The organism is Streptomyces sp. NPDC052016 (assembly GCF_044548445.1).
Classification (GTDB): Bacteria; Actinomycetota; Actinomycetes; order Streptomycetales; family Streptomycetaceae; genus Streptomyces.
In genome coordinates this window covers 1-57,671 of record NZ_JBIUBX010000037.1, presented here as the reverse complement: position 1 = coordinate 57,671, position 57,671 = coordinate 1, and the positions used below count along the sequence as shown (strand labels likewise).

Here is a 57,671-nt window from a genome sequence, read left to right as displayed (position 1 = left end):
TGCACACCACCACCGACCGCTCCCCCAAGGAGCTGCACGACGTCGGTGTGGAGCTGCTGGCCCGCCTGGAGGAGGAGTACGGGCGGCTCGGGGCGCAGGCGTTCGGGGGCTCGCCGACCGCCGCCGAGGTGCGTGAACGGCTGCGGTCGGACGTGCGGTTGCGGTGGAGCGGCGCCGGGGAGATGCTCTCCGCCGCGCGGACGGCCATCACCCGGGCCGAGCTGGCCGCGCCCCGGCGGTTCGGGCGGCTGCCGGCGGCCGCGTGCGTGCTGGACGGCAGGGAGGTGCCGGGGGCGCCGCAGGCCTGGTACATGCCGGCCGCCCTGGACGGGTCACGGCCGGGCACCTACCACGCCAACACCGAGCGGGCGACGGAGCGTTCGCGGGTGCTCGCCGAGGCCACCGCCTTCCACGAGGCCGTGCCCGGCCACCATGTGCAGCTCTCCCTCGCACAGGAGCTGACCGGGCTGCCCCGGCTGCGGCGCATCGCCTGGATCAACGCCTACATCGAGGGCTGGGGCCTGTACGCGGAGCGCCTCGCCGACGAGATGGGCCTGTACTCGGGGCCGCTGGCCCGGCTCGGCATGCTCGCGATGGACTCGCTGCGGGCCGCCCGGCTGGTCGTCGACACCGGGCTGCACCACTTCGGCTGGGGCCGGGAGCGTGCCGTCGGCTTCCTGCGCGAGCACACCATCCTCGCCGACGTCGAGATCCAGAACGAGACCGACCGCTACATCGAGTGGCCCGGACAGGCCCTGTCGTACATGACGGGACGCCTGGAGATCCAGCGCCTGCGCTCCCGGGCCGCGCGGGAGCTGGGCCCCGCCTTCGACATCCGCGCCTTCCACGACCTGGTGCTCGGCCACGGCTCGCTCCCGCTGGACGTGCTGGACCGGGTGGTCGCGCACTGGACGACGGCCCGCTGAGCGTCCACGGATGGGAGGGGGCCGGTCACCGGCCCCCTCTTTCCGCTGCCCTCGCCCGGTTGCGGGGGACGTCGCGCTGTCCTCAGCCGCTGAACAGGCCGTTCATCTGGAAGAAGTCCAGCGAGCCGTCCAGCTCGTCGTACGTGCCCGTGCTCAGCAGTTCCAGGGTGGCGCGGCGGGCCGCCGTGTACGCGGCCTGGGCCACGCCCGTGCCGACGCTGACGCGGCGGACGCCCGCCTTGGCCAGGTCGGTGACGCTCGGGCCGCCGGGGCCCGCCATGGCGTTGACGGGGAGGGGGGAGCGGGCGGACAGGTCGGCGAGGACGCCCAGGTCGAGCAGACCGGGGACGAAGACGCCGTCGGCGCCCGCCTCGGCGTAGGCGGCGGCGCGGGCGAGGACGTCGTCCAGCCGGCCGGACTCCTCGCCGATGCCGAACAGGTACACGTCCGTACGGGCGTTGATCACCAGCTCGGGCAGGCCCGCCTCGGTGGCGGCGGCGCGGGCGGCGGCGATGCGCTCGGCCTGCTGCTCGGGCGTGAACAGCGGGCCTCCGGCCGCCCTGGAGTCCTCCAGGTTGATGCCGACGGCACCGGCGGCGACCACCGCGGCGACCGTCTGCGCGACCTCGGCCGGGGCCGCTCCGTAGCCGCCCTCGACGTCCACCGTCACCGGGACGTCCACGGCGGCGACGATGCGCGCGGCGGCGGCGAGCATCTCGTCGCGGGTGGCCTGCTGGCCGTCGCCCCTGCCGAGGGACCAGGCGACACCGCCGCTGGTCGTGGCGATGGCCGGGGCGCCGGCGGCGGCGATCACGGCGGCGCTGCCCGCGTCCCAGGCGTTCGGCAGCACGAGGACGGTGTCGCCGGCGAGGGCGCGCAGCCGCTGGGCCTTGTCCTTGGTGCTCTGGTCAACTGTCATGGTTTTCGGTGCCTTTCACAGTGCGGGCCGTGCGAACGATGGTCACACGCGTGCGGGGGGAGGGGGTCGGGATTCGGACGGGACGGGCGCTGGGTCAGCGGCCCGTGCGGCGGGTGATCGTCACGTACAGGTGTTCGTCGAGGACCTTCGGCAGGGTGACGGCGGGACGGCCGAGGTCGGCGACCAGCGCGTCGGCGTCCAGCCCGCTCTCGGCGAGGACCGCCCGTGCCCAGGCCCGGCCGGTGCGCAGGTGGCGGGCGAAGGCGGCGCCGTCGCGGGCGCCGTAGAGCTCGCCGGCGATGGCCGCGTCCCAGGGCATGACGGTGTGCGGCCGCAGCGCGTACAGCGCCTTCGCGGCGGCCGTCGGGCCGAGGGTGCGGGGGCGGGTCGGGGATGTGGCCGGGAGGTGCGCGAGGTCGTCGTAGGCCTTGGCCAGGGCGTCGATCTCGGGGTCGGTCAGGTCCGCGAGGTGGGTGCCGGGGAGGGGGTGTGCGGCGGTCCAGGCGGCGAGGCCGTCCCCGAGGACGTACGGCTCGCCCTCGCGGGGGTAGGGAAGCCTGCATCCCCAGGAGTTGAGCCAGCGGTGCAGGGCCGCGCGGTGGCCGGGGTCGGTGAGGTCCGGTCCCGGCGCGGTCAGCTCGCGCAGCTCCAGCCAGGTGCGGTCGACGCCCGGATAGGCGGCGAACACCTCGGCCGACGCGCGCAGTCGCGCCAGCGGGAGCGGCGGGGGCGGGGGCTCGGGGGCGGGGCCGAGGTGGGCGCGGGCGACCCTCGCGGGCACGCACATGCGCCACGCCTCGGTGACCAGTTCCGTCAGTTCGGGCAGGTCCAGGGCGCTCAGGGAGGCCTGGGCCCAGTTGTACCGGAGGTCGGACGCGCGGGGCATCGAGAACTTCTCCGGCTCCGAGGCCACCAGGGCCGCGCGCTCCTCCTTCGGGAAGGCGAAGCCCAGGGTGGTCTCGTCGCGGGACAGCGCGAGGTACACGATCCGGCCGATGCGGAACTTCACCCGGTCCCGGATCAGGTGCTCCTCGGTGCGCGGCAGCGCGAGCGCCAGACGCCGTACGTCCTCGACGGTGGCCATGTCGTCCCTCCTGTGGGCCAAGGTACGCGGGTCATCCCCGCGCCGGCCGGACCTTCACCTCGACCGTCTCCAGCGCCCGTACGGCGGCCGCGTGCGCCTCGGCCCCGGTGGCGGCCTCCGTGACGGCCGACCCGATGCGGTCCCAGGAACTGCGCAGCTCGCGCACCTCGGCACCGGGCTCCGCGGTCACCGAGCAGAGCTGGACGCCGGGCAGCTCCCGGGCCTCCTCGACGCCCGCGACGGACTCGACGACCCCGGCCTCCCCGGTGTGCAGGAAGCGGATCGCGGCGGCGCCGGGGGCCTTCGCCGGGAGCTGGACGGGCAGCGGTTCGCCCTTCATCAGGGTCCAGAAGGCGCGGACCAGGTCGATGCGGTAGGCGCGGTCGATGAGGTCGACGATGCCGTCGCCCGGGAAGCGGCCCGCGCACTCGACCAGGTAGGGGCGGCCGTCCTCGACGATCCACTCGCAGTGGGCGATGCCGGTGCCGAAGCCGACCGACCGCAACAGGCGCTCGGTCTCGGAGCGCAGCAGGGCGTCCAGCTCGCCGGGGATGTCGGCGGGGACCAGATGGCCCAGCTCGACCGGGCGGGTGCCGGGGTAGAGGTCCTTGCCGGTGACGTTGCCGAAGAGGACCCGGCCGCGCTCGAGAAGCAGTTCCACGCTGTACTCGCGGCCCCGCACGCACCGCTCGACGAGCATTCGCAGCTCGATGCCGCGGTCGGGGACCATCACCCCCTCGTCCATGGCGGTGGTCTCCGCCCAGGCCTCGTCGATCTCGTCGGCGGAGGCGAGGATGCGGGTGCCGAGGGCGGCCTGGCGGTTGGCCGGCTTGAGGACGGCCGGGCCGGGGTGGGCGGCCATGAAGGCGCGCACCTCGTCGGGCGAGGTGACCTCCACCGACTCGGGGTTGAGGATGCCGGCGGAGGCGCTGACCTTGCGCAGCAGGGCCTTGTCGCGCAGGATCCGCAGGGCGCCGTAGCCGCCGGTGGGCAGGCCGTAGCGCTCGGCGAGACGGGCGGCGAACGGGGTGGCGTACTCCTGGAGCGGGGCGACGGCGACCGGGTCCAGGTCGGGGTGGGCGTTGTAGAACGCGTCGGCGGCGCCTTCGAGTTGGTACTCCCAGGCGATCAGCTCGCGGACCACGGCGGCCTCGTCGGCCTTCGGCCGCAGCTCCCGCTTGCGGATGACGTCGGGTTCGTCGACGACGATCACGGAGCCCTCGGGCTGGAATTCGGCCAGCGAGGTCACCGCCACCGGCACGAAGCCGACCATGATCACGGGGCGTTCGGTCATGTCAGTCACTCCTGGGTTCAGATCAGGTCGGCGCGGACCTGGGCGGCGAGTTCCTCGGCGGTGGACATCGCGTCCTCGAAGGACGTGCCGGTCACGCCGAGGAAGCCGAGGATGCTGTTGCCCTCCGGCGGGCGGCGGACCCGGTCGCCGGGCTTGGCGGTGACCTTGAGGAAGAACAGGTCATCACGGCCGGTGACCTCGTCGGGGACGTGGACGTCCGCGATCTCGCCGGAGGACGGCGGCAGCAGGCACATCGCTGCGGTGTGGACGCCGGTCGGCGTGTAGTGGGCCACCCGCGGGCGGACTCCGCGGGCCACGTCGGCGACGGCGGCGATCGGGTCGTAGCCGGCGGAGATGCGGGCCATGTGGTCCAGGCCGCCGCCCCCGGGGCGCACGGCGATCTCCACGATGTGCGGGCGGCCCTCGTGGAAGCGGATCTCGGCGTGCATCACGCTGCGGACCAGCCCCTGGGCGCGGGCGCCGGCGGCGACGACCTCGTGCACGGCCTCCACCTGCCGCGGGGTGAGCGCGGTGGGGGCGTGGTGGACGTCGTCGTCGAAGGTGTCGCCCTCGGCGGTGACCCGGTCGACGATCGAGCCGAGGTACACCTCGCCGTCCCAGGCCAGGGCCTCGATGAGGAACTCGTCGCCGTCGAGGAAGGACTCCACCAGCAGCCCGTGCGGGCCGAGGTCGAGGCCGTCGGCCTCCATGGCGTACCAGGACAGCTCGGTCAGGCCCTGGGCGGCCTGGGCGTAGCGCTCGCGCAGCTCGCGCTCGTCGTCGGCGCGGAAGACGTAGTTGGAGGCGGCGCCCAGGGTGGGCTTCACGATCACCGGGTAGCCGAACTCCGCGGCGGCGGCCAGGGCCTGGCTCTCGTCGGTGACGAAGCGGAAGGACGGGTGGGCGGCGGCGCCGCGCTCGTGGGCCTCGCGCATCAGCAGCTTGTTGCGGCTGGCGCGGGCGGCCTCCACGCCGATGCCGGGCAGGCCGAGGGCCTCGGCGACGGCGGCGACCGCGAGGACCCCGGACTCGGAGAACGTGAAGACGCCCTCGAACCGCTCCTCGGCGTGCCACTCCTTGGCCGCGGCGATCAGGTCCTCCACGGCCCGCGAGCCCGCGACGCGGTAGCGGTCGGCGGGCCAGAAGTCCTCCGTGCCCTCGCCGTTGAGCACGTACAGGTCGGCGCCCAGGCCGACGACCTGTTCGTAGCGGGAGACGTAGTAGGTGGCGTTCTGCCGGGCTTCGATCGCCAGGAGCTTCATGGCGTTCCTTTCAACGGAGGTCAGAGGGAGGCGTCGAGGGGTGCGGTGTCCAGGGCCGCCAGGCCGGTGGGCGCGGGGACGCGGCCGAGGACGCGGTCGGCGAGGGTGCGGGCGATCAGCGGCGCGAACTTGAAGGAGGAGCCCCCGCAGGCCGCGTAGGCGTGCGCGGCGCCCCCGAGGGAGACCACGAGCGGGCCCCCGGTCTCGGCGTACGACAGGTAGTAGCAGTCCTTGCTGCCGAGCACCCAGGCCGGGGAGAAGCCCGGCAGCAGGTCGCCGAACTCGGCCGCCAGCTCGTGCTGGTACTCCTCGGGCGTGCGGTGGTCGGTGATGTCGTCGGCCTCGCGGCACAGCGCGGCCGAGGTCACCTTGAGCGCGGTACCGGCGACCGGCGGGATCAGCCAGGCACCCCGCCGGGTGCCGAGCGCCGGGATCGCCGGGGTCGCCGCCCAGGCCTCCGCCTGTTCCCCGGGCACCCGGCAGTACAGCAGCGACTGCCGGTGCAGGGTGAGCGTCTTGGCCACCCGCTCGGGCAGCAGTCCCCGTGCCCACGGCCCCACGGCGACCAGGACGCCGTCGGCGTCGAGGACCCGCCCGTCCGCGAGCCGGACCCGCCCGCGCTCCCCGTCTACCGCCACCACCGGCCGGTGCGCGACGAGGTCGATGCCGGGCCGCCACTTCAGCCAGCCCACGCAGGCGGCGAGCACCCTCTCGGCGAGCAGCACCCCGGCATCCTCCTCCAGGACGCCGGCCAGGGCCCCGTCGAGGGAGAGGTGCGGGTACCGGTCGGCGAGCGCGGCCGCGGTGAGCGTGCGCGCGTGACCGCCGGCTCCGGTGAGGAGGAGCGCGCCCTCGTCCGCCGCGGCGGGCGGCAGCACGGTGAGCGCGCCGACCCGCTCGTAGAAGCGGGTGGCGAGCAGTTCCTCCAGGTCCAGCCAGTGCCGGTGGGCGCTGAGCGCGGCCGCGGTGCTGCGCGGGTCGGCCGGGTGCAGGGCCCGCAGGATGCGGTGCTGGTCGAAAGAGGTGGCCCGGCTGTACGGGATGGGCCCCTGGTCGACGACCGTGACCCGGTGTCCGCCGAGGGCGCATTCCACGGCGGTCAGCAGGGCGATCACACCGCCGCCCACCACGGTGACACGCATCGGGCACCTCCTTTCGCTGGTCGGGTTCGGATACGGAGTCGGTCGCGGGTCGGCGCCGACGGGTCAGCCGAGCGTCGGGATCGTGAACGGCCTGGTCGTCCGCTCCTCGGGCGCCACGGCGAAGGAGCCGTCGAAACCGCCCTCCGCACGGGCCCGTTCGGCCAGGTCGATGAGGACCGGGGAGGCCGCGGCCAGCAGGGTCCGCACCTCCGCGAACAGGTCGCCGAGCTCGGCGGCGGACTCCTCCCGGCCGGCCGGGGACGGCGCGTCCAGCAGGGCCTCGGTCCGGCCCAGGAGACGCTCGGTGTGCAGCGGGATCAGGTCGGCCGTGCGGCTGAGGCTGTAGCCGGTGAGCCGGTAGCCCGACGCGAACCGCTCGGCCATCGCCGCCCGGCGGGCGTTCGCCGCCTCCGACACCGGCAGGTCCTGGCCCTGGAGCCCGAGTTCGGCGACCGCCTTGTCGAGCAGGCCGGCCAGCCGGTTCCACGGCTCGACCAGCCGCTCGCCGGTGATCTTCTCCAGGGCGGCCCGGGAGAAGTTGGTGCGGGAGTGCTCCGGGGCGGTGAGGGCCAGGTAGAAGCGGACGAGGTCGCGGGGGACCTCGCGGACCAGGTCGCGGGTCCACACCACGTGGCCCTTGCTGGTGGAGAACTTCTCGTTCTCCAGCTCGTAGAACTCGTTGCAGACGATCGCGTCCGGGACGACGTACCGGCCCTCGTGGGCGAGGAGCAGCGTCAGGTGGGTCAGGCCCCAGAAGTAGGCGTTGTCGAAGCCGAGGAAGTAGACGAGCCGGATGTCGCTCTCCGCGAGCCACAGCTCGTCGTCGGAGGCCGGCCGCTCACCGTGGGCGCGCTGGGCCTCCGCGGTGCAGTACATGGAGGCCGGCATGCCCTCGGCCCACGCGTTGAGGACCTGTCCCGGCGTCTCCGGGAACGGCGCGGGGATGCCCCAGCCCGTCGGATAGGTGATCGGGAAGTCCGGCAGCGGGCGGGCCAGCAGCTCCCGCATCAGCTGCACGATGTGCGGCCGCCAGGTGGACTGCTTGGCCTCGTGGAAGGCGGTGAGCTGCTCGCGGTACTCCTCCAGCGGCAGGACGAGGATCTCGGCCTCGCGGTACGTCACCTCGGCCGTCGGGTCGACCGTGGAGCGCGGGTCGGTCAGCTCGGTGAAGTTGTTGGGGTGTCCGCAGCCCTCGCACAGCCCGCCCCGGCTGACCGCCAGGCAGACCGGGCAGCCGCCGCTGACCAGGCCCTCCATCAGGAACTCGCCGGTGGCCTCCACGTACGGCAACCGCACCGTGCGGAGCCTGAATCTGCCGGCCGCGTGCAGCCGGCTCAGGAAGTCCAGGGCCATCGCGCGGTAGCCGTCGTCGAAGGGGGCGAAGGCGTCGACGGAGACGCCCATCAGGCCGAGCGTCTCGCGGATCTCGTGCCAGGACTTCTCGGCGAGCGCCTGCGCGGTGGTGCCGAGCTTGGCCGCGCTGGAGACGACATACGTCTGGCTGTCGTCCGTGCCGGTCGTGTACAGCACCGGCTGCCCGGTGGCCCGCAGGTAGCGGGCGTGGACGTCGGCCGCCATGTACGGGCCGGCGATGTGGCCGACGTGCAGGTCGCCGTTGGGGGTGGGGGGCGGGCCGATGATGACGGTGCGGCGCGTGTCCTCGCTCACGGTCAGGCCTCCTTGGCAATGTGACGGGCGGTGAAGCGCTCGGCCATCTCGGCGTCCCACCAGACGCTGTACATCTCGAAGTCGGCGCCGGAGTCGTTGACGACGCGGTGCTCGTGGTGGGGCGGGAAGTGCACGATGTCGCCGGCGTTGAACGGCACGCGCTCGCCGTCGGACTCCAGGAAGGCCTCGCCGCGCAGGGCGATGAAGATCTCGTACTCGTGGTGGGCGTGCGGGGTGGACGCGGTGCCGGGGCGGATGACGCACCAGGAGCCCTCGAAGGGGGCGTTCAGCTGGGGCCAGGGCAGCAGGCGCTGGGCGTCGAGCCCGTTCTCGTGGGTGAGGCCGGCGCGGTCGAGGTTCTTGATGAGCATGGGCGTCTCTCTGCTGGGAAGGGCGTCGGTCAGGCGGCGGCGAGGGCGCGTGCGCGGTCCCCGGCCGGGTGTTCGGCACGGTGCTTGAGGAGGTCCTCGGTGATTTCCGCGGAGCGGGCGGCGAGCACGCTGAGCAGGGAGTCGGCGATGCCGTGGGTGGACTCGTTGACGCCCTGGAGGTAGAGGGCGCCGGTGGCCGGACGGCCCAGCTCCAGGCGGTAGTTGCGGGTGACCGCGAGGTCGTCCAGGCCGAGCGCGTCACCGAGCGCGCGGACCATGCGGGGCATCGCGCGGTCGAAGCCGGTGCCGAGCAGCAGCAGGTCGGTGCGCAGCTCGCGGGTGGCGCCGCTGCGGCGGTCGGTGAGGGTCAGGACGAGGTCGTCGCCGTCGGTCGCGGCACCGGTGATGTCGGTCATGGTGACCATGCCGAGCCGGCCGACGCCGTCCCGCCGGTCCTGGTAGAACTGCCGGTACAGCCCGTCGAGGGTGGCCGGGGCCAGGCCTCCGTAGTTGGCGCGGTGCATCTCCGCCAGCAGCTGCCGGCGGGCGTCGGGCGCGGCCTCGTAGAAGTCGTCGACGAACGACGAGTAGAACAGCTCGTTGGTGAACTTGCTGCTCTCGTAGCCGTTCAGACCGATGGAGCGCATGATCATCGTCGGGCGGCAGTCGGGCAGGTCCCGCAGGGCCGCGCCGAACAGTTCGGCCGCGCTCTGCGCTCCGCCGACGACGGCGACCCGCAGCGGGCGGTCGGTCGGGACGGACGCGATGCGCTGCTGGTACTCGGTGGAGTGGATGACCCGCTCGGCCGGCAGCCCCTCGAACACGGCCGGCACGTGCGCGTCCCGGCCGGCGCCGATCACCAGGTAACGGCAGCCGATCGTGTCGCCGTCCGCCAGCTCCACGGTCCAGCCGGTGAGTTCCCCGTCGCCGCCGGACACCGGGGTGACCGCCGTGACCCCGCGGCCGTACTCGACGTTCACCTCCTCCAGCGAGTCCGCGACCCACTGGAGGTACTCGGATATCTCACTGCGGTACGGCACCCAGCTGCCCAGGTTGACGAACGCGTCCAGCCGGCCGCGTGCCTGCAGGAAGCTGAGGAAGGAGAACCCGCTGCGCGGATTGCGCATCGTGACCAGGTCCTTGAGGAAGGAGACCTGGCTCAGTGCGTCGGGCAGCAGCATGCCCCGCTGCCATACGACGTTCTCCTCGCGCTCGACGACGAGGGTCCGGCCCGCGAGCTCGGGGGCCATCTCCTCGAGCGCGACCGCGAGGGCGAGGTTCGCCGGGCCGGCCCCGACGGCGAGCAGTTCGACGGTGCGGTGTGCCATGAAGTACTCCAGAGAAAGGGACTGGACTGCGGGTGCGGGGACTGGTGACCCGCCCGGGAGCAGCGGGTGCATCCAGCCCGTCCGGCGCTTGAGCAGAGACGGGCGGCTGATCCAGGCCGTCCGGCGCCTCGGCACGAGACGGTCGGCTGATCCGGGCCGTCCGGCGCCCGGCGACGAGACCGGGCAGGTGCATCCGGACGTGCGGCGCGTCAGCACGGGACGGGCAGTCTTTCGATCCGGCCCGTCCGGCGTTCGAGGACGAGGCCCGTTCAGGGGCCGGAGCGGGGATCCGGGGGCCGTGGCCCCGGGGACGGGACGGGACGGGACGGGGCGGCGGGGGCGCGAACCGCCGTCAGGCCGGGACGGGGCCGCGGGGGCGCGAACCGCCGTCAGGCCGCGACGGGCACGGCCAGCGGCCGCCATTCGAGGCGGACGAGTGCCGCGGCCGCGTCCAGCCGGCCCGCGGCCTCCTCCGGGTCCGCCCCGGCGACGACGACGTACGAGTGACGCGCGATGTAACCGTTCGGCGGCAGCCGCAGCTCGGTGCCCGGCTCCGCCATCGCCTCGGCGGCCAGCAGCCCCTCCGCCTCCGTGGGCGGCACGACGGCGAGCACCTCGCAGTCCTCGGGCGGGTAGCCGAAGCGGATGCCGACCGTGCGGCGGACGGTGTCGCCGAAGTCGGGACGCAGCCCGAGAGCGGCGCGAACGGCGGCGCGGGCCGGGTCGATACCGGTGGCGAGCTGCCCGATGCGCGGGATGAGATCGCCCCCGAGGCGGCCGTTGATCTCGACGATGACCGGTCCGCGGGCGGTCAGCTTCACCTCGGTGTGGGTGACGCCGTGGCCGTAGCCGATGGCACGGTGCGCGGCGCGGAGCATCGCGAGCAGCGTCTCGTCGGTGCGCAGCGGGTCGTCGGCGGCGACGTGGTGGCCGATCTCCTCGAAGTAGGGGAAGAGGCCGACCTGTTTGCGGGCGACGAACATCGGGTGGTACTCGCCGTCGACGACGGCCGCGTCGATGCTGATCTCGGGCCCGTCGAGGTACTCCTCGACCAGCGCGCCGCCCCGGTAGGACACCGCGCCGATCCGGCTGGCCTCGTCGGCGGTGCGGAACGCCTCGACGACCTCCCCGGCGTCGGCGGCCAGGACGACCCCGATGCTGGCGCCCATCCCGCGCGGCTTCACGACGACCGGGTAGCCGATCGACTCCGCCGCCGCGAGTGCCTCCTCGGCGGTGTCCACCCAGGCGTACCGCGGCTGGTCGACGCCCGCCTCGGTGAGCAGCCGGCGGCTGCGGAACTTGTCCCGGCAGCCCTCCACGCCGTCCACGCCCGCGCCGGGCAGCCCAAGGGCCTCGGCCACGTGGGCGGTCGTCACGATCAGGGTCTCGTCCCAGCTGAGCACTCCGCGCACGGGGACGCGGTCCGCCAGCTCCTTCGCCGCCGCGAGCACGGCCGCCCGGTCGGTGACGTCCACGACGGTGTGTCCGGTGAGGAAGGGGCTCTGCCAGTCGGGCGCCTCGCCCGTGAACAGCCAGACGGGGTGGGTCGCGGCCGCGCCGGCCAGCAGGTACTCGCGGTACTTGCGCAGACCGCACCCGATGAGCAGGATCACGCCGTCCGCTTCCCGCTCGCCGTCCGCGCCGTTCTGTGCGCCGTTCTCGTCCACGCGCTGTTCGCCTCCTGAAGCCGACTGAAGCCGAGTGACAACCCGATTCCACGGGGCGTGCGCGTTGCCCGGAAGCCATGTCCGGCAAGGCCAATCAACACCGGTCCGGGGCCCGCCGGCGTCCGGTTGATTGGCCGTCGGCCGCGGCCCTTCCGGGCAACTCCGGCCACGGCTTCGATGGCCGACGTGATCAATTACGACGGCAAGCGATTCAGGAAGGTCCTCCGGGACCCGGCCGAGGACGCCCCCTCCGCGCTGTACCGGCAGCAGGGCGACCTGGTCTGGGCCGAGTTCGCCGGCGGCGACGTACGGCGCGGCTCCCTCGCGGGCACCCGCGACGCGGACGGCGTGATCAGCTTCTCGTACAGCATGGTCCTGGACGACGGGCGCGTGATCTCCGGCCACAGCGTGAACACCCCGGAGGTGCTGGCCGACGGCCGGATCCGGCTGCACGAGCGCTGGGAGCGCTACGGCGCCCACGCCGACAGCGGCATCTCGTACATCGAGGAGGTGCGCTGAGGTGGCGGCCGGTGTCGACTACTCCGCGCTCGCCCGCGAGGTCGAGGGGCGTGTCTTCCTGCCGGGCAGCGCCGGCTTCCGGGTGGGCTCCCGGCTGTTCAACACCCGCTACCGGGACCGCGCCCCGTCCGCCGTCGTCACCGCGGCGCACACCGCGGACGTGCGCCGGGCGCTGGTGTGGGCGCGGGAGCAGGGCATCCCGGTGGTGGCCCGCAACGGCGGCCACAGCTTCGCCGGCTACTCCGTCAACGAAGGCCTGGTCATCGACCTCAGCCGCCTCACGCAGACCCGCGCCGACGGCTCCACCGGCCTGGTCGTCGCGGGCGGCGGCGCGAAGATCAGCCACGTCTACGACGCGATGCAGCCCTACGAGATGGTCTTCTCCACCGGCACCAGCCCGACCGTCGGTGTGGCCGGGCTCGCGCTCGGCGGCGGCGCCGCGTTCGCCGCCCGCCGCTACGGCCTGACCGCGGACGCCCTGGTGGAGACCACGGTGGTGCTCGCCGACGGCTCCGTCGTGGTGGCCAGCGAGCGGGAGAACCCGGACCTGTTCTGGGCGTGCAAGGGCGGCGGCGGGGGCAACTTCGGCATCAACGTCTCCCTCACCTTCCAGGCCCACCCGGTCCCCGACGTCACGACCTTCCACCTGACCTGGAAGTGGGCGGACGCGGCCGCCGTCCTGGAGGCCGGCCAGCGCATGGTCCGGCAGGCCCCGGACGACTTCGCGGCCCGGCTCGGCGTGTGGACGTACGGCACGGGCCTCGGCGCGATCCGCGACAACCTCGAAGTCACCCTCCAGGGCCAGTACTTCGGGCCCGCGAGCGCGTGCCTGGAGATCCTCGACCCGGTGCTGGCCGTGGCCACCCCGGTCACGAGGGACGTCACCGAGCGGACGTTCTGGGAGGCCAACAAGTACATGGTGCACGCGACGAGCGGGGACCAGTTCGCGCTGCGCTCCAACTACGTCCGGGAGCCGCTGGCCGCCGAGGGCGTCGAGACGCTGCTGTCCTGGGTCGAGCGCTGGCCGGGCAGCCACAACGCCGACGGCGGCGGGGCCGGCCTGTTCTCCTGGGGCGGCACCATCAACCGCGTGGCCCCCGACGCCACCGCCTTCGTCCACCGGGACACCCTGTTCCTGGTCTCGATGGACACCTCGTGGACGGACGACGACGGCGCCGCGCGGATCGACGCGAACCTCGACTGGCTGAACGGCATGCACGCCGCCATGGCCCCGCACGTCACCGGCTCCGCCTACCAGAACTTCGTCGACCCGGAGCTGACGAACTGGCGCGAGGCCTACTACGGCGCCAACTACCCGCGCCTGGTCGAGGTGAAGGAGAAGTACGACCCGGACGGGGTCTTCTCCTTCGACCAGGCCGTCGGTTCCTGAACCACTGAACGGTTTTCCGAAGGAGTCTGTGATGTCCAAGCCCAGGAACGGCCCCGAGAAGGACGCCTCCGCACCCGGCGTCCTCGACGCCCTGCGGGCCACCCCCCGCTCGGTCCGCTACCTCCTCGGCGGCGTGCTGCTCAACCAGCTCGGCGCCTTCGTGCAGACTTTCCTGGTGCTGTACCTGACGCACCGCGGATACGGCGTCGACAAGGCCGGCTTCCTGCTCGGCGCCTACGGCGTGGGCGCGGTCGCGGGCACCGTCCTGGGAGGCGAGCTGACCTCCCGGCTCGGCAGCCGCAACACCATCGTCACCGCGATGGGCGGCTCCTCGGTCCTGGTCTTCGTCATCCCGTGGCTGGCCGAGCCCGGCACCTACCCGGTGCTGCTCTGCCTGGTGGTGCTGCTCGGTCTGATGACCCAGTCCTACCGCCCGGCCGCCTCCGCCCTGCTGAGCGAGCTGATGCCGGACGAGTACCGGGTCATGGGCTTCTCCATGCTGCGGATCGCCATGAACGTCGGCGCCGCCGCCGGACCGCTGCTGGCCGCGGGCCTCATCCAGATCGACTGGAACCTGCTGTTCTGGTTCGACGGCGTGACCGCCCTGGTCTACGCGCTGCTCGCCGCCACCCTGTTGCCCAAGCCGGCGAAGAAGGACCCGTCGCGGGACGCCGCCGAGGAGGCCACCGCCAGGGAGGCCCAGCGCTCCGCGTACGGCGTGATGGTCCGCGACCACCGCTTCCTCTTCTATCTGACCTCGATGCTGTTCAGCGCGCTGGTCTACGCCCAGTTCTTCGCGGTCCTGCCGGTCGACCTGGAGGACGCGGGCCACTCCACGGCCCTCTACAGCGCCGTGCTCACCCTGTCCTCGGCGCTGCTGATCAGCCTGGAGCTGGCGGTGACCGCCCGGGTGAGCCGCTGGCGGGCCAGCACGGCGGCGACGGTGGGCACGTTCGTGTACTGCCTCGGCATCGCCGGCTTCGGCCTGCCGGGCAGCGTGCCCGCGCTGATCCTGCTGACCACCGCCGTCAGCGTCGGCGGCCTGATGGTCAGCGGCCCGACGCTGTGGGCCCACCCGGCCAAGGCCGAGGAGAAGGTCCGCGGCCGCTACATCGCCGCCTCCCAGGCCGTCTTCGGCCTCGGCTCGGCCGTCGGCCCGGCGCTCGGCATGCTCGTGTGGACCCGTTACGGCGACGGCGTCTGGGTCGCCTGCGCCGTCCTCGGCGTCCTGGCCGCGGCCCTGGCCCACGCGGGCCTGCGCGCCTCGGACGAGCCTGCCGAGCCCGAGGATTCGACGCAGCCCGCCGCCTCGACCGAGCCGGACGAACCCGCCGGATCCGCCGTGTCGACCGAGCCCGCAGGATCCGCCGCGGCGGCCGGGCCCGCCGAGCCGGCGGCCGGTCAGCCGCCCGCCGCCGGCACCCGCGAGGAAGCGGCCGTCTCCGGCTGACAGCCCCCGCACGCACCGGTCCGTCCACCCACCCTCCGGGCGGGCCGGCCCCGAGTCCTGACCGCCCCTCACCACCCATGAGCACCCGTCAAGGAGCACCCGTGCCCGTCACCGACACCATCACCCCCACCGGTTCGACCTACCGGGACCGGCAGCCCGAGCGGGTCGCCACCCGCCGACGCCTGCTGATGTGCCGGCCGCGGCACTACGACGTCACCTACTCGATCAACCCGTGGATGGACCCCGACCGCAGCACCGACACCTCGCTCGCGCTGCGCCAGTGGGAGCAGCTGCGCGACCTCTACATCGACCTCGGGCACAGCGTCGAGGAGATCAAGCCGGTCGAGGACCTGCCCGACATGGTGTTCGCCGCCAACGGCGCCACCGTCGTCGACGGCAAGGTCTTCGGCGCCCGCTTCCGGCACGCCGAGCGCACCGCCGAGGGGCCCGCCTACCTGCGCTGGTTCCAGGAGCAGGGCTACCGGGACGTGCTGTGGCCGGAGCACATCAACGAGGGCGAGGGCGACTTCCTCACCGTGGGCCGGCGGATCCTGGCCGGCACCGGCTTCCGCACGGACGTCCGCGCGCACGCCGAGGCGCAGGAGTTCTTCGGTCTGCCGGTGACCTCGCTGACGCTGGTCAACCCCCGCCACTACCACCTGGACACCGCGCTCGCGGTGCTGTCGAACGACGAGGTCATGTACTACCCCGAGGCGTTCACGCCGGGGAGCCGGGCCGTGCTGCGCACGCTCTTCCCGAACGCCGTGATCGCCTCCGCCGAGGACGCCGCCGTCTTCGGTCTGAACGCCTTCTCCGACGGCCGTCACGTCCTGCTGCCGACCGCCGCCAAGGGCCTGCAGGCCCAGCTGCGCGCCCGCGGCTTCGAACCGATCGGCGTCGAGCTCACCGAACTGCTCAAGGCGGGCGGCAGCGTCAAGTGCTGCACGTTGGAGCTGCGCGACCGCTGAGCCGACCCCTTCCAGTCCCAGGAAAGGATCCCCATGTCCCCCGCGCCCGCGATCGTGGACAGCCGCGCCCGACTGCTCGACCTGCTCGTCAGGGGCGGCGCCCAGTACCGTCTCCTGAGCCACGCGCCGCAGGGGCGCACCGACCTGGCCAGCGCGTTGCGCGGGCACCGCCTGGAGCAGGCCGCGAAGAGCCTGGTCATCCGGGTGGCCCTGAGCCGCAAGCGGCGCCGGTACGTCATCGCGGTGGTCCCGGGCGACCGCCGTGTCGACCTGGCCGCGCTGAACGCGCTGTACGCCGGCGCCGAGGCGTCCTTCGCGGTGCGCGGGGTGGCCGAGCAGCTGACGGGCTGTGTGAGCGGCTCGATCATGCCGCTGAGCTTCGATCCCGAGGTCGAGGTGGTCGCCGACCCGGCGCTCTTCGACCACGAGGAGATCTTCTTCAACACGGGCCGGCTGGACGAGTCCGTCGCCCTGCGCACGGAGTGCTACCGCGCCCTGGTGACACCCCGGGTGGCGGCGATAGCGGCACCTGCCTGAGACCGGTGTCCAGGCGTTCACCGCCGTGCCGTCAGTCCTACAAGATGATGTGAGGGTTACACTCGCCGCCGGCAGCAGGGGGCCCGAGGGTCAGCACTCACAGGGAGGCCGCGGTGGCGGTGAACGCCAAGAAGATCGCCGTCTACGTACTCGTGGTCTTCGTGCTCTACGTGATCATCACGGACCCGGCCAAGGCCGCGGACTACGTGCAGATAGGGTTCGAGGGCATATCGGACGCCGCCAAGGCCATCGGCGACTTCTTCACCTGGCTCGCCGACGGGGCGCGGTAAGCGGTGAGGCAGCCGGGGGCCGCCGCACCACGCTGGGAGTGCCCATGATCCGCCACCTGGTCCTCTTCAAGCTCAACGAGGGCGTCGAGCGCGACGACCCCCGGGTCGTGGAGGGCGAGGCGGCCTTCCGCGCCCTCGGCGGGCAGATCGGGGAACTGCGCTTCTGGGAGCTGGGCTGGAACATCAGCGAGCGCCCCATCGCCTACGACTTCGCCATCAACTCGGCGGTGGAGGACGCGGACGCCCTGAAGCGCTACCTCGAGCACCCGGCCCACCAGGCGGGCGTCGCCCTGTGGCGCGAGTTCGCCACCTGGGTGGTCGCGGACTACGAGTTCTGATCCACGCCCCGTCGGCCATGCGGCCCTCCACCGGAAACGGCGGAGGGCTTTCGCACGTCTCACCCGACCTGATCGGCACCCAACTTGTCCCTCAACACGGCGTTATGGGGTGCTTGCACACAGTGGACATGTCTTGTGATGCTATGACCGCTTTTGACGGATGATTGACCGATGAAGAGGTGGCGTTGACCGTGTCGGCCAGTACTGCGCCGCCCCAGGAGGAAGCATCCACCCCCGCCCCCACGGCGGAGAAACGTCGCGGCGCCGACACCCGGGCGCTGACCCAGGTGCTCTTCACCCAGCTCAAGGAACTCCAGCCGGGCACACCGGAGCACAACCGGGTGCGCGGGGCGCTCATCGAGGCCAATCTCCCGCTCGTGCGCTACGCGGCCGCCCGTTTCCGCTCCCGCAACGAGCCGATGGAGGACGTCGTCCAGGTCGGCACCATCGGACTCATCAACGCCATCGACCGCTTCGACCCGGACCGGGGCGTGCAGTTCCCCACGTTCGCGATGCCGACGGTCGTCGGCGAGATCAAGCGGTACTTCCGCGACAACGTCCGCACGGTCCACGTACCGCGCCGGCTGCACGAGTTGTGGGTGCAGGTCAACAGCGCGACCGAGGACCTCACCACCTGCTTCGGCCGCACCCCGACCACGGCCGAGATCGCCGAGCGGCTGCGCATCAGCGAGGAGGAGGTGCTGTCCTGCATCGAGGCGGGCCGCTCGTACCACGCCACCTCCCTGGAGGCCGCCCAGGAGGGTGACGGCCTGCCCGGCCTGCTGGACCGCCTCGGCTACGAGGACCCGGCGCTGGACGGGGTGGAGCACCGCGACCTGGTCCGCCACCTCCTGGTCCAGCTTCCTGAACGGGAGCAGCGGATCCTGCTGCTGCGCTACTACAGCAACCTGACGCAGTCACAGATCAGCGCGGAGCTCGGCGTCTCCCAGATGCACGTCTCGCGTCTCCTGGCGCGCAGCTTCCAGCGCCTGCGCTCGGCGAACCGGATCGACGCGTAGTCCGTCCGAGGGAAGATCCGTAACCGAATACGCAATCGATCGGTCACCGTTGCGAGCGAATCGCTCACCAGGGCGGATCCCGACAGATCTGCGCTGAAAGACCGTCACACCCCCTCTTTCCAGGGCCGATTCGTTACCCGGATGTCGACATGTCACTACAGCGTGTTGCCGACATGTGACATTCTGCGGGAAGCGCGTTTGCCGGGGCTTCGGCGCCGGTATTCAGGTGAAGGCTGACCTTCCTCTCCGGGAGCGTCCGCCGCGACCGTCCCGCGACCCAAAGGGGGTGGCATGTCCGCAGACCAGGGCAGCTCGAAGGTGCTCACGCTCACGAAGAGCGAGTCCGCGCCCGCCGAGCCCGTCACGCCCGTCGAGCCCGACCTGCTCGACGACGTCACGGCCCTCGAGGCCGCGCCGGCCCCGGCACTCCCGGCCACGGGGGCCATCGACACCCGCACCCTGTCCCGCTCCCTGTTCCTGCGGCTGGCCGCCCTCGACGAGGACAGCCCCGAGCGCGCCTACGTCCGGGACACCCTCATCGAGCTCAACCTCCCGCTCGTCCGCTACGCCGCGGCCCGCTTCCGCTCGCGCAACGAGCCGATGGAGGACATCGTCCAGGTCGGCACCATCGGCCTGATCAAGGCGATCGACCGCTTCGACTGCGAACGGGGCGTGGAGTTCCCGACGTTCGCGATGCCGACGGTCGTCGGCGAGATCAAGCGGTTCTTCCGCGACACGTCGTGGTCGGTGCGGGTGCCGCGCCGGCTCCAGGAGCTGCGGCTGGCCCTGACGAAGGCCAGCGACGAGCTCTCCCAGAAGCTGGACCGCTCGCCGACGGTCGCCGAGCTGGCGTCCGTGCTGGGCGTGTCCGAGGAGGACGTGGTGGACGGCCTGGCCGTCGGCAACGCCTACACGGCCTCCTCCCTCGACTCCCCCGCCCCCGAGGACGACGGCGGCGAGGGCTCCCTGGCCGACCGCCTCGGCTACGAGGACACGGCCCTGGAGGGCGTCGAGTACCGCGAGTCCCTCAAGCCGCTGCTGGCCAAGCTCCCGCCGCGCGAGCGCCGCATCATCATGCTGCGCTTCTTCGCCAACATGACCCAGTCGCAGATCGGCGAGGAGGTCGGCATCTCCCAGATGCACGTCTCCCGGCTGCTGACCCGCACGCTGGCGCAACTGCGCGAGGGCCTGATCTCCGACTAGGGGGTGTCTCGTCGATCAGGCTGAATCACGCCGGGAGCCCGGCGTGATCGGCGAGACGCCCCCTGGGCCGTAGCGGCGGCCGGCCGGGCCCGGCCGCCGCTCAGGGGGTTCCTTCCTGACGGGACGTCAGTCACACTGGCGCGATGCGCCGACCGACATGGACACAGGGCCGCCGGGGTGCCGTACTGGGCGCCTCGGCGGTCGTCGTCGTGTGCACGGGGGGCCTGCTGGCCGCGGACGGGGGCGGCCGCGGCGAGGGGTACGTGGCGGTGGGGGCGGCGCCGGGAGCGTCGGGCGCCGCGGTCCCGCCGACGGGGGAGGTACGACTGCTGCCGCTGGACGAGCCGGCCGGCTCCGGTGCGCCGGGCGCCACGGCGGGCGGACCGGGGAACAGCGGATCGGGGAACAGTGGATCGGGAGACAGTGCGGGGCCGGCGCCGGGCGCCTCCGCGTCCGACCCCTCCGCGGAGACCTCCGCCGTCCCGGGTCCAGGGGGCGGGACCGGCTCGGGTCCGGCAGGCGTGAGCGACTCGCGCCCGGACGGCACGACGTCGCCCTCCGCACCGCCGCCACCTCCGGGTCACACCCCGGCGCCCCCTCCGGACCCCCCGTCCAGCGAGCCCGCCCGCCCGGCCGCCCTCACGGTCGGCGCCGCCGAACGGACGCCCACGGACCGGCGCTGGTGCGAGCGGGTCTCGCTCCCGCTCCACAACTCGGGCGGAACGGCGGTGCGTTCGGGCACGGTGACCCTCGGAACACACATCATCGACAGCATCGGAATCGACTGGGCGACGATCGAGTCGACGCACCCCCTGCCGACGCCGATCTCCCCGGGCGCCCGCGAGCGGGGCACCTGGACGGTGTGCGTGGACGCCTGGCGCGTCCCCCTGGGGATGCGGGTGGAGACGCGGGACGTGTCCGTGCGCTGGGAGTGAGGAACGGCGCCCCGCTCCCCGCTCCCGTCCGCTACTTCAGCGCCAGCCAGGCCACCGCCGCCACGATCGCCACCGCCGCGACGATGCCCACGATCAGGCCGATGCGGGGGCCGGCCGGCGCGGGGGCCTGGCGGGAGGACTGGGGGGCGCCCTCGTCGACGAACGCGCGGAACATCTGGGTGCTGCCTGCGGGGTCGTGGTTGCCCTGGGGGCCCTGGGTGTTAGCCATGGGCCGAGACACTAGCGAAAGCGGGCCGGGCGGCCCAAGTGGGGGTTGCCGCGCGAGGCTTCGGAAGCCTCAGACACACGGCGGTCCGCCGGACCGCCGGTGACCGGCGCGCGACGCCCGGATCTCCTTCCACAGCGTGCCGCGTTCGGCCTCCGGTCCGACGTGAGGGGGGACGCGCCTGCGCGCGAGGCCCACTCCGCACCGCTCGCACAGCACGTGCTCCCAGAGTGAGCCGTCGGCCCGGGAGAACGGTGTCGCCCCGCTGCCCGCACATCCGGCACGTCGAGACGCCGGCCTCACCGGGGCGGCCGAGGAGCGGAGCACCCGCGCGACCACCACGGGCAGCGGCTCGGTGGGAGGGAACGCCGGGTCGGGGCGGTGGGTGATGTTCGCCCAGTGGCGCTGCGGGCGGCGCCACGAACCGTCCGGCAGGGGCCGGCGGCGCCCGGAGCGCTTTCTCGGCGCGGCGGCGTGCGGCGTGGGCGCGCTCGTCGGCGAGCCGGATCTCCAGCGCGTGGTGCGGTTTTCGCCGAGGACCCGTCCGCGGTCGTGGCGAGGCCGCTCCCCCCGGGTCACTGCGCCTGCCGGGCCGGGGCCGCCTTCCCTCTGCCCGCGCCCCGCCCCACCAGCGCGTTTACTCCCGCAATACTTGCCTTTGCCAACTTTTTGCGGCCACGCGTCCCGTTTTATTTGCCTGCAGCAACCAAGACTTCTATGGTTGCCCTAAGCAACAAATCAGGAGGTGTGATGGCAGGGCGGGCGCGGGACGGGCAGTACGAGGAGCTGGCGCGTCAACTCAGCGCCGTCGGAGCCGTGAAGCGGGACCTGGGACGGATCCTGCCGCCGGACTGCTCGGCGGGCTCGGCGGCGGTGCTGACGTTGCTCGGCCGGCACGGCGATCTCAGGATGAGCGCCCTCTCCGAGCTGCTGGCCGTCGACATGTCGGTCACCAGCCGGCATGCCGCGCACCTCGCCGAGCGGGGCTGGATCGACCGGTCGCCCGACCCGGCGGACAAGCGCTCCCGCATTCTGCGCCTCACCCCCGAGGGCGAGGCGATGCTCCTGGAGCTGTCCCGCCGGAGCGCCGGCCTGCTGGCCGAGCGCCTGAGCGACTGGACCGACGAGGAGGTCGCCCAGCTGATCCGGCTGATGACCCGGCTGCGCGCCAGCTTCGGCGACTGCCGGGCCGCCCCGCACCGGCCACCGCCCCCACCACCCGTTCCCGTACGCGAACCGATCACCCGTACACCCGCACAAGCTACGTAAGAGAAGGAAGCCCATGGCAACGACCACACCAGCCGGTGTGCGGGCCCACGCCAAGCACGGGGGAGGCTCCTCCGGGCGCTCCGGCGACGCGCCGATGACGCACCGGCAGATCATGGAGGCCCTGTCCGGGCTGCTGCTCGGGATGTTCGTGGCGATCCTGTCGTCCACGATCGTCTCCAACGCCCTCCCGGAGATCATCGGCGACCTCGGCGGCGGCCAGTCCGCCTACACCTGGGTCGTCACCGCCACGCTGCTGGCGATGACGGCGGCCACGCCCCTGTGGGGCAAGCTCGCCGACCTGTACAACAAGAAGGCGCTCGTCCAGACGGCCCTGATCATCTACGTGCTGGGCTCGATGGCCGCAGGGCTGTCGCAGAACGCCGGCATGCTGATCGCCTGCCGGGTCGTCCAGGGCATCGGCGTCGGCGGCCTCTCCGCCCTCGCGCAGATCGTGATGGCGGCGATGATCTCCCCGCGCGAGCGCGGTCGTTACTCCGGCTACCTCGGCGCGACCTTCGCGGTCGCGACGGTCGGCGGCCCGCTGCTCGGCGGTGTCATCACCGACACCAGCTGGCTCGGCTGGCGCTGGTGCTTCTACGTCGGCGTCCCCTTCGCCGTCCTCGCCCTGATCGTGCTCCAGAAGACCCTGCACCTCCCGGTCGTGAAGCGGGACGTCAAGGTCGACTGGGCCGGCGCGTTCTTCATCTCGGCGGCGGTCTCGCTGCTGCTGGTGTGGGTCACCTTCGCCGGTGACAAGTACGACTGGCTGTCCTGGCAGACGTACGCGATGGTCGCGGGCTCGATCGTGCTCGGGCTGGTCTTCGTGCTCGTCGAGTCGAGGGCCGAGGAGCCGATCATCCCGCTGCGGCTGTTCCGCAACCGGACCATCACCCTGTCGTCGATCGCCTCGCTGTTCGTGGGCGTCGCGATGTTCTCCGGCACGGTCTTCTTCGCGCAGTACTTCCAGCTGGCCCGCGACGAGTCCCCGACCATGTCGGGCATCATGACGATCCCGATGATCGGCGGGCTCTTCGTCTCCTCCACCGTCTCCGGACAGCTCATCACCCGCACCGGCAAGTGGAAGGCCTGGCTGGTCAGCGGCGGTGTGCTCACCACGGCCGGCCTCGGTCTGCTGGGCACCATCCGCTATGACACGGACTACTGGAAGACGGCCGTCTTCATGGCCCTGCTCGGCCTCGGCGTCGGCATGATGATGCAGAACCTGGTGCTGTCCACGCAGAACCAGGTGGAGCCGCGCGACCTCGGCGCGGCCAGCTCGACCGTCACCTTCTTCCGGTCCCTCGGCGGCGCGATGGGCGTCTCCGCGCTGGGCGCCGTCATGGCCAACCGGATCACCGACTACGCCCAGGACGGCATCGCCGGCCTCGGCCCCGACTACGCCTCCCTCGCGTCCGGGGCGAGCTCCACCGGCGAGATCCCCGACATGGACAAGCTGCCCGCGCCGCTGCGCACGGTCATGGAGAGCGCGTACGGCCACGGCATCGCGGACGTCTTCCTGATCGCGTCGGTCATGGCGCTGCTCGCCCTCCTCGTCACGCTGTTCATCAAGGAGGTCCCGCTGAAGACCAGCGGCGCGACGGCGCAGGCCGCCACCGCCGAGGGGACGGCGGCGGTGAGCCCCGCGCAGGCTCCGGCCCAGGCCGCGGCCGCCGTCGAGCAGCCGGAGGCCCGTGTCCCGAGCTGGGCCTCCGCGGCCTCCGTCACCGAGGCCGGCCCCGAGGGCGCCCAGCGCCTCGCGGCCGTCGCCACCGTCGACGCCCCCACGGCGTCCACCGGCAACGCCGGCATACCGGTCCACGGCCACGTCCGCGGCGCGGAGAGCGCGCCCGTGCCGCAGGCCGCCGTGACGCTGATCTCCCTCGCGGGACGCCAGCTCGGCCGGTCGGTCGCGCAGGCCGACGGCTTCTACGCGCTGGACGCGCCGGGAACGGGTTCGTACGTCCTGATCGCCTCCGCCGACGGTTTCCAGCCGCAGGCGTCCACGATCGTGGTGAACGGCGAGCCGGTGGCGTACGACATCCTGCTCAGCGGGACCAGCGGGCTGGGCGGTGTCGTGCGGACGGCGGCGTCCGGCGAGCCCGTCAAGGACGCGATGGTGATCGTCACCGATGTGCGCGGTGATCTGCTGGCCACCGGAACCACCGGTGAGCAGGGCGGGTTCTCCTTCGCGGAACTGGTGCCGGGCGCCGTGACCGTCGCGGTGAACGCGGCCGGGTTCCGGCCGCGCGCGCTGCCCGTCGAGATCGGCGCGACCGGCGTGACCCGTGTCGAGGTCCTCCTCGAGGCGGGGGCGCAGGTGCAGGGTGTCGTCCGGGCGCCGCACGGCCCGCTGGCCGACGCCCGGGTGACGCTGGTGGACGCGGCGGGCAACGTGGTCGGCACGGCCACGACCGGCGCGGACGGGGCGTACGCCTTCACCGACCTCGACGGCGGCGAGTACACGGTCATCGCGGCCGGATACCCGCCGGTGGCCACCGCGCTGACCGTCGGCGGCACCGGTGTGGACGGCCACGACATCGAACTCGCCCACCCCGGCGAGTGACCGACCCGCAGTAATGGACCCCGGCCCGTGGCGGGCGCGCACCGAGCGGAGGCGCGTCCGCCACGGGCCGGTCTCTTCCGAGGAGTTACGCCAGATGGCACTGACCGCCAGGATCCGCACCCGGGACGGATGGGCCGTGTCGCACGCGGTCGTCACCGTCACCGACATGACGGGCACGCAGGTGCTGCGCGCCGAGGCCGACACGGAGGGCGCCGTCCGGGACGCGACGGAGCTCGCGCCGGGCGCGTACACGGTGATCGTCACGGCCGTCGGGTACGCGCCCGCCGCCGCCGGCGCGCTGGTCACCGCGAGCGGACGGGCCGAAATCGGCACGGTGACGCTGGCCCGGCAGGGCGGCACCGAGCTGCCCCCGCCCGGCCCGTGGACCGTCGACCCCGCCCACTCCACGGTCGGCGCGGTCGCCCAGCACCTGGGCATCTCCAGCGTGCGCGGCCGGTTCACCGAGTTCGCGGCGAGCGTCGAGATCGCCCCGGACGACGTCACCAAGTCCCGGGTGGAGGCGGTGATCCGGGCCGGATCCATCGACACCGGCAACGGCATGCGCGACACCCACCTGCGCTCCGCCGACTTCCTGGACGTCGGGACGTACCCGGAGATCACCTACCGCTCCACCGGCCTGACGGCCGCGGGCCCGGACCGCTGGACCGTCCACGGCGACCTCACGCTGCGCGGAGTGGTCCGTCCCGTCGACCTCGACCTCGCCTACCTCGGCACCGGCGCCGACCCGTGGGGCGGCACCCGTGCCGCCTTCCGCGCGACGGCCGAACTCCACCGCGAGGACTTCGCCATGAACTACAACCAGGTCGTCCAGGCGGGCATCGCCGCCATCGGCACGACGCTGAAGGTGGAGCTGGACATCCAGGCCGTGCAGGGAGAGTCCCTCCCGCAGGCGTAGCGACGGCAGGGCCGGCCGGAACGGCACTCCCTCCGCCTACGCTGACCCCATGGCACCGAACATCGCGACCAACACCTCCGTCACCCTCGACGAGCTGCTGGACTTCGTACGCCCCCGCCACCGCGCGATCCTGCTCACCCGGCGGGCCGACGGCAGCCCCCAGGGGTCGCCGCTGACCTGCGGGGTCGACGACTCGGGCCGGATCGTGGTCTCCACGTACCCGGAGCGCGCCAAGACGCGCAACGCCAAGCGGGACGAGCGGGTCAGCGTGATCGTCCTGAGCGACGACTGGAACGGGCCCTGGGTCCAGATCGACGGCACGGCCGAGGTCGTCGACGCCCCCGACTCCGTCGAACCGCTGGTGGAGTACTACCGGAACATCGCGGGCGAGCACCCGGACTGGGACGAGTACCGGGAGGCGATGGTCAAGCAGGGCAAGTCGATCATCCGGATCACCCCGGACCGGTGGGGCCCGGTCGCCACGGGCGGCTTCCCGGCCCGGCTCGCACCCCGGGAGTAGCCGGCCGCGGGGCCGGTCAGCCCCGTGCCACCATCGCCTCGATGCCCGCCACCAGCAGGTCCAGGGCGAAGGTGAAGTCGCGGTCGAGCATCTCGGTGACCGTGTCGCCGCCGCGGGCCGCCATGATGTCCTTGGACTCCTCGACGACCTCGGCGGCCGTCGGGGCCTCGGTCACCGCGGTCATGGCGTGCTGGAAGTACTCGTCCGCGGTCATGCCGGTGTCCGCGACCCGGCCGAAGAAGTGGCCCTCGATCGTGCCGTAGCCGTACACGAACTGGAAGACGGCCGAGATGGCGCTCGTGATGCGGTGGGTGGGCAGGCCGGTGCGGCGGATGACCTGCTGGACCGTGCGGGAGAAGGCGAGGGAGTTCGGGCCGATGTTGAGGTACCGCCCGGCGAGCGGCGACAGCCAGTGGTGGCGCACCAGCAGCCCGCGGTACGCCGTGGCCAGCGCGCGGAGCTGGTCGCGCCAGTCGGCGCCCTCGTCCTGCGGATCGGGCAGTTCAAGTTCGCCGAAGGCCGCGTCCAGGGCGAGTTCGAGCAGGTCGTCCTTGGTGTCGACGTACCAGTAGACGGACATCGCCGTCACGTTCAGCTCGGCCGCCAGCCGCCGCATGGAGAACTTGTCCAGCCCCTCGGCGTCCAGCAGCCGTACGGTGACCTCGGTGATCCGCTCCCGGTCGAGCCCGGAGGGCTGCCCGCCGCCCCGCCCACGGCGCGCCTTGCCCTCCAGCCACACGCTGGTCCGCGCGGCCGCCGCTGCCTTACCCATGAACCGCACCTTCCCCACTTCCGGTCACCCAAGGATGCCAGGCCACGGCCGGCCTGAAGGGGGCGCGAGGCCGCACCGCCCGGCGGCTCGGCCGCGTGAGCGCGACCGACCACGGACACCGCACTCGCACATCGCGGTACCCCCTTCTCCTCAGACGGCCCCCGCGGAATCCCCGCGCTCGGCCCTGCGCAGCAGCGCCGCCGCCACCACGCCTCCCAGCAGCACGGCCACCGCCCCCACCAACTGGCTGGTCTCCAGCCCGGAGGAGAACGCGTCGGTGACGCTCCTCCTCTCGCTCTCGGAGCCGGCGGACGCGAGCGCCGCCGGCAGGGAGGTCGCCGCCACCGGAACCAGCGCCGCGAACCGGGAGTTGAGCACGGCCCCCAGCACCGCGACCCCCAGCCCGGTGCCGAACTCCGCCAGCGTGCCGTTGATCCCGGCGCCGACCCCGGCCTTCTCCCGGGGAATCGCGCTCATGATGGCGTGCGCCATGGCCGGGCTGGCGACGGCGGTACCCGCGCCGATCGCCACCAGCCCCAGCAGCATCCCGGCATAGCCGCCGGAGCCCAGCGTCGCGATCGACACCAGACCGCCCGACATCACCGTCATGCCGATCAGGATGGACACGGGCGTACCCAGCTTCGCCGTCCACCTCGCCGCCACCCCGGAGAAGTTCAGCGCCACGATCACCAGGGCCAGCGGAGCGGTCCGCAGGCCCGCTTCCAGGGGGCCGTACCCGAGGACGAACTGCATGTGCTGGGTGAGCAGGAACAGCGAGCCGCCCATGCCGAAGGTGATCAGCACGGCGCCGGCGACCGCACCGGTGAACCGGCGGTTCCGGAAGAACTGCATGTCGAGCATGGGGTACGGGATGCGGCTCTCCCAGTAGGCGAACAGGGCCAGCACGACGAGTGCCACGGTCCCCGTGACCAGCACCCGGTCCGACGTCCAGCCGTGTTCGGGACCGGAGATGATCGCGTACACCAGGGAGCCCATGCCGATCGTGGAGAGCAGGGCGCCGAGCAGGTCGGGGCGGTCGCCGCGCGGGTTCTTCGACTCGGGTACGAGCGCGAGAACCGCGACCAGGCCCAGCGCCGCGACCGGCAGGTTGATCAGGAAGATCGCGCCCCACCAGAAGTGGTTGAGCAGGAAACCGCCGACCAGCGGACCGGTCGCGAAGCCGAGGGAGTTGACCGCGGCCCAGATGCCGATCGCCTTCGGCTGCTCCTCGGGCGTGAAGATCTGCATCGCCACGGCCAGGGTGGTGGTCATCAGCAGCGCCCCGCCGACGCCCATACCCGCCCGCGCGGCGATCAACTGGCCGGTGGACTCGGCCAGTCCGGCGACCAGCGAGCCGACACCGAACAGGGCCAGCCCCGCGACCAGCATCCTCTTGCGGCCGTAGCGGTCGGCGGCGCTTCCCGCGGTGAGCAGCAGGCCGGACTGGACCAGCGAGTAGGCGTTGATCATCCACTGGATGTCGGAGGTGGCGGCGCCGAGCTCGCGGGTCAGGGAGGGGATCGCCACGTTCAGCACGGTGTTGTCGAGCAGCACCGTGAGCTGGGCGAGGCAGATGACACCGAGGATCAGCCAGCGCTGGGGATGGCCTTGGACGGGGGTCTCGGTGGCCGGGGCCTGTTCCTGGGGGGACGTCGTCATGCTGTACACCGTAGAACAGTTCTCATACACCGTACAACGCACTTCCCGGCCGTACGGCGAGGGCGGTGCCGGGAGGTGCTGGACACACCCCGGGCCACCGCCCTTCGTCAGCGAACCGTCACTCCGTCCCTGGGACCTGTCTGACCATTCCCGTCGTCGCCCGGGGGGCGGCGGTGCAGACGGGAATGGTCAGACAGGCCCTAGCCGCTCGCCTTCCGCGTCAGGTCGTAGAAGGTGGCCGAACCGGCCGTGACCTGTTCGAAGTTGGCCTCGACCCACTCGGCGATCTCGGCGGACGTGCCGCTGCCGCTGCCGCCCATGCCACCGCCGGTGCCGCCGGAGACGAAGTAGTGGATCTTCCCCTCCTCCACGTACTTCTTGAACTGGGCCAGCGTCGGGGACGGGTCGGTGCCGTTGAAGCCGCCGATCGCCATCACCGGCTCACCGGTGGCGAGCTGGTAGCTCGCCGCGTTCTGGGCGCCGATGGCCGCCGCGACCCAGGTGTACGCGTCCGCGTCGGTCTCCAGGAGCTTCCTGGCCTCGGAGGTGACGCCGGCGCCGTTGAGCAGGCCGCCCATGCCGCCACCGCCGCCGCCCGTGCGGCCGCCGTCGCCGTTCGTCGGACCGCCCGGCATGCCGTTGCCCTGCTGCCCCTGGCCCTGCGCGCCGCCGTCGCCGTTCTGCTGACCGGGCATCCCGCCGCCGAAGCCGCCGGTGCCGCCGCCGGGGAGACCGTTGCCGTTCTGCCGGCCCTGCTGGTTCTGGCCCCCGCCGGGGAAGCCGCCCCCGGGACCACCTCCGCCGCCCGGGCCACCGCGTCCGCCCGAGACCGCCGGACCGGCGGTGACGATCGAACCGGTGTGGCCCTCGCTCAGCGTGGTGAGGGTGTAGGCCGTCGGACCGGCCAGCGCCGCGACCAGGCCCGCGCCGGCCACACCGAGGGCCAGCCGGCGGCCCAGCCTGGCCACGAAGACCAGGCCCAGCGCGGCGGCGAGACCGCCGACCAGGACGAGCCACTTCAGCCACGGCAGGTAGTCGGAGGAGCGGTTGAGGAGGACGTACCCCCAGACCGCGGTGGCCGTCATCGCACCCGCCAGGGTCAGCGACGCCCACGCCCTGTCGCGCAGCTCCCACAGCTTGGCCGTGCCCATGCCGATCAGCGGCGCGACGTAGGGGGCGAGGGCCACGGTGTAGTACTCGTGGAAGATGCCCTGCATGTAGCTGAAGACCACCATGGTGATCAGCAGCGCACCGCCCCACACCAAAAAGGATCCGCGCGTCACCGAGGTGCGGCGGGCCCTCCGCGTGGCGACCAGGCCCGCGACGAGCAGGATCAGCGCGGCCGGGATCAGCCAGGTGATCTGGCCGCCGATGCTCGAGCCGAACAGACGGTCCCAGCCGGTCTCACCCCAGTTGCCGCCGCCACCGCCGCCTCCGCCGCCGACGCTGCCGGTCTCCTCGCCGTTGAGGCGGCCCAGGCCGTTGTAGCCGAAGGTCAGCTCGAGGAAGGAGTTGTTCTGCGAGCCGCCGATGTACGGGCGGGAGGAGGCGGGCCACAGCTCGACGATCGCGACCCACCAGCCGCCGGAGACGACCAGCGCGAGCGTCGCCAGGGCCAGCTGACCGAAGCGCTTCCTCGGCGACACCGGTGCGCACACCGCGTAGACGACCGCCAGCGGCGGCAGGATCAGGAAGGCCTGCAGCGTCTTGGCGAGGAAGGCGAAGCCGATCGCCGCGCCCGCCCAGACCAGCCACTTGGTGCGGCCGTCCTCCAGGGCGCGGATGACGAGGTAGCAGGCCACCGCCATCAGCAGCGCCAGCATCGCGTCCGGGTTGTTGAACCGGAACATCAGTGCGGCGACCGGGGTGAGCGCGAGCACCGCGCCCGCGATCAGAGCGGCGGCCGGACCGAAGCGGCGGCGCACGGCCGCGTGGACGACGGCGACCGTGCCGACGGCCATCAGGACCTCGGGGACGAGGATCGCCCACGAGCTCAGGCCGAAGATCCTGACCGACAGCGCCATCGGCCACAGCGAGGCCGGGGGCTTGTCGACCGTGATGGCGTTGGCCGCGTCCAGCGAACCGAAGAAGAAGGCCTTCCAGGACTGGCTGCCGGCCTGGACGGCCGCGGAGTAGAAGGAGTTGGCGTAGCCGGAGGCGCTGAGGTCGTAGAGGTAGAGGAGGAGGGTGGCGAGCAGCAGGCCGAGGAAGGCCGGGCGCGCCCAGCGCGGGTCCTCGGGGCGCCCGCGCCACAGTCCGCGGAGAAGAGGCTGCCTCGGCTCACCCGGCCCGGGGGCCGGGACGACCGGTTCCTGCCGGGCGGAAGGTGCCGTCTCCGGCGGGCCCCAGGCGGCCGTCCGGTCCAGATCGGTGCTCATCGGCCTTCCCCCGGGTCGGTGTCGTGGGGGCGCACCGGCTGCAGCCGGATGGTGGCGTCCCTCCAGGGGCCGTCCGCGGCTTCACCGGCGCGCAACCGCGTGGTGTCGTAGGCGCCGTGGGCGTCGTAGGGGGCGCCCCGGCGCTGGGGGAGCGGCGCCGGCAGACCGGTGGTGGGGGTGGCGGGGTACGGCGACGGGAACGGCTGGTGCGGGGCGGCCGCGTCCGTCGGCTGTTCCTCGCCCTCCCGCCGGTCGGGGAAGACCCACACCCGGAAGAGCAGGAAGCGCAGCACCGTCGCCGCGAGGTTGGCGGCGATGAGGACGGCCAGCTCGGTCGAGTGCGCGGGATCGGACGTCGCCGCGTCGAGGGCGACGAGGGACCCGCTGGTCAGCGCGAGACCGATACCGAAGACGACCAGTCCCTGCGCCTGGTGCCGGACCGCTCCGCTGCGGCCGCGCACCCCGAAGGTGAGCCGGCGGTTGGCGGCGGTGTTGGCGATCGCCGAGACCAGCAGGGCGAGCGCGTTGGCCACCTGGGAGCCGGAGAACTGCCGGAAGCCGCTGTAGAGCAGCAGGTAGAAGAGGGTGGACAGGCCACCGACGAAACAGAAGCCGACGAGCTGGCGGGCCAGTCCCTTGGGTACGTCCATGATCTCGCGGTCGCGGGGGTCGTCGCCGAACGGCCTGGTCAGCCGGTCCAGCGGGAGCGAACCGGTGGCCAACGCCTTCCCTACGCGCCACACCCCCTTCAGGTCGTCGGTCGCCGTCTTCACGATGTGCACCGTGGAGTCCGGGTCGTCGACCCAGTCGACCGGCACCTCGTGGATACGGAGGCCGGCACGTTCGGCGAGCACCAGCATCTCAGTGTCGAAGAACCAGCCCGTGTCTTCCACCAGCGGGAGCAGAACTTGTGCGACGTCACGGCGGATGGCCTTGAACCCGCACTGGGCGTCGGAGAAGCGGGCCTGGAGCGAGCCGCGCAGGATCAGGTTGTACGAGCGGGAGATGAACTCGCGCTTGGCGCCGCGCACCACACGGGAGCTGCGGGCCAGGCGGGAGCCGATCGCCAGGTCGGAGTGGCCGGAGATCAGCGGCGCCACCAGCGGAAGCAGCGCGTTGAGGTCGGTGGACAGGTCCACGTCCATGTAGGCGAGGATCGGGGCCTCCGAGGCGGACCAGACCGTCCGCAGCGCACGGCCGCGGCCCTTCTGCTCCAGCCGGAAGGACGTCACCTCCGGGATCCGCGTCTCCAGCAGCCGCGCCACATCAGGGGTGGTGTCCGTCGACGCGTTGTCCGCGATCGTGATGCGGAACGGGTACGGGAACGTCCGCGTGAGGTGGTCGTGCAGTCTGAGGACGCACGGATGGAGGTCCTTCTCCTCGTTGTAGACGGGGATCACTACGTCCAGGACAGGCGTACCGGCTGTGGCGGCCGGGAGGTGCTCCCGCGCCGGCAGGGTGCCGGGAGAAGAGTCGGTTCGCATGTCATCGACTTTCGTCAAGCGCCCTGTCGCACCCATGTGCCGACCCTGTGCTCGTGCTGTGAGTCCAGTCGCCAGTCGGTTTCCGGCGCGGGCCGGGGCACGGCGGGGGCGAGCGCGGGCAGGTGCACGGTGAAGACGGTCCGTCCGGGCACGCTGTCGACGGTCACGGCGCCGCCGTGCGCCGCCGCGACGGCCTGCACGATGGCGAGGCCGAGGCCGGTCGAGCCGGTGGAGCGGGAGCGCGCGGAGTCGCCGCGGGCGAACCGTTCGAAGACGTGCGGGAGCAGGTCCGGCGGGATGCCCTGGCCGTTGTCCTGGACGTCCACGCACAGCCAGGGGCCGCACCGCTGCACCCGTGCGGTGACGGTGGTGCCGGGCGGGGTGTGGGTGCGGGCGTTGGCGAGCAGGTTGACGAGCACCTGCTGCAGGCGTGCCGCGTCCGCCGACACGAGGGCGGGCTCGTCGGGCAGCTCCAGCCGCCACACGTGGTCGGGCCCGGCCACCCGGGCGTCGCTGACGGTGTCGACGACGAGGGGTACGAGGTCGGTCTGCTCGAACCGCAGGGGCCGGCCGGCGTCGAGGCGGGCGAGCAGCAGCAGGTCCTCGACGAGGAGGGTCATACGGCCCGCCTCGGACTCGATGCGGCCGAGCGCGTGCCGGGTGTCGGGTCCGACCTGTTCGCGTCCGCGCCGGGTCAGCTCGGCGTACCCGCGGATGGACGCCAGGGGAGTGCGCAGCTCGTGGCTGGCGTCGGCGACGAACTGCCGGACCCTCGTCTCGCTCTGCTGGCGGGCGTGCAGGGCGCCGTGGACGTGGTCGAGCATGCGGTTGAGCGCGGCGCCGACCTGGCCGACCTCGGTGTGCGGGTCGGTCTCGGACTCCGGGACGCGCTCGCTGAGCTTGACCTCGCCGGTGTGCAGGGGGAGTTCGGAGACCCGGGTGGCGGTGGCGGCGACCTTGCGCAGGGGGCGGGTGGCGACGCCCACGAGCACGTACCCGGCGATGCCGGCCGCGACCAGCCCGGCGGCGGTGACGCTGACCTCGACGAGGATGAGGGTGGTGATGGTGTTGTCGGTGTCCTGGGTGGGCACGGCGACGTAGTAGGAGCCGTTGTTCCCGGTGACGTACACGACGCGGTAGTCGCCGAGGCCGGGGATCTCGACGCTCTGCGGATCGCGGTCCTGGCTGACGGCGTTGAGGGCGGAGCGCTGGGCCTCGCTGAGATCCTTGGCCGCCATGCCGCTGATGTCGGTGCTGCCGGAGTCCTTCTCGCCGTACTTGGCGTCGGTGATGGCGCCGTTGTCGACCTTCGCGATCAGCGTGCCCTGCGGCTGGGGGCCGCGCGTGACGAACTCGCCGAGGTCCACGGTGCCCGAGCCGCCGGTGGCCCCGTCCGCGTCCTGCCGGGGCTCGCCGTCCTTCATCTCCCCCGGCGGCATCCCGGTCGCGCGGCTCGAGATGTCCTTCAGCTTGCCGTCGAGCTGCTGGTAGAGGTGCGAGCGCAGCGCGAGCGTGGTCACCGTGCCGATCACCGCGCAGACCACGGCGATCAGCACCACGGAGGCGACGACGAGACGCGTCCGCAGGGTGCGCGGCTGTCCCACCCGCACTCTCGGCTTCGCTCGAGCGGAGGGATCCCCATGTCGCTTCTGCGGACGCGGTCGTCGTCGCCCGCTCATGAGGCCGCGGGCTTGATCAGATACCCGGCGCCGCGCCGGGTGTGGATCATCGGCTCCCGCCCCGCGTCGATCTTGCGGCGCAGGTAGGAGATGTAGAGCTCGACCACGTTGGCCTGCCCGCCGAAGTCGTAGGACCACACACGGTCGAGGATCTGGGCCTTGCTGAGCACGCGCCGCGGGTTGCGCATCAGGAAGCGCAGCAGCTCGAACTCGGTGGCGGTGAGGTGGATGTTCTCGCCGGCGCGCGACACCTCGTGGCTGTCCTCGTCGAGGGTGAGGTCGCCGACGACGAGGACCGAGTCGGAGCGGCGGTCGGCGGCGCCGGAGCGGCGGATGAGACCACGCAGCCGCGCGACGACCTCTTCGAGCGAGAAGGGCTTGGTGACGTAGTCGTCGCCACCGGCGGTGAGACCGGCGATCCGGTCCTCGACGGCGTCCTTCGCGGTGAGGAAGAGCACGGGCACGTCCGGCAGCTCGCGCCGCAGGCGGCCGAGGACGGTCAGGCCGTCCATGTCGGGCAGCATCATGTCCAGGACGACGGCGTCGGGCCGGAACTCTCGGGCGGTCTGTATGGCGCCCGTCCCGTCCCCCGCACTCCGGATCTGCCATCCCTCGTACCGAAGGGCCATGGACAGCAGTTCGGTGATCGACAGCTCGTCGTCCACCACAAGCACTCGGACGGGGCTCCCGTCCGGCCTCAGCAGTTCGGTGCGCCCCTGGGGCGAGGTCGTGGTCATGGAGGACACCCTGTCGGGGTCCTCTGAGAGCACCCTTTCGCCTGTCTGTGATTTTCCTGAGAAACGCACAGGAACCTCTCAGGCAAGCCCTGGGAAGCGGGGAAAGCACCTGGGTATGCGCTGTTCCCCGGCCCGGGACGATCGCCTGAAGGTACCGGTTCCCCGATGGGCGACCTGGGGAAACCCTGTCACCGGACCGTCCGCTCCCTCCTCCCCGCGCCGAGGCCGGCACCCCCCAGCACCCCGGGGAGGACATCGTGCGGCCCGGTCCGGGCCGGACGGCGCAGGGGCGGCGGGCATCACCCCCTCCCGGCTTCCCGGCCCTCCCGGCGTCCCCGTTCTCCCGGCGTCCCCGTCCTCCCGCTTTCCCGTTCTCCCGGCTTCCCCGGCCCCCGAGCTCCCCAGTCCTCCCGGCCCTCCCGGCTTCCCCGTCCTCCCGGCTTCCCCGTCCTCCCGGCTTCCCCGTCCTCCCGCTCCCCCGTTCTCCCGGCTTCCCCGTCCTCCCGCTTTCCCGTTCTCCCGGCTTCCCCGGCCCCCCGAGCTCCCCAGTCCTCCCGGCCCTCCCGGCTCCCCAGTCCTCCCCATTCCCCCGGCCCTACCGCACGGCCGGTGCAACCGGCGCCGCCGTCGTCAGAACAGCCCGTCCTGGTGCCGGCGCCCCGGCTTGAGGTCCCGTACCGGCAGGCGGACTTCCCCGCCTCCCTCGGTGGCCGTCACCGGCAGCAGCTCCCACCCCCGCATCAGCCGCGTGTCGAGCACGACGACCTTCTCTCCCACCGCGAGGTGCAGGTCGGGCCCGGCGGCCGACACCAGCTCCCCGCTCAGGGCACCCCCCGCGACGAGCTCGCCGACCTCCCCCACGGCGGCGGGCGCGCCGGCCAGCCCGAACACCCCCATGTGATCGACGGATCGGAAGGGCTCGCGGACCAACGACTCGGGCCAGCCGCCCAGTTCCACGGCGAGGGCGTGCAGTTCCCTCAGCTCACACGCTCGTTCCTCCTCCCCGCCGGGCAACTCGGCGCGGACCGCGCGCTTCTCGGCGTACGGGATCCGGTCGGGCACGCGCAGGGCGGCCCGCAACAGCTCCTCCGTACGCCGGGCGGCCATCAGCGGCCCCGTGCCAAGCCAGCTGAAGCAGACCGCACCCTGCTCCAGCAGTCGCACCGGCCCCCGCTCGACGGCCGTGATCCCGACCTTGACCAGGCCCGGCCCGAACCACGCCAGGTAGACGCGGTACGGCCGCGGATCGTCGGCGATCCCGTCGGCGGCGACGGAGTGCGCCCGGTCCAGCCGCGCGCACTCGTCGCACCGAGCGCCCGTGCTCCTCCCCGGGACGACCGCCCGCACCGGGCACGGATGTCCTCGAGCCCCCACACATCCGCGCACGCCCCCTTCCGCGACCCCGAAGGCCACCCGCTTCCCCCACGACAGCGGGCTCCTACGCCCCCCGTCCCACATCAGCGCGGGCCCCTGCGCCGACCACCGCAGCCCCGCGCACTTCCACGCCTGTGCCATCACCCACCACGCTAGACGCCGCCACTGACAACGCCCCCTCGCCGCCCCGCCCCCGCCCGGCGAGCCGGCACCCCAGGCACCCCGGGTGCCCGCCCCGGGCGTGCGGGTCCCGCACCCCCATCCCCCACTCCGCCCGCGGCCGCACGCCCGGCGGCTTACCCCACCCGGTGAGATGCAGGGCCCAGGTGACCAGCGCGCTCAGCCCCACGATCCCGAGTCCCACCCCTATGAGGACACCGGACACGGCACACACTCCGACCCCCGCCACGGAGGTGCCGACGGTCGCGATGGCGACGCCGGTCCAGCCGGCGACCGTATGTCCTTCGTCGTACAGCGCCATGATCCCTCACGATCTAAGAAGTTGATGACACAAACCTCTTACAAGGTAAGAGAAAGGGAAAGCAGATAACAAGGACCCAGCACGAACCGACTGCAGAGGGAGCAGCCCCCCGCGATGACAGCCCAGCCACCACCCCGTCCCCCCGCCACCCCCGCACAGGCGCTGTCGGCGATGGACGACCTCATCGCGGCCCACCTGGTCGGCCAGCAGGAGATGGCCCAGCGCCTGGGCCTCAACGTCACCGACCTCACCTGCTTCGCCTACGTCCTCCAGGCCGGCGAGAACCTCCTCACCGCGGGCGAACTCGCCACCCGCGTGCACGTCACGACCGGCGCGGTGACCGGCATCCTCAACCGCCTCGAACGCGCCGGTTACGTCACCCGCCGCCCCGACCCGCACGACCGCCGCCGGGTCCGCGTGGCCGCCGAACCGGACGCCGTGGCCCGGGCCCACGCCCTGTACGGCCCGTACTACGACCGCCTCAACGCCCTCTTCGCCGACTACTCCCCCGACGAGATCGCCGTCCTCACGGACTGGTTCACCCGCGCGAAGGCCCTGGCGAACGCCTATCGCGAGGAACTGCGGGACCAGCAGGACACCGACTGACACCGACCGGCGCCCACCCCGCTCTTGGAAACACACGTGCCCTGGCCCGCACCGAAGACGGGCTGCGCCGCCTGACGGGCACTCACCCGGACGACCGCCGCAGGGAGGACCCCGCGGGGGAGGGCTCCTCGCCAGAAGGGGATCGCCTGTGCGGCACGGGCCGAGGAAGATGTGCGCCATGGTGGAAGCGGCGGGACCGTACACGGATGGCCCCGAAGTGTGGGCCGAGCGTCTGAGCCGGACGTACGGCTTGACAGCACCCGACGACGTCGAGCGGAGAGCGGCGCTCGCCCGGCTGGACGCGGCCCGCGCGGGACGTCCCCGTGGCGCACCAGGCCCGACCGGGCACGCCACTCCCCGAACCCATGGGCCCGCCTGCACGCAGGCTACGTACTCCGGCTCCTCGACCACCCGGAGCTCCCCACCTCACGGCACGTCTGGCGAACCTGGCTCGCGGACCACCGGTCTCGCTGACCGGTCTCGACATGGGCGGAGGGTCCGTGGTCTTGCGGGACGATCGGCGGCGGCGATCAACGGTCAGCATCTGCCGTCGTTGCCGTCGGAGTCGCCGCCAAGCCGGCAGCGGCCCGAAGCGCCACGCGCCGCTCCCCCAGAGGACGTCCGCGGCTGGTCAGACCGTCGGCACCCCCCGTTCCGGAGTGGACAGCACTGAGCGGAGCTGTCTGCGCGAGCTGATGCCGAGCTTGGTGAAGACGTTGCCGAGGTGCCACTCCACCGTGCGTGGGCTGATGAACAGTTGGGCGCCGATCTCGGAGTTGGTGTGGCCGTCTCTGGCCAGCCTGGCGATCTGGGCCTCCTGGCCGGTGAGTTCGGAGGTGGCGCCGACCGTCCGCTTGCGTACGGTCTCTCCGGTCGCCAGAAGCTCCCGGCGAGCGCGCTCAGCGAAGCCGTCGGCTCCGATGCGGCTGAACGTCCCGTAGGCGGAGCGCAGTTGGGCACGGCTGTCCTGGCGGCGGTTCTGGCGGCGCAGCCACTCGCCGTACAGCAGACGGGCGCGGGCCAGGTGGACGGTGACTCGGCATCGTTCGAGACGCTCGATCGCCTCCCGGTAGAGCGCGTCGGCGGCGTCGGCGTCCCGGTCGTCGCTCAGGAGCGCGCGCGAGCAGGCCTCCGTGCCAAGGGCCCAGTCGGTGCCGCTCGCGCGGGTGCGTTCGGCGAGCTTCTCCAGCGCGGACGCGGCGGTCTCCGGCTGCCCGCTGCGGGCGGCCGCCTCGATCAGTTCGACCAGGGCCCAGCCGAAGAAGCCCAGATCCTCGTACTGGCATACGCGCTGTGCGGCTGCCAGGGCGTCCTCGTAGCGGCCGAGGCCGTTGTACAGCACCGCGGTCGCGTATTCGGCGAGGCCGAGCGAGCGTCCCTCGCCCCGGGAGACCACTTCCTCGGCGGTGGTCCCGATGAGGTCCAGCGCCTGGGACTCCTGTCCCCGCAACGCGGCGAGGACCAGGGACGTGTACATCATGGGCGTGCCGCCGGTCGCCTCCGAGATCGCCGTCGCCTCGTCGATCAGACCCGCCGCGGTGTCGAAGTCGCCGGCATGCGCGTGGAAGCACGCCTGGTAGGTCAGCGCCATCGGGAGGACGGCGAGGGCACCCGCTTCGCGGGCGATGCCGACGGCGCCGGTCGCCAGCTCCTGCCACGCCTCGTCGTCCCACAGCTCCGGTGCGAGAGGCTCGGGTATCACCCGGAACGCCAGCCACAGCCAGCGCCTGTCCGCATCCGTCGCGCCGGACCTCTGCTCCTCCCGGACGACGTGCAGTGCACGCCTGAGAGCGTCGACGCCGACGGCGTGGCCGTCGATGATCAGACCGGCCATGGCATCCAGGAGGACGTCGACCATCCGCGGCGGCGAAGACGGCGGCGGCCCGGTACGGGCCGCCTCGGCCACCTGCCGCTGCCCGGGCCCTGTGCTCAGACGGCCGGCGAAGACAGCCGCACCGACCGCTTCCAGCAGGGTGTCACGGGCGAGGACGGCGTCGAGAGGCGCCAGCCGGTGCGCGGCGTCGAGCAGAAGCCGGGGCGCGTCGCTGCCGCGCACCTGGGAGAAGACCAGTCGGGCTCGCAGCCGCTCCAGCCGAGCGCGCTGCAACTCGTCGAGAGGGCCGGCCTCCGCCGCCGCCAGCATGTTGTGGGCATGAACGGCCCCGCCGGCGTCGATCTCGGCCTGCGCTGCGGCCAGTGCACGAGTGACGCGGCGTGCGGGATCGGGCGTCAGCTCCGCCGCCCGCCGCAGGAACGAGGCTGCCGCAGCGGCTCCTCCCCGGCCTTGGGCCCGGCAGGCCGAGCGCTCCAGATCGGCGGCGGCGCTCTCATCGGGCCGGGCGGCGGCGTGAGCGCGATGCCACGCCCTGCGATCGGGATCAAGGTGGGGATCGGTGGCTTCCGCCAGTGCTCGGTGCGCCGCCCGGCGGTCCGGCGCGGATGTCCTCTGGTAGATGGCCGAGCGCACCAGGGGGTGGTGGAACCGCACCCTGGTGCCGAACTCGACCAGTCCTGCGGACTCGGGCGGCGCTGCGGCGTCCGCCGGTATCTCCTGCAGGCCAGCCGCACGCCACAACAGGTCCACGTCCCCGGTCGGCTCGGCCGCGGCGATCAGCAGAAGCCGCCGGCTGTCCTGCGGAAGCGACCGGAACCGCTGATGGAACGCGGTCTCGATACAGCTCGCCACAGGGCGCGTGCCGGGAAGCCAGAACCCGCCCGCGAGCTCGGCAGGCGCGAGCGCACGCGGCAAGGTCAACAGGGCCATCGGGTTGCCGTGCGCCTCGGCCACGATCCGGTCCCGTACCAGCGGGTCGAGCGGCACGCGGACGGCCGACGTCAGCAGGGCACGTGCGTCGGGCTCGCTGAGGCCCTCGACGGTCAGCTCCGGCAGACCCGCCAGCCCACGATCGTCGTGGGCGTCCCGCACGGCGAAGATCAAAGCCACCGGTTCGGCCATCAACCGCCTGGCGACGAACGCCAGCACCTGCAGGGACCCGTCGTCGAGCCACTGCACGTCATCGACGAGGCAGGCCAGCGGCCGGTCACCGGCGGCGCCGGCGAGCAGACCGATCACCGCCAGGCCGACAAGGAACCGATTCGACGCCTCGCCCTCCCGTAGTCCGAAGGCGACGGAGAGCGCATCGCGCTGTGGTGGGGGGAGCTGGTCGAGCCGACCCAGCATGGGTGAGCAGAGCTGATGGAGCGCCGCGAACGGGAGCTCCATCTCCGACTCGACGCCCGCGACACCGACGACACGGAACCCGACGGCCCTGCGCTCCGCGTGGTCCAGCAACGCGGTCTTGCCGATCCCCGCCTCACCGCGCAGGACCAGAACCGCGCTGCTGCCCGCCCGCGCCGTGGCCAGCACCCGCTCGAGCGCGGCCAATTCCCTCCCCCGGCCCCTCAGTGCGACGTGGGAATCCACGGCCGGCATGCCCATGGGTCGCCCTTCCTGCCGCCGATCGGTGAGCTGATGCGATCTTATTCCCTTCGGTCTCCTTTGAGGGTTTTGGGGGTTATGCGAGCTCTGACCCGCCCCCGGGTCCGGCCCCGGGTCCGGCCCCGGGGTTTCCCCTGGGGCGATGCGCGTCGGCCAGGTCCAAGGTGGACGAGTCAGCGACACGGCGTCGCTGGCTGTTGAAAGCCACTGACCACAGCAAGGAGACCCCCACATGTCTGGCACTTCCGCGTCGCCGGAGATACGGCCGTTCACCTTCGACTTCCCCGAGGCGGAGCTCGAGGACCTGCGCCGGCGCATCGAGGCCACGCGTTTCCCGGAAAAGGAGACCGTCGCGGATCAGTCCCAGGGCACGCAGCTCGCCACGATCAAGGAGCTCGCGCGCTACTGGGCGACGGAGTACGACTGGCGCAAGGTCGAGGCGAAGCTGAAGGCCCTGCCGCACTTCATCACCGAGATCGACGGGCTGGACATCCACTTCATCCACGTCCGATCGAAGCACGAGAGCGCTCTGCCGCTGATCGTGACGCACGGATGGCCGGGTTCGGTCGTCGAGCAGCTGAAGATCATCGAGCCGCTCACCGACCCCACGGCCCACGGCGGGGACGCGTCGGACGCCTTCCACCTGGTGATCCCGTCGATGCCCGGCTACGGGTTCTCGGGCAAGCCGACCTCGACCGGCTGGGGTCCCGAGCGCATCGCACGCGCCTGGGCCGAGCTGATGAAGCGCCTCGGCTACACGAAGTACGCGGCGCAGGGCGGCGACTGGGGTGCGGTCGTCACGGACACCATGGCCCTTCAGCAGCCCGAGGGCCTGATCGGCATCCACACCAATATGCCCAAGGTGGTTCCGCCCGCCATCGAGCAGGCGATCGTGGCCGGCAACCCGTTGCCGTCCGACGTCACCCTCGACAACGACGAGGAGATGGCGGCGGTCGAGCAGCTGGGCTTCGTGTACCGGCACGTCTACTACGCCTACATGATGGGGTCGCGTCCGCAGTCGCTGACGGCGCTCGCGGACTCTCCTGTCGGTCTGGCGGCCTTCCTGCTCGACCACGACCGGGACAGCCTGGCCCTGATCTCCCGGTCGTTCGCCGGAGAGAAGGAGGGCCTGACGCGTGACGACGTCCTGGACAACATCACGCTGTTCTGGCTGACGAACACGGCGATCTCCGCGGCGCGTCTGTACGCGGAGAACACGAGGCCGTTCTTCGGCGCCCTGGGCGTCACGCTCCCGGTCGCCGTGAGCGTCTTCCCCGATGAGCTCTACCAGGCTCCGAAGAGCTGGACGGAGGAGGCGTACCCCAACCTCATCCACTACAACCGGCTCCCCAAGGGCGGCCACTTCGCGGCCTGGGAGCAGCCGGAGCTCCTCGTCGAAGAGGTCCGCACGGGCCTGCGGTCGCTCCGCTAGCGGCTGAGGCACCGCTGGGTCCGGCATGATGACGGCGGCACGGCCGGTATCCCGGTAGCCGTCTGATCGACTCGCGAAAACGGTCGCCGTCACCGGAAAAGCCAGAGGCCCTGTGGATCGCTCCACAGGGCCTCTGATCTGTTGTGCACTCGGCAGGATTCGAACCTGCAACCTTCTGATCCGTAGTCAGATGCTCTATCCGTTAAGCTACGAGTGCTTGTCTTTCTTCTCTTTTTCGTCTTCCGCTCCCGGCCCTTCCGGCCCGCTCGCGGCGACAGGAAGAACATTACATGACTGCCGCCGTCATGTGAAATCCGATTCGCACACCCCTTGCGACCTGCGCAAACGTCCATATGGGGGTGCTGAGGGGGCGCGGTGAGGCTCTTCGGGGAGGGCAACGACGAAGCCCCGGTCGGGATGACCGGGGCTTCGTGTGGAGCGGAGGCGGAGGGATTTGAACCCTCGATGGGCTTTAAGGCCCAAACCGCATTAGCAGTGCGGCGCCATAGACCGGACTAGGCGACGCCTCCAGCACAACCGCTCGCGTGTGTGCGAGTGGTGCGTGCAGATGATGACACAGTCGAGCGTCGTGTCACCAATCGGCCTCTACGGTACTAGGCAGGCGGGCCACAGGGCAAAGGCCTTGCCGGGGCGGAACGTCGCCGGGGTCGGGGCGTTGGTCAGGTCATGTTCCAGGTCACACCGCTCCGGCGGCTCGCTCTCGCCGTATCCGCCGCGTCCGTCTCCCTCGGCGGCTCCCTGGCCGTCGGGTCCGGGCCGGCCGCTGCCCTCACATCCCCGGGCGTGTTCCTCAGGCCCCCGGGCGTGTCCCTCACGTCGCCGGGCGGCGGCGATCACCTCGTCGTCAGCGTCAAGGGGGCGGGAAACGGAGCGGACGGGAGGTTCGAGGTGCGCTGCCACCCGGGCGGCGGGAGTCACCCGGACGTGTCGGGGGCCTGTCGCGCGCTGGACCGGAACACGAGGTGGGGGCGGGACGCCTTCGCCCCGGTGCCGGACGGCAGCGTGTGCACCATGCGGTACGGCGGGCCGGCCACGGCGCGGGTCACCGGGCGGTGGGCCGGGCGGGCCGTCGACGCGACATACGACCGCAGCAACGGGTGCGAGATCGCGCGGTGGGACCGGTTCGTGCCGCTGCTGCCCGCCGTGGGGGCGGCCGCACGCTGACCGGCGGGGCGGTGATCCCTCGCGCGCACAGCCTTCCCACGGCAAAAGCACTGGTCCCGTAAACGTCGCGCGCAGGTCCCGCGAAGCCGGAGCGGGCGGTCATACGTTCTGGGTCACTTCGTCGTGCGAGCTCCCTCTCATCCGGCGCCGCGAGCGCCGCCCCAGCCCTTAGACTCCCTCGCGTGACACGCTGCGGGACGGTTGGCAATATGGCCCGAGCGGTCGGCAAGGTGCGGTAACAGGGAGGAAGCGACTCGTGAGCAGCAGGCCATCCCGAGGCGCTGCTCGCCTCGCAGCCATACTCGACGCTCTTCCCGACGCGTTGCTGCTGGTCAACGCCAACGGGACGGTCGTCAACGCGAACACGATCGCGCTGGAGGCCTTCGAGGCGCCGGGGACCGCGCTCGTCGGGCGGGGGCTGCTGGACCTGCTGCCGGAGTTCGACTCCAAGCTGATCCCGGGGTCCATGCGCCGGCCCGACCACATGGACCCGCGCGGGCGGACCAAGCCGACGCGGATGATCGCCCGGCGGACGGACGGCTCCGAGTTCCCCGTCGAGGTCACCAGCGCGAACCTCGAGAACGGGCAGCAGGCCTACGACAGCTACGGCTACGCCAACGACGAGCTGCTCATGCTCGTCGTACGCGACCTGTCGGGAACCGTCGACACCGAGGCGGAGCTGGCGCGTTCCCAGCGGCAGACCGAGATGATCCTGCGGGCCGCGTCCGAGGGGGTCGTGGGGACGGACACCGACGGGCGGATCGTGCTCGTCAATCCGGCCGCCGCGCAGATCCTCGGCTACCGGGCGAGCGACCTCGGCGGCAAGGAGCTCCACACGCTCATGCTGCACTCGCGCGCCGACGGCTCCCGCTTCCCGTACGACGAGTCGCCGCTCGCCGACACCCTGCGGTCCGGGCGCAAGCACCGGGTGCGCGGGCAGGTGGTGTGGTCGAAGGCGGGCGACAAGGTCTCCGTCGATCTGACGACCGCGCCCGTGCGGGACGGCGACCAGCTCGTCGGCGCCGTGATGACCTTCACCGACCGGCGGCTCTTCGACGCCCTCGCCGAGGAGAAGACCGCCCAGGAGAAGAGGCACGCGCAGGAGCTGGAGAAGCTCTCCGAGGAGCACGCCTCCGACCTGACCGCACTGCGCCAGCAGCACGTCACCGAGCTGGAGGAGCTGCGCGAGCGGCACGCGGAGGAGCTCGCCGCCGGCGAGGAACGCTACGCCGCGCTCGGCGAGCGGGAGAAGGACCGCTACGAGGCCCTCGCCGCCCGGCACGACCAGCTCCTGACCCTCCTCGGCCGGTCGCTGCGCGGGCCCCTCGACGAGCTGCGCCGTGAGCTGTCCGCACTCGCCGCGGACGACGCCGGACAGCTGTGGCCCGAGGCCAACCAGGTGCTGCACCACCTGTCGGCGGGTTACGCGCGGATCACCACCCTCATCGACAACGTCCTCGGCTACCAGCGGCTCGACGCCGGGAGCGAGGAGATCAGCCGTACGAAGGTGATGCTCGACGCCGTCGTCGCCGCCGGTGTCGACGGGGCCGTCGAACTCGTGGGGCCGGGGCGGGTGCAGTTCGCCGTACACGCGCCGCCCATCGAGGCCGAGGTCGACGCGCGCCTCCTCGCGACCGCGCTCGCCCACCTCGTGGCCGATGTCGCGGGCGTCGACGCCACCGGCAACGCGCCCGTGTCGGCGGGCGGTTACATGGACAACACGGTGGTCGTGGCCGCCGCGCAGCGCGGTGAGGTCGTCCGGATCGAGGTGCGCGGGCCGTACGCCGGGGGCGACCCGGTGCACGAGCCGATCGTGCGCGGGATCGTGCGGGCGCACGGTGGTGTGCTCCAGACGCACGAGGTGCCGGGGATGAGCGGCAACGCCTACGTCCTCGAGGTGCCGTTGGGCGGTGGTGCGGGGGCGGTCGCCGCCGCACCGGCCGACGTGGCCGCCGCCGGTTCCGCGGTCGCCCTGCCGGCGGGCTCGGCCGGTGAGCTCCCGGCCCCCGCCCCGGAGGCGGCGGAGGCCGCGGACGGTGCCGAGGCCGAGCAGGGCCCCGGCGGGGGGCGGCGGCGGGCCCGGCGGTCCTCCGTGGACGCCTTCCTGGAGAGTGACGTCGCCGGCGCGGGCGGGGGCGCCGAGGCGGAGGCCGCGGCTCCCACCGGGCGGCGGCGTCGGCGGGCGGCGGCGGCCTCCGAGGAGCCGCCGGTCGCGGCGTCGGCGGACGAGGCCGAGACCTCCGCTGGGGCCGGTGGGACCGGGAGGCGGCGCGGGCGGGCGGCCGAGCCGGCCGACGGTGCGGACTCCGGCGCGGCCGGCGTCGCCGAGGGGGCCGTCGTGACGGCCGCCGAGCATGCGGCGGGGACCGCCGCGTCCGGTACGGGACTCGGTGGCACCGTTCCGCCGCAGGGTGTTCCCGCGCCCGGCGGACGGCGGGCGCGGCGTGCCGCCGACGAACCGCAGGCCCTGCCGGCCGCCCTGCCCGCGCTCGCGGGCGGCGAGGCGGGCGCTCCCGCGGAGCAGACGCAGCCGACCGGACGCCGGCGGCGGGCGCTCGCCGCGGCGACGGAACGTGCCGCCGCGCAGGAGGCCGGGCCCCGCACGGTGTTCGCCCTGCCGCCGGCGGAGGCGGACCGCTCGTCCGACGGGACGGGCGGGGTCGTCGAGGCCCAGGCGGTGGGACAGATTCCGGGACAGGTTCCGGGCGCGATGCCGCCCGGGGCGTCCCCGGTTCCCGGGCAGCCGGTTCCCGGACAGCCCGTTGGCGGGCAGCCCGTGGGCGGGCAGCCGATTCCGGTGCCGGGACAGATGCCCGCGCCTGCGCCGGTTCCCGTGCCCGGGCAGGCCCCGGTTCCGCCGCAGGCGCAGGTGCCCGCTCAGGGCACGTCCCAGGAAGCGCTGATCGACCACGGCCGGCACGACGCCGTTCCGCACGACCAGGCCGAGGACCACACCCCGCCGCAGCCGCATCCGACGAACGCTCCGACGGGCCGTCGGCGGCGGGCGGTGGCCCAGCCGACGGCGGAGGCGGCGGCAACGGCCCCGCCGCTTCCTCCGGGGGCGGTTCCCGCGCAGGCTCAGGGTCATGCCCAGGCTCAGCCTCAGGAAGGTGCCGGGCAGACGGTGCCCGTGCCGGGGCAGACGGTGCCTCAGCAAGGACAGCAGCCGGTCGCGCAGGCCCGGCCGGGGGCGGCCGTACCGCAGCCCGGCGGGGTCGTGCCGGCGCAGGGTCGCGCGCCACAGGGTGCGGTTCCGGGTGGCGCGGTTCCGGGTGGACAGGCCGTTCCCGGTCAGCCGGTCCCCGGTCAGCCCGTGCCCGCACAGTCGGTCCCGGGTGGGCCGCTGCCCGGGCAGCCCGTGGCCGCGCAGCCGCTCCCCGGCCCGTCGGCCGCCGGTCACCCGATCCCCGGGCAGCAACCGGCACCCGGTCAGACCTCACCCGGCCGGCCGAACCCCGCCGCGCCGGTTCCCGCCCCGTCGGCCCCGGAGCAGCCCGCCGCGCATGCCCCCGCGGCCCCGCCCGCCCCGGGTCAGCCGCTGCCCGCCGAGGCGGCCTCCATCCCCGCGGCTTCCCCGATGTCCACGCCGAGCACGGGCACCCCGCTCCCGCCCGAGGCCGTCGCACAGCCGCGGGCGGCGCAGCCGCTGCCCGCCGAGGCCGCCGCCGCGCCGGTGGACCCCAACTCGACGCAGGGACGGGCCATCAGCGTGCGGACCCTTGGCCAGGGGGTGCCCTTCACCCGCCAGGCCGCCCAGGTTCAGCAGGTCCAGCCGCCCCAGTCCACGGCGACCCCGGCGCCGCACGCCCCCGGTGGTTCCGGGCGGCGCCGCAAGCTGGGTACGCCGCCGGACCCGGCCTCGCGGCCGGAGCAGTCGGCCCGGCCGCACCCGTCGGCCGAGCAGCCCGCCGTACCGCAGCCCGCCGCGCCGCAGGCCCCGGCGGCTCCGCAGGCCCCGGCGGCTCCGGTGGCGCCGCAGCCGGCCGTACCGCAGCCCTCGCTCGCGGGCCAGCCGCTTCCCGGGCAGCCGACCGCCGGACCGGCGCGGGTCGCGCCCGGGACCGAGGGGGCCGGGCGGTCGTACGCCATAGGGGCGCCGGACGAGAACGCCGCCGAGGGGCCGGAGCCGCTGGACGGACCGGGCGGGGCCGTCGAGGTGCCCGATCCGCCGCGGCCGGTGCCGATGGACGACGAGCTGCCGCCGGAGCCGCTGGACAACCCGCGTCGGCTGCTGGTGTGGCCGGCTCCCGACGTCAGTACGCAGCAGGCGCTCAGCGACCGTGGGTACCGGCCGGTGATCGTGCACTCGCGGGAGGAGGTCGACGCGCAGATCGCCGCCTTCCCGGCCGCGCTGTTCGTGGACCCGCTGACCGGGCCGATCACGCGGACCGCGCTGCAGTCGTTGCGGCAGGCGGCGGTGGCCGCCGAGGTGCCGGTGCTGGTCACGGCCGGACTCGGACAGGCGTCGCGCGACGCGGCCTACGGCGCCGATCCCGCCGTACTGCTGAAGGCGCTCGCGCCGCGTGACAGCGAACAGCACCCGCCGCGGGTGCTGCTGATCGAGGAACACGCGGAGATCGCGCTGGCGCTGACGGCGACGCTCGAGCGGCGCGGGATGCAGGTGGCGCGGGCGGCAAGCGACGCGGACGCGGTCACCCTGGCCTCGCAGCTGCGGCCGAACCTGGTCGTGATGGATCTGCTGCAGGTGCATCGGGGCCGGGCCGGGATCATCGACTGGCTGCGGGCGAACCAGCAGCTCAACCGCACCCCGCTGGTCGTCTACACCGCCGCGGTCGACCAGGCCGACCTGCCGCGGCTGGCCTCCGGCGAGACGGTCCTGTTCCTCGCGGAACGGTCCACGAGCGCGGAGGTCCAGTCCCGGATCGTGGACCTGCTCGCCCGGATCGGCACCAACTGACGGCCCGTACGCCCCCATAGGGGCGCGGGGAACTGCGCGACCAACCACCACGCACCCGCACGCAACCCCCGGCCGCACCACCCGACGGAGTGGACCCGGCACAGCCCCGCACAACGCCCCCATAGGGGCGCAGGGAACTGCGCGACCAACCACCACGCACCCGCACGCAACCCCCGGCCGCACCACCCGACGAAGCGGACCCGGCACAGCCCCGCACAACGCCCCTATAGGGGCGCGGGGAACTGCGCGACCAACCACCACGCACCCGCACGCGTCCGACGTCCGACACCTCACCCGCCACCCCGCGGAGCGCTCAGCGTGCGACCAGCCGTCGCGCCGCCTCCTTCACGGAGTCCCGCAGGCGCGCCCGGTCCTCGTCCCCGGCGCCGACCAGGATGCGGCTCATCTGCGGTACGACGGTGGCCCAGTTCGCCAGCGCGACCAGCAGGAACAGCAGGTCCGGGGCCGGGATCGCGTCGCTGATCACCCCGCGGTCCTGGCCGTCCCGGACCGCGGCGACCTTGCGGGCGTAGTGCTCCTGCCGTTCCGTCTCGTCGGGGAGTTCGGCGCTGCCGTACTCGATGCCCTCCCAGTAGAGGAGGCGCAGCAGTTCGGGGTGGGCGGCGTGGTAGTCCATCAGGCGGTCCATCCAGCCCTCGACGTCGTCCGGGTCGACGGGGACGGCGGCGGCGAGGTCGACCATGCGGCGGCCGAGGACCTGCGTGAAGAGCTCCGCCTTGTTGCCGAAGTAGGCGTAGATGAGCTGCTTGTTGGCCTTGGCCTCGGCGGCGATGCGGTCGATGCGGGCGCCCGCGATGCCGTACCGGGCGAACTCGGCGACGGCCGCGTCGAAGATCCGCGCCTTGGTGGCCTCGGGGTCGCGGGAGGTCGTGCGCGAGGTGCTGCGGGGCGTGCTCGTTGCCATGGGGACATGGTAGCCGTCAGGTAACCAACTGGTTGGTTGACAGGGAATGGGCGAGCGTCCCAGACTGTTCCACCTCATGTTCCAACCAACTGGTTAGTTGTCAGAGTCGGCTCTAAGGAGCATCTCCGCCATGCCGCCCGCGGTCACCACAAGCACCACCCCCCAGCAGCGCACCGAGCCCACCAGGAGGGCACCGGGAACCGCCGGCCGCCTGCTCCTCCCCCTCATCGCGCTCTGCACCGCCGTCACGGCCGCCAACATCTACGTCGCGGCCCCGCTGCTCCCTCTCATCGCCCGTGACTTCGGCTCCACACCCTCGGGGGTGGCCTGGATCGCCTCCGTCGCCCAGTTCGGTTACGCCGCCGGCCTGCTCTTCTTCGCCCCGCTCGGCGACCGTGTGAACCGGCGCCGCCTGGTCGCCGCCCTGTCCCTCGTCACGACGGCGGCGCTGACCGCCGGGGCCGTGGCCGCCGGGACCACCGCGCTCGCGGCCGCCGTGCTCGTCGCCTCCGCGGCGACCGTCGTCCCGCAGCTGCTCGTGCCGCTCGTCGCCGAACGCGCCCCCGCGCACCACCGCGCCCGCCACGTCGCCGCCGTCATCTCCGGCCTGTTCACCGGGATCGTCGCGGCCCGCGTCCTCGGCGGACTCGCCGGTCAGGCCTTCGGCTGGCGGGCGGTCTTCGTCGGCGCGGCCGTCCTCACCGCGGCGCTCGGTCTGCTGACCGCCGCCGCCCTCCCCTCCGAACAGCGCCGGCCCCGCGAGGGCGGGCTCTTCTCGGGCCTGCGGGCGATGCCGGGCCTGGTGCGCCACTCGCCCGACCTGTGGCGGGCGTGCGTGCGGCAGGCCGGGATGTACGGCGCCTGGAGCGCGCTGTGGACCTCGCTGGCCCTGCTGCTGACCGGCGCCTCCTACGGTCTGTCCACCGCCACCGCCGGTCTCTTCGGCCTCTTCGGACTCGCGGCCAGCGTCGTCGCGCCCCTCGCCGGCGGCCTGGTCGACCGCTTCGGCGCCGCGAAGGTCGTGCGCTCCGCGTATCTCCTCGCAGCCGTGTCCGTGCCCCTCTTCTGGCTCGGCGGTCAGGTGCTCGTGGCTCTCTTCGTCGCCGCGATCGCGATCCACGCGGCCCTGGTCGCCTCCCATGTCGCCAACCAGACCCTCGCCCTGACCACCACCTCCGCCCCGGCCGCCGCCAACAGCGCCTACGTCGTCGCGGGCTTCGCCGGCGGCGCTACCGCCTCGGCCCTGGCAGGCGTCGCCTTCGCCCACTGGGGCTGGACCGGAGTGGTCGCGGTGGCGGGTGTGTGGCTGGCGCTGGGCTGGGGGACCACGGCGGTACGGCGGGGACGGCCGACGCCGGCCGACCGCCGCGCCGACGGCACGGCCGCCTGATCGGCCGAGCCGCTCCCGTCCACCCACCGTGGCGGCGATGCCGCTCCAGCCGGCCAGGAAGCCCTCCCGGGGTGAGCGCGCCACGCCGGCATCGTCCGGCGACAACCCGGCACCACGGCCGCAGACCGCCTCCGCGCGGTCCACGCGAACGTCACCCCAGAAGGCCCTGGCGGGGTGCGCGCACCGCCCCGGCTACGGCCCGGAGCCCCGGCCGCCGAAGCCGCAGACCGCCTCCGCGCGGTCCACGCGAACGTCACCGCTCAGCGTCCGGGCAGGTCGCGGCCGGCCGGCACCGCTCAGCGGGCAGGGTGCAGGGCAGGTCTCCACAGGACCCGCCCGGCGCCCTGCCCGTTCCTCAGAGCTTCGTGACGTCCAGCTCGCCCGCCGCGTACTGCCTGCGCAGCACCTTCTTGTCGAACTTGCCCACGCTGGTCTTCGGGACCGCGCCGATGATCGTCCAGCGTTCCGGGAGCTGCCACTTGGCGATCCTGGCCTCGTCGGCGAGGAACGTGCGCAGGGCCTGGAAGTCGGTGGTGGCGCCCTCCCTCAGCACGACCGTGGCGAGGGGGCGCTCGCCCCACTTGTCGTCGGGGACGGCGACGACCGCCGCTTCGGCGACGTCCGGGTGGGACATCAGCGCGTTCTCCAGCTCGACGGACGAGATCCACTCGCCACCGGACTTGATGACGTCCTTGGCGCGGTCGGTGAGGGTGAGGAAGCCGTCGGGAGAGATCGTGCCGACGTCACCCGTCTTGAGCCAGCCGTCCTCGCTGAACTTGTCGGCGGGGCGCAGGGGTTCGGCGTCGGGGCCGTTGTAGTAGGCGCCGGCGATCCACGGGCCGCGGACCTCCAGCTCGCCCGCGGACTCGCCGTCCCAGGGGAGGCGTTCGCCGCCGGGGCCGGTGAGGCGGGCCTCGACGCCGGCCGGGAAGCGGCCCTGGGTGAGGCGGTAGGCGAACTCCTGGTCCGTGCCGACCGCCTGGGCCGGCGGGCGGGCGATGGTGCCGAGCGGGGAGGTCTCCGTCATGCCCCAGGCGTGGCAGACCCGCATGCCGAGGTCGTCGAAGGCGGTCATCAGGGAGGGCGGACAGGCCGAGCCGCCGATGGTGACCTGGGTGAGGGAGGAGACGTCCCGCGGCTTGGCGGTCAGCTCGGCCAGCAGGCCCTGCCAGATGGTGGGGACGGCGGCCGCGTGGGTGGGCCTCTCGGTCTCGATCATCTCGGCGAGCGGCGCGGGCTGCAGGAAGCGGTCCGGCATCAGCATGTTCACGCCGGTCATGAAGGTGGCGTGCGGCAGGCCCCAGGCGTTGACGTGGAACTGGGGCACGACGACCAGGGACGTGTCCTGGTCGGTCAGGCCCATCGACTGGGCCATGTTGACCTGCATGGAGTGCAGGTAGATGGAGCGGTGGCTGTAGACCACGCCCTTGGGGTCACCCGTGGTGCCGGAGGTGTAGCACATGGCGGCGGCCCGGCGTTCGTCCAGCTCGGGCCAGTCGTAGGCGGTGGGCTTGCCTGCGATGAGGTCCTCGTACTCGTGGACCCGGGCGCTCGCGCCCTCGAGGAGGGAGCGGTCACCGGGGCCGGAGACGACCACGTGCTCGACCGTCTTCAGGTGCGGGAGCAGCGGGGCCAGCAGCGGCAGCAGCGAACCGTTGGCGATCACGACCCTGTCGGCCGCGTGGTTGACGATCCAGGCGAGCTGCTCGGGGGGCAGACGCAGGTTGAGGGTGTGCAGGACCGCGCCCATGGAGGGGATCGCGAAGTAGGCCTCGACGTGCTCGGCGTTGTTCCACATGAGGGTGGCGACCCGGTCGTCGTCCGCGACCCCGAGGTCCTCGCGCAGGGCGTGCGCCAGCTGTGCGGACCGGGCGCCGATCTCGGCGTAGGAACGGCGCTGCGGGGCGCCTTCGCCGGTCCAGGTGGTCACCTGCGATGTGCCGTGGATCGCCGACCCGTGGGTCAGGATCCTCGAGATCAGCAGCGGTACGTCCTGCATGGTGCTCAGCACGGCGTCCTCCCAGGTGCGGCGACATTGCCTACGCGGTGGTAACGGGTTGCGCTGATTCTGCGCACATACCGCGCGGTATGTCACTAGGGAACGACGATCGATCAGGTCACGTTCAAGCGCGCGTAAAACGGCACTTCGGCGCGTTATCGAACAACGCCCAGCTCAGGATCGTCCCGAAGCTTGCCGAGGGCCCGGGAGACCGCCGACTTCACCGTGCCCACCGAAACCCCGAGGACCTCCGCCGTCTGGGCCTCGCTCAGGTCCTCGTAGTACCTGAGGACGACCATCGCGCGCTGCCGGGAGGGCAGCTTCATGATCGCCCGCCACATCGCGTCGTGCAGCGCCTGCCGCTCGGCCGGGTCCTCGTCGCCGGGCCGAGGCTCCGGCTCGGGCAGCTCGTCGCAGGTGAACTCGTCCACCTTGCGCTTGCGCCACTGCGAGGTGCGCGTGTTCAGCAGGGCCCGGCGGACGTAGCCGTCGAGCGCCCGGTGGTCCTCGATCCGCTCCCACGCGACGTACGTCTTGGCGAGCGCGGTCTGCAGCAGGTCCTCCGCGTCGCTCGGGTTCGCGGTCAGCGACCGGGCGGTGCGCAGCAGCACCGGCTGACGGGCTCTGACGTACGACGCGAAGGACGGGTACGGAGAAGGCCGCGTCATGCCGTTCGAAGCGCTGGTGCAGACGGGTGTGGTCATGGCTCAACGCTAGGAGCGGACCCCGGCCCCGCGGATCGGCCGGAGGTGCCGAAGGGGAGTCCGCCTCAGGTTGTAGGGGTGGTGCCGGCTCCACCTCCTGAAGGTGGACGAGGGGGCGCCGGCTACTGCGGGATCACCCCTGCGGGTCGGGCGCCGGCTACTGCGGGATCACCCCTGCGGGTCGGGCGCCGGCTACTGCGGGATCACCCCTGCGGGTCGGGCGCCGGCGGTAAGGGTGGGGCAGCCCGGGGACGCGGGCTCAGCCGTCGGCCGCCAGCACCAGCCCCGACGTCGGCACGCCGGTGCCCGCCGTCACCAGGGCCCGGGCCGCGGCCGGCACCTGGTTCACGGACGTGCCCCGGAGTTGCCGTACGGCCTCCGCGATGCCGTTCATGCCGTGCAGGTAGGCCTCGCCGAGCTGGCCGCCGTGGGTGTTGAGCGGGAGGCGGTCCTCCGCGACGTACGCGGCGGCCTCGCCGGGCGGGCAGAAGCCGAACTCCTCCAGCTGCATCAGCACGAACGGGGTGAAGTGGTCGTACAGGATCCCCACGTCGATGTCGGCGGGTGCGAGGCCGCAGGTGCGCCACAGCTGGCGGGCGACCACGCCCATCTCCGGCAGGCCGGTGAGGTCGTCGCGGTAGAAGCTGGTCATCTGCTCCTGGGCCCGGCCGGCCCCCTGGGCGGCCGCGGCGACCACGGCCGGCGCACGCCGCAGGTCGCGGGCGCGCTCCACCGAGGTGACGACCAGTGCCTGGCCGCCGTCCGTCTCCTGGCAGCAGTCCAGCAGCCGCAGCGGCTCGGCGATCCAGCGGGAGGCCGCGTGCTCGGCGAGGGTGATCGGCCGTCCGTGGAAGTACGCCGCCGGGTTGGCCGCCGCGTGCCGGCGCGCCGTGACCGCCACGTGCCCGAACGCCTCCGGGGTCAGCCCGTACGCGTACAGGTAGCGCTGCGCCGCCATCGCCACCCAGGAGGCCGGGGTGAGCAGCCCGAACGGCAGCGTCCAGCCGAGCGCCGCGCCCTCCGCCGACGGTTCGCGGTACCGGACGCCGGAGCCGAAGCGGCGTCCCGAGCGCTCGTTGAAGGCGCGGTAGCAGACGACGACCTCGGCCAACCCGGTGGCGATCGCCAGCGCCGCCTGCTGGACGGTCGCGCAGGCCGCGCCGCCGCCGTAGTGGACGCGGGAGAAGAAGGACAGCTCGCCCATGCCGCACGCCTGCGCCACGGTGATCTCGGGGCTGGTGTCCATCGTGAACGTCACCAGCCCGTCGACGTCCGCCGGCCGCAGCCCCGCGTCGTCCAGCGCCGCCCGCACCGCCTCCACCGCCAGCCTCAGCTCGCTGCGCCCCGAGTCCTTGGAGAACTCCGTCGCCCCGATCCCGGCGATCGCCGCCCGCCCGCCGAGCCGGTCCCGCGTCCGGACGCTCACTCCGCCGCACCTCCGGCCGGGCCGGGAAGGGGGTGGGTCACGGCCACGGGAACGGCTCCCGGAACCGCTCCGGGCACGACTCCCGGAACCGCTCCGGGCACGACTCCCGGAACCGCTCCGGGCACGGCTCCCGGAACGGCTTCGGAAACCGCTCCGGAAACGGTCACGGTGACCGTGCCGGTGACGTGCCGTCCGATGCCGTTCTCGCCGGTGACCCGCACCACCGCCCTGTCTCCGTCGACCTCCTCGACCGTGCCCCGCAGCACCATCGTGTCGCCGGGGTGGTTGGGGGCGCCGAGCCGGATGGCGACCCCGCGGAGCACCGCGGTCGGGCCGAAGCGGTCGGTGATGTAGCGGCCCACCAGGCCGTTGGTGGTGAGGATGTTCATGAAGACGTCCGGCGAGCCCTTCGCGCGAGCGGCCTCCGGGTCGTGGTGCACGTCCTGGTAGTCGCGGGAGGCGAGGGCGCCGGCCACGATCAGCGTGCGGGTGATCGGTATCTCCAGCGGCTCCAGCTCGTCCCCGGGGCTCATGCCGCCACCCCCTGGAAGACCGGCAGCACCAGCTCCTCGTCGTACCGCCGGAAGTCGAGCCGCACCGGCATCCCGATCCGGATTCTGTCGCACGGCATGCCGACGACGTTGCTCACGATGCGCACGCCCTCGGCGAGTTCGATCAGGGCCACCCCGTACGGGCCCGCCGGGCCGGCGGCGTGATCGGGCTCCGCGAAGGCGGGGAAGGGCGGGTGGTGCACCACCACGTACGAGAAGACGGTCCCCTCGCCGCTCGCCTCGACCGTGTCCCACCCGGGCGCCCCGCACGTGCCGCAACCGGGGAGCCAGGGGAAGCGGAGGGCGGCGCAGGCGGTGCAGCGCTGGATGAGGAGGCGGTGTTCGCGGACGCCCTCCCAGAAGCCGGCGTTGTCGCGGTTGACCACCGGGCGGGGGCGCCGCTCCCTCGGTTCCCGCCGTGTGGGGGCGTACTTGAGGATGCGGAAGCGGTGGGTGCCGGCCAGTTCTCCGGCCACGCGGACGTCCGTGCGGGTCGTGACGAAGTAGCCGGTGCCCAGCTTGGTCGTCTTGCGGCCCGACACGGACTCGATCACCGAGTCGAAGGTGACCTCGTCGCCCGGCCGCAGGGGACGGACGTACTCCTGCTCGCAGTCGGTGGCGACGACCGCGGTGCAGCCCGCCCCGTCGAGGAGGCCGAGCAGTTCGTCGTAGGCCCCCGCGCGCCCGCCCGCGTGACCGCCCAGGCCGCCCATGGTCCACGCCTGGAGCATGGTGGGCGGGGCGATCGCGTCGGGCCCGGTGTACGCGGGGTGACGGTCGCCCATCGCCTCGCACCAGTGCCGGATCATGGGCGCGTTGACGGGGTCACGGCCGGTTCCGGAGACGGCGGCGGGACGGCCCTCGTAGGCCTTCAGCCGTGCCTGGAGTTCGTCGTCGTCCACGGCCGCGCTCCTTCCCACAACCGGCCCGAGAGATCCTGGCGGGACGGTTTCTGACTGTCCGTCAGATATTCGGGCCTGTCAAGGTCACCCGAGCACGTCCGCGCGGCGGCGCCGAAGCACCGCCGCGCGGACGCGTCACCTCCCCCAGACACACGCCCGGCACGAAGACGGCAGAGCCCGAGCGCCGACCCCCGGGGTCACCACCACAGCGGCGTGAAGGCGACCTCCGTGACGCTGTTGCCCTGGTTGACGGTCGTGAGCGGGGAGTCGTCGACCTGGGCGGTGTTGCTCTGGTTCGAGGCACCCGCCCCCACCGCGTTCTGCTGCGCGGTGGAGGAGTTGCCTTCGTTGTCGCCACCGACACCGCTGCCGACGACGCTCGCGACGCCCGCGTTCGATCCGTCGTCCGCGATCGCGCCGTTGTCCGCCGCCGCGACGCCGGTGAAGAGCGCGGCTGCCAGCGGAAGGGCGGAGACGGCGGCGATGACGCGGGCGGTACGGATGCTTGCCATGGTGTTCCTCCAGAACCATTCGACTTCGGGCAATTACGGCCTGTGCCAGGACAGTTGGCCGACCGTCCCGGCGCTGTGACGACGTCGCGAGACCAGAGTTGCCCACCGAATCCCTGCCGAACCACCTCAGAAGCGATGATTAGCACGCAAGCGTGATGAGAAGTCGATAAACCCCGCAAGCTATCCACATATCCCGATACACCCCAAACTCTATGATCTCGGACAGTCACCCCCTCAGGCCCCACAAGGGGGGAAGCGTTTCAGCACACCTTCAACCCTTCCGCCCGTTCGCGGCGCGCCGCACCGACCCACTCTTCCCTTTTTCGAACGCGTGTACGAACATAGAGCCATGGCCACCACCGACCGGTACCCCCGGCAGGCCACCACGCTGGCCCTCGCCCACGCCCTGTCGGCCGCCGAGCGCGGCCTGGCCGTCATCCCCCTGTCCCGGACGAAGCTCCCGGCCCTGCGCTCCCCCCACCGCGACGACCCGACCGCCCCGCCCTGCCACGGCGAGTGCGGCCGCCCGGGCCACGGCGTCTACGACGCCTCCACCGACCCGGCCCGCATCCGCGCACTCTTCGCCGCCGCCCCCTGGGCCACCGGCTACGGCGTCGCCTGCGGCCTGCCCCCATACCACCTCATCGGCGTCGACCTGGACACGAAGTCGGGCACGGACTCGACGGCCGCCCTGCGCGAGCTGGCTCTGCGCCACCTGTTCACGATCCCGCCCACGGTCGTCGTCCTCACCCCCTCCGGCGGCCGTCACCTCTGGCTCACCGGCCCGCCCGACGTCGTCGTCCCGAACTCGGCCGGCCGCCTCGCCCCCGGCATCGACATCCGGGGCGCCGGCGGCTACCTGGTCGGCCCCGGCTCCCGCACCGATCACGGCGTCTACGCCACCGCCCCCGGCAGCGCACACCTCGCCCCCGCGTCCTGCCCGCGCGCCCTCCTGCGCCTGCTGCTGCCCCCGCCCCGCAGCCACCACCCCGCATCCCCGGCGGCGGGCGGCGCGCACGGCCACGGCCTGGTCCAGTTCGTCCTCGCCGCCCACGAGGGACAACGCAACACCCGGCTCTTCTGGGCGGCCTGCCGTGCCTACGAGGACGGCATCGGCCCCACCCTCGCCCCCGCCCTCGTCGACGCGGCCGTCCACACCGGCCTCCCCCTCCGCGAGGCCCGCTCCACGGTCGCCTCAGCGGAACGAATGACCCGGCGGGCCGTCTAGATGATCTATTCCAAGGGGTGCCCGTACAGACGTGAACGAGGGTGTCCAAGATCGTTGTGTGACGAACAACCTGGACACCCTCGCGA

46 protein-coding genes, 2 tRNA genes and 1 pseudogene (1 of these 49 running past the window's edge) are annotated in these 57,671 nt (G+C 72.9%); 21 read left to right on the top strand and 28 right to left on the bottom strand.

The genetic code is table 11. The annotated features are described in order from the left end of the window. On the top strand, positions 1-926 hold the 3' portion of the coding sequence (locus tag ACIHAR_RS35880) for a DUF885 domain-containing protein (protein ID WP_400023400.1). 763 nt of this gene lie to the left of the window's left edge; 926 of the gene's 1,689 nt are visible here — the last part of the coding sequence; its start codon lies off the left edge, out of view; the stop codon is at positions 924-926. 82 nt (positions 927-1,008) lie between these two features. Here the strand turns inward: ACIHAR_RS35880 and ACIHAR_RS35875 are convergent, their stop codons facing one another. From ACIHAR_RS35875 to ACIHAR_RS35835, 9 genes are all read right to left on the bottom strand, one after another. Continuing rightward, positions 1,009-1,845, bottom strand: a complete 837-nt coding sequence (locus ACIHAR_RS35875; protein WP_400023399.1) for an isocitrate lyase/phosphoenolpyruvate mutase family protein — start codon at positions 1,843-1,845, stop codon at positions 1,009-1,011. Between the two features lie 94 nt (positions 1,846-1,939). Beyond that, entirely contained in the window at positions 1,940-2,929 is a 990-nt protein-coding gene (locus ACIHAR_RS35870) for an MmcQ/YjbR family DNA-binding protein (protein ID WP_365465619.1), read from the bottom strand. A gap of 31 nt (positions 2,930-2,960) precedes the next feature. Further along, positions 2,961-4,223: an ATP-grasp domain-containing protein gene (locus ACIHAR_RS35865; RefSeq protein ID WP_400023397.1), complete on the bottom strand. Its 1,263-nt coding sequence runs from the start codon at positions 4,221-4,223 to the stop codon at positions 2,961-2,963. A gap of 17 nt (positions 4,224-4,240) precedes the next feature. Then, positions 4,241-5,485: an ATP-grasp domain-containing protein gene (locus tag ACIHAR_RS35860; protein ID WP_365465613.1), complete on the bottom strand. Its 1,245-nt coding sequence runs from the start codon at positions 5,483-5,485 to the stop codon at positions 4,241-4,243. Positions 5,486-5,505: 20 nt separating this feature from the next. Beyond that, positions 5,506-6,627, bottom strand: a complete 1,122-nt coding sequence (locus ACIHAR_RS35855; RefSeq protein WP_400023395.1) for an NAD(P)/FAD-dependent oxidoreductase — start codon at positions 6,625-6,627, stop codon at positions 5,506-5,508. 63 nt (positions 6,628-6,690) lie between these two features. After that, positions 6,691-8,295 carry a class I tRNA ligase family protein gene (locus ACIHAR_RS35850; protein ID WP_400023394.1) on the bottom strand — a complete coding sequence of 535 codons (1,605 nt, stop codon included), beginning with the start codon at positions 8,293-8,295 and terminating at the stop codon, positions 6,691-6,693. A gap of 2 nt (positions 8,296-8,297) precedes the next feature. Beyond that, positions 8,298-8,666, bottom strand: coding sequence for a cupin domain-containing protein (locus tag ACIHAR_RS35845; RefSeq protein ID WP_365465604.1), 369 nt, complete (start codon positions 8,664-8,666; stop codon positions 8,298-8,300). 29 nt (positions 8,667-8,695) lie between these two features. Further along, entirely contained in the window at positions 8,696-9,994 is a 1,299-nt protein-coding gene (locus ACIHAR_RS35840) for a SidA/IucD/PvdA family monooxygenase (protein ID WP_365465601.1), read from the bottom strand. Positions 9,995-10,383: 389 nt separating this feature from the next. Beyond that, entirely contained in the window at positions 10,384-11,661 is a 1,278-nt protein-coding gene (locus ACIHAR_RS35835; RefSeq protein ID WP_400023392.1) for an acetyl-CoA carboxylase biotin carboxylase subunit family protein, read from the bottom strand. A 186-nt stretch (positions 11,662-11,847) separates the two neighbouring features. Between ACIHAR_RS35835 and ACIHAR_RS35830 the strand changes: the two genes are divergently transcribed. The 10 genes from ACIHAR_RS35830 to ACIHAR_RS35785 all read left to right on the top strand — a co-directional run bounded on the left by ACIHAR_RS35830 (position 11,848) and on the right by ACIHAR_RS35785 (position 20,310). Beyond that, complete coding sequence (locus tag ACIHAR_RS35830; protein WP_365465595.1) at positions 11,848-12,180, top strand: hypothetical protein; 333 nt, start codon at positions 11,848-11,850, stop codon at positions 12,178-12,180. Position 12,181: 1 nt separating this feature from the next. Next, positions 12,182-13,570 carry an FAD-binding oxidoreductase gene (locus ACIHAR_RS35825; protein WP_400023390.1) on the top strand — a complete coding sequence of 463 codons (1,389 nt, stop codon included), beginning with the start codon at positions 12,182-12,184 and terminating at the stop codon, positions 13,568-13,570. A gap of 31 nt (positions 13,571-13,601) precedes the next feature. Continuing rightward, on the top strand, positions 13,602-15,020 hold the full coding sequence (locus ACIHAR_RS35820; RefSeq protein WP_400023389.1) for an MFS transporter: 1,419 nt from the start codon (positions 13,602-13,604) through the stop codon (positions 15,018-15,020). 101 nt (positions 15,021-15,121) lie between these two features. Next, positions 15,122-15,988: a dimethylargininase gene (gene ddaH, locus ACIHAR_RS35815; protein ID WP_365465586.1), complete on the top strand. Its 867-nt coding sequence runs from the start codon at positions 15,122-15,124 to the stop codon at positions 15,986-15,988. Between the two features lie 33 nt (positions 15,989-16,021). Continuing rightward, positions 16,022-16,525, top strand: coding sequence for a YbaK/EbsC family protein (locus ACIHAR_RS35810; protein WP_365465583.1), 504 nt, complete (start codon positions 16,022-16,024; stop codon positions 16,523-16,525). A gap of 113 nt (positions 16,526-16,638) precedes the next feature. Further along, positions 16,639-16,815: a hypothetical protein gene (locus ACIHAR_RS35805; protein WP_099936500.1), complete on the top strand. Its 177-nt coding sequence runs from the start codon at positions 16,639-16,641 to the stop codon at positions 16,813-16,815. Between the two features lie 44 nt (positions 16,816-16,859). After that, entirely contained in the window at positions 16,860-17,153 is a 294-nt protein-coding gene (locus ACIHAR_RS35800; protein WP_388757133.1) for a Dabb family protein, read from the top strand. A gap of 185 nt (positions 17,154-17,338) precedes the next feature. Continuing rightward, positions 17,339-18,172 (top strand): RNA polymerase sigma factor SigF, encoded by an 834-nt coding sequence (locus ACIHAR_RS35795; protein ID WP_365465675.1) that lies wholly within the window; start codon positions 17,339-17,341, stop codon positions 18,170-18,172. 291 nt (positions 18,173-18,463) lie between these two features. Then, complete coding sequence (locus ACIHAR_RS35790) at positions 18,464-19,375, top strand: RNA polymerase sigma factor SigF (RefSeq protein WP_365465577.1); 912 nt, start codon at positions 18,464-18,466, stop codon at positions 19,373-19,375. A gap of 143 nt (positions 19,376-19,518) precedes the next feature. Beyond that, the gene (locus ACIHAR_RS35785; RefSeq protein ID WP_400023387.1) at positions 19,519-20,310 is read left to right on the top strand and encodes a hypothetical protein; all 792 of its coding nucleotides are present in this window, start codon (positions 19,519-19,521) and stop codon (positions 20,308-20,310) included. A 31-nt stretch (positions 20,311-20,341) separates the two neighbouring features. Here the strand turns inward: ACIHAR_RS35785 and ACIHAR_RS35780 are convergent, their stop codons facing one another. Continuing rightward, positions 20,342-20,539: a hypothetical protein gene (locus ACIHAR_RS35780; RefSeq protein ID WP_365465571.1), complete on the bottom strand. Its 198-nt coding sequence runs from the start codon at positions 20,537-20,539 to the stop codon at positions 20,342-20,344. A gap of 747 nt (positions 20,540-21,286) precedes the next feature. Between ACIHAR_RS35780 and ACIHAR_RS35775 the strand changes: the two genes are divergently transcribed. The 4 genes from ACIHAR_RS35775 to ACIHAR_RS35760 all read left to right on the top strand — a co-directional run bounded on the left by ACIHAR_RS35775 (position 21,287) and on the right by ACIHAR_RS35760 (position 25,804). After that, positions 21,287-21,805: a MarR family transcriptional regulator gene (locus ACIHAR_RS35775; protein WP_365465568.1), complete on the top strand. Its 519-nt coding sequence runs from the start codon at positions 21,287-21,289 to the stop codon at positions 21,803-21,805. 13 nt (positions 21,806-21,818) lie between these two features. Continuing rightward, positions 21,819-24,368 (top strand): MFS transporter, encoded by a 2,550-nt coding sequence (locus tag ACIHAR_RS35770; protein ID WP_400023384.1) that lies wholly within the window; start codon positions 21,819-21,821, stop codon positions 24,366-24,368. Positions 24,369-24,462: 94 nt separating this feature from the next. Next, complete coding sequence (locus tag ACIHAR_RS35765; protein WP_365465562.1) at positions 24,463-25,284, top strand: YceI family protein; 822 nt, start codon at positions 24,463-24,465, stop codon at positions 25,282-25,284. A gap of 49 nt (positions 25,285-25,333) precedes the next feature. Further along, entirely contained in the window at positions 25,334-25,804 is a 471-nt protein-coding gene (locus tag ACIHAR_RS35760; protein WP_365465560.1) for a PPOX class F420-dependent oxidoreductase, read from the top strand. 16 nt (positions 25,805-25,820) lie between these two features. Here ACIHAR_RS35760 and ACIHAR_RS35755 read toward each other — a convergent pair whose 3' ends face one another. The 8 genes from ACIHAR_RS35755 to ACIHAR_RS35720 form a co-directional block, all read right to left on the bottom strand. Continuing rightward, positions 25,821-26,576 carry a TetR/AcrR family transcriptional regulator gene (locus tag ACIHAR_RS35755; RefSeq protein ID WP_365465557.1) on the bottom strand — a complete coding sequence of 252 codons (756 nt, stop codon included), beginning with the start codon at positions 26,574-26,576 and terminating at the stop codon, positions 25,821-25,823. A gap of 150 nt (positions 26,577-26,726) precedes the next feature. Continuing rightward, positions 26,727-28,235 carry an MFS transporter gene (locus ACIHAR_RS35750; RefSeq protein ID WP_400023383.1) on the bottom strand — a complete coding sequence of 503 codons (1,509 nt, stop codon included), beginning with the start codon at positions 28,233-28,235 and terminating at the stop codon, positions 26,727-26,729. A gap of 200 nt (positions 28,236-28,435) precedes the next feature. After that, a complete protein-coding gene (locus tag ACIHAR_RS35745) occupies positions 28,436-30,613 on the bottom strand; it encodes an ArnT family glycosyltransferase (protein ID WP_400023381.1) in 2,178 nt (725 codons plus the stop codon). Beyond that, positions 30,610-32,097, bottom strand: a complete 1,488-nt coding sequence (locus ACIHAR_RS35740) for a glycosyltransferase (RefSeq protein WP_400023380.1) — start codon at positions 32,095-32,097, stop codon at positions 30,610-30,612. The genes ACIHAR_RS35745 and ACIHAR_RS35740 overlap by 4 nt, the downstream gene beginning before the upstream one ends. 14 nt (positions 32,098-32,111) lie before the next feature. Continuing rightward, positions 32,112-33,776, bottom strand: coding sequence for a sensor histidine kinase (locus ACIHAR_RS35735; RefSeq protein ID WP_400023378.1), 1,665 nt, complete (start codon positions 33,774-33,776; stop codon positions 32,112-32,114). Beyond that, positions 33,773-34,513, bottom strand: coding sequence for a response regulator transcription factor (locus ACIHAR_RS35730; RefSeq protein ID WP_062701118.1), 741 nt, complete (start codon positions 34,511-34,513; stop codon positions 33,773-33,775). Before ACIHAR_RS35730 ends, ACIHAR_RS35735 begins: the two co-directional genes overlap by 4 nt. A gap of 630 nt (positions 34,514-35,143) precedes the next feature. Further along, on the bottom strand, positions 35,144-36,028 hold the full coding sequence (locus ACIHAR_RS35725) for a DUF2797 domain-containing protein (protein ID WP_400023377.1): 885 nt from the start codon (positions 36,026-36,028) through the stop codon (positions 35,144-35,146). After that, positions 35,952-36,368, bottom strand: a complete 417-nt coding sequence (locus ACIHAR_RS35720) for an HGxxPAAW family protein (protein WP_365465538.1) — start codon at positions 36,366-36,368, stop codon at positions 35,952-35,954. The genes ACIHAR_RS35725 and ACIHAR_RS35720 overlap by 77 nt, the downstream gene beginning before the upstream one ends. A 114-nt stretch (positions 36,369-36,482) precedes the next feature. Here ACIHAR_RS35720 and ACIHAR_RS35715 point away from each other — a divergent pair, with 114 nt between their 5' ends. Further along, positions 36,483-36,974 (top strand): MarR family transcriptional regulator, encoded by a 492-nt coding sequence (locus ACIHAR_RS35715; protein ID WP_365465534.1) that lies wholly within the window; start codon positions 36,483-36,485, stop codon positions 36,972-36,974. A gap of 631 nt (positions 36,975-37,605) precedes the next feature. On the opposite strand, the gene ACIHAR_RS35710 is transcribed toward ACIHAR_RS35715, so the two are convergent. Then, complete coding sequence (locus ACIHAR_RS35710; protein ID WP_400023374.1) at positions 37,606-40,413, bottom strand: AAA family ATPase; 2,808 nt, start codon at positions 40,411-40,413, stop codon at positions 37,606-37,608. Positions 40,414-40,645: 232 nt separating this feature from the next. Between ACIHAR_RS35710 and ACIHAR_RS35705 the strand changes: the two genes are divergently transcribed. Continuing rightward, entirely contained in the window at positions 40,646-41,845 is a 1,200-nt protein-coding gene (locus ACIHAR_RS35705; RefSeq protein ID WP_400023373.1) for an epoxide hydrolase family protein, read from the top strand. Between the two features lie 144 nt (positions 41,846-41,989). On the opposite strand, the gene ACIHAR_RS35700 is transcribed toward ACIHAR_RS35705, so the two are convergent. Together ACIHAR_RS35700 and ACIHAR_RS35695 are read right to left on the bottom strand one after the other, a co-directional pair. Continuing rightward, a tRNA-Arg gene (locus ACIHAR_RS35700) sits at positions 41,990-42,062 on the bottom strand. Between the two features lie 222 nt (positions 42,063-42,284). Then, positions 42,285-42,375, bottom strand: a tRNA-Ser gene (locus tag ACIHAR_RS35695). Positions 42,376-42,532: 157 nt separating this feature from the next. On the opposite strand from ACIHAR_RS35695, the gene ACIHAR_RS35690 reads away from it, so the two are divergent. Together ACIHAR_RS35690 and ACIHAR_RS35685 are read left to right on the top strand one after the other, a co-directional pair. Further along, positions 42,533-43,030: an SSI family serine proteinase inhibitor gene (locus ACIHAR_RS35690; RefSeq protein WP_400023372.1), complete on the top strand. Its 498-nt coding sequence runs from the start codon at positions 42,533-42,535 to the stop codon at positions 43,028-43,030. A 256-nt stretch (positions 43,031-43,286) separates the two neighbouring features. Then, positions 43,287-47,948, top strand: a complete 4,662-nt coding sequence (locus ACIHAR_RS35685) for a PAS domain-containing protein (RefSeq protein WP_400023369.1) — start codon at positions 43,287-43,289, stop codon at positions 47,946-47,948. Between the two features lie 313 nt (positions 47,949-48,261). Here ACIHAR_RS35685 and ACIHAR_RS35680 read toward each other — a convergent pair whose 3' ends face one another. After that, on the bottom strand, positions 48,262-48,873 hold the full coding sequence (locus ACIHAR_RS35680; RefSeq protein WP_365465519.1) for a TetR family transcriptional regulator: 612 nt from the start codon (positions 48,871-48,873) through the stop codon (positions 48,262-48,264). Between the two features lie 130 nt (positions 48,874-49,003). Here ACIHAR_RS35680 and ACIHAR_RS35675 point away from each other — a divergent pair, with 130 nt between their 5' ends. Next, the gene (locus ACIHAR_RS35675) at positions 49,004-50,263 is read left to right on the top strand and encodes an MFS transporter (RefSeq protein WP_400023368.1); all 1,260 of its coding nucleotides are present in this window, start codon (positions 49,004-49,006) and stop codon (positions 50,261-50,263) included. A gap of 355 nt (positions 50,264-50,618) precedes the next feature. Here ACIHAR_RS35675 and ACIHAR_RS35670 read toward each other — a convergent pair whose 3' ends face one another. From ACIHAR_RS35670 to ACIHAR_RS35645, 6 genes and pseudogenes are all read right to left on the bottom strand, one after another. Beyond that, positions 50,619-52,262, bottom strand: coding sequence for a long-chain fatty acid--CoA ligase (locus ACIHAR_RS35670; RefSeq protein WP_400023415.1), 1,644 nt, complete (start codon positions 52,260-52,262; stop codon positions 50,619-50,621). Positions 52,263-52,417: 155 nt separating this feature from the next. After that, positions 52,418-52,966, bottom strand: a complete 549-nt coding sequence (locus ACIHAR_RS35665) for a SigE family RNA polymerase sigma factor (RefSeq protein WP_365465514.1) — start codon at positions 52,964-52,966, stop codon at positions 52,418-52,420. Between the two features lie 259 nt (positions 52,967-53,225). Beyond that, positions 53,226-54,392 (bottom strand): lipid-transfer protein, encoded by a 1,167-nt coding sequence (locus ACIHAR_RS35660; RefSeq protein WP_400023366.1) that lies wholly within the window; start codon positions 54,390-54,392, stop codon positions 53,226-53,228. 158 nt (positions 54,393-54,550) lie between these two features. Then, positions 54,551-54,925: pseudogene (locus ACIHAR_RS35655) on the bottom strand (MaoC/PaaZ C-terminal domain-containing protein); the annotation flags it as partial. After that, on the bottom strand, positions 54,922-55,845 hold the full coding sequence (locus ACIHAR_RS35650) for a bifunctional MaoC family dehydratase N-terminal/OB-fold nucleic acid binding domain-containing protein (protein ID WP_400023364.1): 924 nt from the start codon (positions 55,843-55,845) through the stop codon (positions 54,922-54,924). The pseudogene ACIHAR_RS35655 and the gene ACIHAR_RS35650, both read right to left, overlap by 4 nt. 197 nt (positions 55,846-56,042) lie before the next feature. Beyond that, positions 56,043-56,357 (bottom strand): hypothetical protein, encoded by a 315-nt coding sequence (locus ACIHAR_RS35645; protein ID WP_400023363.1) that lies wholly within the window; start codon positions 56,355-56,357, stop codon positions 56,043-56,045. Between the two features lie 349 nt (positions 56,358-56,706). On the opposite strand from ACIHAR_RS35645, the gene ACIHAR_RS35640 reads away from it, so the two are divergent. Beyond that, complete coding sequence (locus ACIHAR_RS35640; protein ID WP_400023361.1) at positions 56,707-57,585, top strand: bifunctional DNA primase/polymerase; 879 nt, start codon at positions 56,707-56,709, stop codon at positions 57,583-57,585. The last annotated feature ends 86 nt before the right edge of the window (positions 57,586-57,671 follow it).

Coding starts and splice junctions, on each gene's coding strand:
- ACIHAR_RS35875 (WP_400023399.1), bottom strand. CDS start 1,845: ATGACAGTTGACCAGAGCACCAAGGACAAGGCCCAGCGGCTGCGCGCC.
- ACIHAR_RS35870 (WP_365465619.1), bottom strand. CDS start 2,929: ATGGCCACCGTCGAGGACGTACGGCGTCTGGCGCTCGCGCTGCCGCGC.
- ACIHAR_RS35865 (WP_400023397.1), bottom strand. CDS start 4,223: ATGACCGAACGCCCCGTGATCATGGTCGGCTTCGTGCCGGTGGCGGTG.
- ACIHAR_RS35860 (WP_365465613.1), bottom strand. CDS start 5,485: ATGAAGCTCCTGGCGATCGAAGCCCGGCAGAACGCCACCTACTACGTC.
- ACIHAR_RS35855 (WP_400023395.1), bottom strand. CDS start 6,627: ATGCGTGTCACCGTGGTGGGCGGCGGTGTGATCGCCCTGCTGACCGCC.
- ACIHAR_RS35845 (WP_365465604.1), bottom strand. CDS start 8,666: ATGCTCATCAAGAACCTCGACCGCGCCGGCCTCACCCACGAGAACGGG.
- ACIHAR_RS35840 (WP_365465601.1), bottom strand. CDS start 9,994: ATGGCACACCGCACCGTCGAACTGCTCGCCGTCGGGGCCGGCCCGGCG.
- ACIHAR_RS35820 (WP_400023389.1), top strand. CDS start 13,602: ATGTCCAAGCCCAGGAACGGCCCCGAGAAGGACGCCTCCGCACCCGGC.
- ACIHAR_RS35810 (WP_365465583.1), top strand. CDS start 16,022: ATGTCCCCCGCGCCCGCGATCGTGGACAGCCGCGCCCGACTGCTCGAC.
- ACIHAR_RS35800 (WP_388757133.1), top strand. CDS start 16,860: ATGATCCGCCACCTGGTCCTCTTCAAGCTCAACGAGGGCGTCGAGCGC.
- ACIHAR_RS35790 (WP_365465577.1), top strand. CDS start 18,464: ATGTCCGCAGACCAGGGCAGCTCGAAGGTGCTCACGCTCACGAAGAGC.
- ACIHAR_RS35785 (WP_400023387.1), top strand. CDS start 19,519: ATGCGCCGACCGACATGGACACAGGGCCGCCGGGGTGCCGTACTGGGC.
- ACIHAR_RS35780 (WP_365465571.1), bottom strand. CDS start 20,539: ATGGCTAACACCCAGGGCCCCCAGGGCAACCACGACCCCGCAGGCAGC.
- ACIHAR_RS35775 (WP_365465568.1), top strand. CDS start 21,287: ATGGCAGGGCGGGCGCGGGACGGGCAGTACGAGGAGCTGGCGCGTCAA.
- ACIHAR_RS35770 (WP_400023384.1), top strand. CDS start 21,819: ATGGCAACGACCACACCAGCCGGTGTGCGGGCCCACGCCAAGCACGGG.
- ACIHAR_RS35765 (WP_365465562.1), top strand. CDS start 24,463: ATGGCACTGACCGCCAGGATCCGCACCCGGGACGGATGGGCCGTGTCG.
- ACIHAR_RS35760 (WP_365465560.1), top strand. CDS start 25,334: ATGGCACCGAACATCGCGACCAACACCTCCGTCACCCTCGACGAGCTG.
- ACIHAR_RS35755 (WP_365465557.1), bottom strand. CDS start 26,576: ATGGGTAAGGCAGCGGCGGCCGCGCGGACCAGCGTGTGGCTGGAGGGC.
- ACIHAR_RS35750 (WP_400023383.1), bottom strand. CDS start 28,235: ATGACGACGTCCCCCCAGGAACAGGCCCCGGCCACCGAGACCCCCGTC.
- ACIHAR_RS35745 (WP_400023381.1), bottom strand. CDS start 30,613: ATGAGCACCGATCTGGACCGGACGGCCGCCTGGGGCCCGCCGGAGACG.
- ACIHAR_RS35740 (WP_400023380.1), bottom strand. CDS start 32,097: ATGCGAACCGACTCTTCTCCCGGCACCCTGCCGGCGCGGGAGCACCTC.
- ACIHAR_RS35735 (WP_400023378.1), bottom strand. CDS start 33,776: ATGAGCGGGCGACGACGACCGCGTCCGCAGAAGCGACATGGGGATCCC.
- ACIHAR_RS35730 (WP_062701118.1), bottom strand. CDS start 34,513: ATGACCACGACCTCGCCCCAGGGGCGCACCGAACTGCTGAGGCCGGAC.
- ACIHAR_RS35725 (WP_400023377.1), bottom strand. CDS start 36,028: ATGGCACAGGCGTGGAAGTGCGCGGGGCTGCGGTGGTCGGCGCAGGGG.
- ACIHAR_RS35720 (WP_365465538.1), bottom strand. CDS start 36,368: ATGGCGCTGTACGACGAAGGACATACGGTCGCCGGCTGGACCGGCGTC.
- ACIHAR_RS35715 (WP_365465534.1), top strand. CDS start 36,483: ATGACAGCCCAGCCACCACCCCGTCCCCCCGCCACCCCCGCACAGGCG.
- ACIHAR_RS35710 (WP_400023374.1), bottom strand. CDS start 40,413: ATGGGCATGCCGGCCGTGGATTCCCACGTCGCACTGAGGGGCCGGGGG.
- ACIHAR_RS35705 (WP_400023373.1), top strand. CDS start 40,646: ATGTCTGGCACTTCCGCGTCGCCGGAGATACGGCCGTTCACCTTCGAC.
- ACIHAR_RS35690 (WP_400023372.1), top strand. CDS start 42,533: ATGTTCCAGGTCACACCGCTCCGGCGGCTCGCTCTCGCCGTATCCGCC.
- ACIHAR_RS35680 (WP_365465519.1), bottom strand. CDS start 48,873: ATGGCAACGAGCACGCCCCGCAGCACCTCGCGCACGACCTCCCGCGAC.
- ACIHAR_RS35675 (WP_400023368.1), top strand. CDS start 49,004: ATGCCGCCCGCGGTCACCACAAGCACCACCCCCCAGCAGCGCACCGAG.
- ACIHAR_RS35670 (WP_400023415.1), bottom strand. CDS start 52,262: ATGCAGGACGTACCGCTGCTGATCTCGAGGATCCTGACCCACGGGTCG.
- ACIHAR_RS35665 (WP_365465514.1), bottom strand. CDS start 52,966: ATGACCACACCCGTCTGCACCAGCGCTTCGAACGGCATGACGCGGCCT.
- ACIHAR_RS35645 (WP_400023363.1), bottom strand. CDS start 56,357: ATGGCAAGCATCCGTACCGCCCGCGTCATCGCCGCCGTCTCCGCCCTT.
- ACIHAR_RS35640 (WP_400023361.1), top strand. CDS start 56,707: ATGGCCACCACCGACCGGTACCCCCGGCAGGCCACCACGCTGGCCCTC.